Annotated in this window: 61 protein-coding genes, 1 tRNA gene and 8 pseudogenes (2 of these 70 cut by a window edge); 23 read left to right on the top strand and 47 right to left on the bottom strand. The window is 59.1% G+C overall.

The features are described 5' to 3' along the window. Together AC0L4F_RS04470 and AC0L4F_RS04465 are read left to right on the top strand one after the other, a co-directional pair. Positions 1-1,692, top strand: the 3' portion of a protein-coding gene (locus AC0L4F_RS04470; RefSeq protein WP_244685774.1) for a caspase family protein. It extends 78 nt beyond the left edge of the window; only the last 1,692 of its 1,770 coding nucleotides appear in the window; its start codon lies beyond the left edge, outside the window; the stop codon is at positions 1,690-1,692. A gap of 35 nt (positions 1,693-1,727) precedes the next feature. Beyond that, the gene (locus tag AC0L4F_RS04465; RefSeq protein WP_244685772.1) at positions 1,728-3,749 is read left to right on the top strand and encodes a hypothetical protein; all 2,022 of its coding nucleotides are present in this window, start codon (positions 1,728-1,730) and stop codon (positions 3,747-3,749) included. Between the two features lie 324 nt (positions 3,750-4,073). Here the strand turns inward: AC0L4F_RS04465 and AC0L4F_RS04460 are convergent, their stop codons facing one another. From AC0L4F_RS04460 to AC0L4F_RS04435, 6 genes are all read right to left on the bottom strand, one after another. Continuing rightward, positions 4,074-4,316, bottom strand: a complete 243-nt coding sequence (locus AC0L4F_RS04460) for a hypothetical protein (RefSeq protein ID WP_244685769.1) — start codon at positions 4,314-4,316, stop codon at positions 4,074-4,076. Next, positions 4,313-4,702, bottom strand: a complete 390-nt coding sequence (locus tag AC0L4F_RS04455; RefSeq protein ID WP_244685767.1) for a hypothetical protein — start codon at positions 4,700-4,702, stop codon at positions 4,313-4,315. The genes AC0L4F_RS04460 and AC0L4F_RS04455 overlap by 4 nt, the downstream gene beginning before the upstream one ends. 309 nt (positions 4,703-5,011) lie before the next feature. Next, on the bottom strand, positions 5,012-5,167 hold the full coding sequence (locus AC0L4F_RS04450) for a hypothetical protein (protein WP_244685765.1): 156 nt from the start codon (positions 5,165-5,167) through the stop codon (positions 5,012-5,014). Positions 5,168-5,220: 53 nt separating this feature from the next. After that, on the bottom strand, positions 5,221-5,442 hold the full coding sequence (locus tag AC0L4F_RS04445) for a hypothetical protein (protein WP_244685763.1): 222 nt from the start codon (positions 5,440-5,442) through the stop codon (positions 5,221-5,223). A gap of 318 nt (positions 5,443-5,760) precedes the next feature. Continuing rightward, positions 5,761-5,964 (bottom strand): hypothetical protein, encoded by a 204-nt coding sequence (locus tag AC0L4F_RS04440; protein ID WP_244685761.1) that lies wholly within the window; start codon positions 5,962-5,964, stop codon positions 5,761-5,763. 11 nt (positions 5,965-5,975) lie between these two features. Beyond that, positions 5,976-6,188: a hypothetical protein gene (locus AC0L4F_RS04435; protein WP_244685759.1), complete on the bottom strand. Its 213-nt coding sequence runs from the start codon at positions 6,186-6,188 to the stop codon at positions 5,976-5,978. Positions 6,189-6,389: 201 nt separating this feature from the next. Between AC0L4F_RS04435 and AC0L4F_RS04430 the strand changes: the two genes are divergently transcribed. Continuing rightward, positions 6,390-6,911, top strand: a complete 522-nt coding sequence (locus tag AC0L4F_RS04430) for a tyrosine-type recombinase/integrase (RefSeq protein ID WP_244685757.1) — start codon at positions 6,390-6,392, stop codon at positions 6,909-6,911. A 33-nt stretch (positions 6,912-6,944) separates the two neighbouring features. On the opposite strand, the gene AC0L4F_RS04425 is transcribed toward AC0L4F_RS04430, so the two are convergent. From AC0L4F_RS04425 to AC0L4F_RS04410, 4 genes and pseudogenes are all read right to left on the bottom strand, one after another. Next, positions 6,945-7,021 (bottom strand) — tRNA-Arg (locus tag AC0L4F_RS04425). A 168-nt stretch (positions 7,022-7,189) separates the two neighbouring features. Next, positions 7,190-8,569, bottom strand: coding sequence for a sensor histidine kinase (locus tag AC0L4F_RS04420; protein ID WP_244685755.1), 1,380 nt, complete (start codon positions 8,567-8,569; stop codon positions 7,190-7,192). 28 nt (positions 8,570-8,597) lie between these two features. Continuing rightward, positions 8,598-10,015 (bottom strand): annotated as a pseudogene (locus AC0L4F_RS04415) (dihydrolipoyl dehydrogenase family protein). Positions 10,016-10,018: 3 nt separating this feature from the next. Continuing rightward, positions 10,019-10,759 (bottom strand): TVP38/TMEM64 family protein, encoded by a 741-nt coding sequence (locus tag AC0L4F_RS04410; protein WP_244685753.1) that lies wholly within the window; start codon positions 10,757-10,759, stop codon positions 10,019-10,021. Positions 10,760-11,079: 320 nt separating this feature from the next. Here AC0L4F_RS04410 and rpmH point away from each other — a divergent pair, with 320 nt between their 5' ends. From rpmH to AC0L4F_RS04350, 12 genes are all read left to right on the top strand, one after another. After that, positions 11,080-11,214 (top strand): 50S ribosomal protein L34, encoded by a 135-nt coding sequence (rpmH, locus tag AC0L4F_RS04405; protein WP_244685751.1) that lies wholly within the window; start codon positions 11,080-11,082, stop codon positions 11,212-11,214. A 20-nt stretch (positions 11,215-11,234) separates the two neighbouring features. Then, positions 11,235-11,651 (top strand): ribonuclease P protein component, encoded by a 417-nt coding sequence (gene rnpA / locus AC0L4F_RS04400; protein WP_244686344.1) that lies wholly within the window; start codon positions 11,235-11,237, stop codon positions 11,649-11,651. Further along, positions 11,648-11,869, top strand: coding sequence for a membrane protein insertion efficiency factor YidD (gene yidD / locus AC0L4F_RS04395; protein WP_244685748.1), 222 nt, complete (start codon positions 11,648-11,650; stop codon positions 11,867-11,869). Before rnpA ends, yidD begins: the two co-directional genes overlap by 4 nt. 76 nt (positions 11,870-11,945) lie before the next feature. Next, a complete protein-coding gene (gene ttcA / locus AC0L4F_RS04390) occupies positions 11,946-12,833 on the top strand; it encodes a tRNA 2-thiocytidine(32) synthetase TtcA (protein WP_244685746.1) in 888 nt (295 codons plus the stop codon). 64 nt (positions 12,834-12,897) lie between these two features. Then, positions 12,898-14,463 carry a putative bifunctional diguanylate cyclase/phosphodiesterase gene (locus tag AC0L4F_RS04385; RefSeq protein WP_244685744.1) on the top strand — a complete coding sequence of 522 codons (1,566 nt, stop codon included), beginning with the start codon at positions 12,898-12,900 and terminating at the stop codon, positions 14,461-14,463. Between the two features lie 96 nt (positions 14,464-14,559). Beyond that, complete coding sequence (yidC, locus tag AC0L4F_RS04380; RefSeq protein ID WP_244685742.1) at positions 14,560-16,407, top strand: membrane protein insertase YidC; 1,848 nt, start codon at positions 14,560-14,562, stop codon at positions 16,405-16,407. Then, the gene (locus tag AC0L4F_RS04375) at positions 16,404-17,147 is read left to right on the top strand and encodes an MOSC domain-containing protein (protein ID WP_244685740.1); all 744 of its coding nucleotides are present in this window, start codon (positions 16,404-16,406) and stop codon (positions 17,145-17,147) included. The genes yidC and AC0L4F_RS04375 overlap by 4 nt, the downstream gene beginning before the upstream one ends. Continuing rightward, entirely contained in the window at positions 17,147-17,797 is a 651-nt protein-coding gene (gene yihA / locus AC0L4F_RS04370) for a ribosome biogenesis GTP-binding protein YihA/YsxC (protein WP_244685738.1), read from the top strand. The genes AC0L4F_RS04375 and yihA overlap by 1 nt, the downstream gene beginning before the upstream one ends. Before the next feature lie 226 nt (positions 17,798-18,023). Continuing rightward, a complete protein-coding gene (gene argB / locus AC0L4F_RS04365; RefSeq protein WP_244685736.1) occupies positions 18,024-18,896 on the top strand; it encodes an acetylglutamate kinase in 873 nt (290 codons plus the stop codon). 36 nt (positions 18,897-18,932) lie between these two features. Further along, a complete protein-coding gene (locus tag AC0L4F_RS04360) occupies positions 18,933-19,727 on the top strand; it encodes a sterol desaturase family protein (RefSeq protein ID WP_244686342.1) in 795 nt (264 codons plus the stop codon). Positions 19,728-19,759: 32 nt separating this feature from the next. After that, positions 19,760-20,365 (top strand): ferredoxin, encoded by a 606-nt coding sequence (locus AC0L4F_RS04355; RefSeq protein WP_244686340.1) that lies wholly within the window; start codon positions 19,760-19,762, stop codon positions 20,363-20,365. Continuing rightward, a complete protein-coding gene (locus AC0L4F_RS04350; protein WP_348524059.1) occupies positions 20,362-20,616 on the top strand; it encodes a SixA phosphatase family protein in 255 nt (84 codons plus the stop codon). Before AC0L4F_RS04355 ends, AC0L4F_RS04350 begins: the two co-directional genes overlap by 4 nt. A gap of 253 nt (positions 20,617-20,869) precedes the next feature. Here AC0L4F_RS04350 and AC0L4F_RS04345 read toward each other — a convergent pair whose 3' ends face one another. The 34 genes and pseudogenes from AC0L4F_RS04345 to rpmC all read right to left on the bottom strand — a co-directional run bounded on the left by AC0L4F_RS04345 (position 20,870) and on the right by rpmC (position 44,738). Next, positions 20,870-21,643: an amino acid ABC transporter ATP-binding protein gene (locus AC0L4F_RS04345; protein ID WP_280520447.1), complete on the bottom strand. Its 774-nt coding sequence runs from the start codon at positions 21,641-21,643 to the stop codon at positions 20,870-20,872. A gap of 15 nt (positions 21,644-21,658) precedes the next feature. Further along, positions 21,659-22,954 (bottom strand): amino acid ABC transporter permease, encoded by a 1,296-nt coding sequence (locus AC0L4F_RS04340; protein ID WP_244685734.1) that lies wholly within the window; start codon positions 22,952-22,954, stop codon positions 21,659-21,661. A gap of 28 nt (positions 22,955-22,982) precedes the next feature. Then, complete coding sequence (locus tag AC0L4F_RS04335; protein WP_244685732.1) at positions 22,983-24,560, bottom strand: amino acid ABC transporter permease; 1,578 nt, start codon at positions 24,558-24,560, stop codon at positions 22,983-22,985. Positions 24,561-24,693: 133 nt separating this feature from the next. Further along, positions 24,694-25,711 (bottom strand): annotated as a pseudogene (locus AC0L4F_RS04330) (amino acid ABC transporter substrate-binding protein). Between the two features lie 192 nt (positions 25,712-25,903). Further along, complete coding sequence (locus AC0L4F_RS04325; protein WP_244686336.1) at positions 25,904-26,617, bottom strand: ATP12 family chaperone protein; 714 nt, start codon at positions 26,615-26,617, stop codon at positions 25,904-25,906. Then, entirely contained in the window at positions 26,572-27,285 is a 714-nt protein-coding gene (locus AC0L4F_RS04320) for an HAD-IA family hydrolase (protein ID WP_244685730.1), read from the bottom strand. The genes AC0L4F_RS04325 and AC0L4F_RS04320 overlap by 46 nt, the downstream gene beginning before the upstream one ends. Further along, positions 27,282-28,328 carry an RluA family pseudouridine synthase gene (locus AC0L4F_RS04315; RefSeq protein ID WP_244685728.1) on the bottom strand — a complete coding sequence of 349 codons (1,047 nt, stop codon included), beginning with the start codon at positions 28,326-28,328 and terminating at the stop codon, positions 27,282-27,284. The genes AC0L4F_RS04320 and AC0L4F_RS04315 overlap by 4 nt, the downstream gene beginning before the upstream one ends. Further along, positions 28,325-28,702 carry a fluoride efflux transporter CrcB gene (gene crcB, locus AC0L4F_RS04310; protein WP_244685726.1) on the bottom strand — a complete coding sequence of 126 codons (378 nt, stop codon included), beginning with the start codon at positions 28,700-28,702 and terminating at the stop codon, positions 28,325-28,327. The genes AC0L4F_RS04315 and crcB overlap by 4 nt, the downstream gene beginning before the upstream one ends. A 51-nt stretch (positions 28,703-28,753) precedes the next feature. Beyond that, positions 28,754-30,063: pseudogene (locus AC0L4F_RS04305) on the bottom strand (replication-associated recombination protein A). A 4-nt stretch (positions 30,064-30,067) separates the two neighbouring features. Further along, entirely contained in the window at positions 30,068-31,453 is a 1,386-nt protein-coding gene (locus tag AC0L4F_RS04300; protein ID WP_244685724.1) for a trypsin-like peptidase domain-containing protein, read from the bottom strand. A 45-nt stretch (positions 31,454-31,498) separates the two neighbouring features. Then, entirely contained in the window at positions 31,499-32,137 is a 639-nt protein-coding gene (locus tag AC0L4F_RS04295; RefSeq protein WP_244685721.1) for a YitT family protein, read from the bottom strand. 114 nt (positions 32,138-32,251) lie between these two features. Then, complete coding sequence (gene rplQ / locus AC0L4F_RS04290) at positions 32,252-32,671, bottom strand: 50S ribosomal protein L17 (RefSeq protein ID WP_244685719.1); 420 nt, start codon at positions 32,669-32,671, stop codon at positions 32,252-32,254. 203 nt (positions 32,672-32,874) lie between these two features. After that, positions 32,875-33,594: an arsenical resistance protein ArsH gene (arsH, locus tag AC0L4F_RS04285; RefSeq protein WP_280520446.1), complete on the bottom strand. Its 720-nt coding sequence runs from the start codon at positions 33,592-33,594 to the stop codon at positions 32,875-32,877. Next, positions 33,587-34,009 (bottom strand): arsenate reductase (glutaredoxin), encoded by a 423-nt coding sequence (gene arsC / locus AC0L4F_RS04280; RefSeq protein WP_244685717.1) that lies wholly within the window; start codon positions 34,007-34,009, stop codon positions 33,587-33,589. The genes arsH and arsC overlap by 8 nt, the downstream gene beginning before the upstream one ends. 179 nt (positions 34,010-34,188) lie before the next feature. Further along, the gene (locus tag AC0L4F_RS04275; RefSeq protein ID WP_244685715.1) at positions 34,189-35,205 is read right to left on the bottom strand and encodes a DNA-directed RNA polymerase subunit alpha; all 1,017 of its coding nucleotides are present in this window, start codon (positions 35,203-35,205) and stop codon (positions 34,189-34,191) included. A 113-nt stretch (positions 35,206-35,318) separates the two neighbouring features. Next, positions 35,319-35,444: pseudogene (rpsK, locus tag AC0L4F_RS04270) on the bottom strand (30S ribosomal protein S11); the annotation flags it as partial. A 73-nt stretch (positions 35,445-35,517) separates the two neighbouring features. Continuing rightward, a pseudogene (locus tag AC0L4F_RS04265) lies at positions 35,518-35,711 on the bottom strand (small ribosomal subunit protein uS11); the annotation flags it as partial. Between the two features lie 15 nt (positions 35,712-35,726). Further along, positions 35,727-36,096 (bottom strand): annotated as a pseudogene (rpsM, locus tag AC0L4F_RS04260) (30S ribosomal protein S13). A gap of 261 nt (positions 36,097-36,357) precedes the next feature. Beyond that, on the bottom strand, positions 36,358-36,999 hold the full coding sequence (locus tag AC0L4F_RS04255) for an adenylate kinase (RefSeq protein ID WP_244685713.1): 642 nt from the start codon (positions 36,997-36,999) through the stop codon (positions 36,358-36,360). 6 nt (positions 37,000-37,005) lie between these two features. Beyond that, entirely contained in the window at positions 37,006-38,367 is a 1,362-nt protein-coding gene (gene secY / locus AC0L4F_RS04250; protein WP_244685711.1) for a preprotein translocase subunit SecY, read from the bottom strand. A gap of 108 nt (positions 38,368-38,475) precedes the next feature. Beyond that, positions 38,476-38,946 (bottom strand): 50S ribosomal protein L15, encoded by a 471-nt coding sequence (rplO, locus tag AC0L4F_RS04245; protein WP_244685708.1) that lies wholly within the window; start codon positions 38,944-38,946, stop codon positions 38,476-38,478. Between the two features lie 547 nt (positions 38,947-39,493). Beyond that, positions 39,494-39,712 carry a DUF1127 domain-containing protein gene (locus tag AC0L4F_RS04240; RefSeq protein ID WP_244685706.1) on the bottom strand — a complete coding sequence of 73 codons (219 nt, stop codon included), beginning with the start codon at positions 39,710-39,712 and terminating at the stop codon, positions 39,494-39,496. A 150-nt stretch (positions 39,713-39,862) separates the two neighbouring features. Beyond that, positions 39,863-40,081, bottom strand: coding sequence for a DUF1127 domain-containing protein (locus AC0L4F_RS04235; RefSeq protein WP_244685704.1), 219 nt, complete (start codon positions 40,079-40,081; stop codon positions 39,863-39,865). A gap of 356 nt (positions 40,082-40,437) precedes the next feature. Beyond that, positions 40,438-40,626: a 50S ribosomal protein L30 gene (gene rpmD, locus AC0L4F_RS04230; RefSeq protein ID WP_244685702.1), complete on the bottom strand. Its 189-nt coding sequence runs from the start codon at positions 40,624-40,626 to the stop codon at positions 40,438-40,440. Between the two features lie 5 nt (positions 40,627-40,631). Next, complete coding sequence (gene rpsE / locus AC0L4F_RS04225) at positions 40,632-41,210, bottom strand: 30S ribosomal protein S5 (RefSeq protein ID WP_244685700.1); 579 nt, start codon at positions 41,208-41,210, stop codon at positions 40,632-40,634. A gap of 117 nt (positions 41,211-41,327) precedes the next feature. Then, positions 41,328-41,687, bottom strand: coding sequence for a 50S ribosomal protein L18 (gene rplR / locus AC0L4F_RS04220; RefSeq protein ID WP_244685698.1), 360 nt, complete (start codon positions 41,685-41,687; stop codon positions 41,328-41,330). Between the two features lie 11 nt (positions 41,688-41,698). Continuing rightward, the gene (gene rplF, locus AC0L4F_RS04215; protein WP_244685696.1) at positions 41,699-42,232 is read right to left on the bottom strand and encodes a 50S ribosomal protein L6; all 534 of its coding nucleotides are present in this window, start codon (positions 42,230-42,232) and stop codon (positions 41,699-41,701) included. A 13-nt stretch (positions 42,233-42,245) separates the two neighbouring features. Further along, a complete protein-coding gene (gene rpsH / locus AC0L4F_RS04210; RefSeq protein ID WP_244685694.1) occupies positions 42,246-42,638 on the bottom strand; it encodes a 30S ribosomal protein S8 in 393 nt (130 codons plus the stop codon). A 14-nt stretch (positions 42,639-42,652) separates the two neighbouring features. Then, entirely contained in the window at positions 42,653-42,958 is a 306-nt protein-coding gene (rpsN, locus tag AC0L4F_RS04205; protein ID WP_244685692.1) for a 30S ribosomal protein S14, read from the bottom strand. A 21-nt stretch (positions 42,959-42,979) separates the two neighbouring features. Next, the gene (gene rplE / locus AC0L4F_RS04200) at positions 42,980-43,543 is read right to left on the bottom strand and encodes a 50S ribosomal protein L5 (protein ID WP_244685689.1); all 564 of its coding nucleotides are present in this window, start codon (positions 43,541-43,543) and stop codon (positions 42,980-42,982) included. Continuing rightward, positions 43,536-43,847 (bottom strand): 50S ribosomal protein L24, encoded by a 312-nt coding sequence (rplX, locus tag AC0L4F_RS04195; RefSeq protein WP_244685687.1) that lies wholly within the window; start codon positions 43,845-43,847, stop codon positions 43,536-43,538. Before rplX ends, rplE begins: the two co-directional genes overlap by 8 nt. A 1-nt stretch (position 43,848) precedes the next feature. After that, the gene (gene rplN / locus AC0L4F_RS04190) at positions 43,849-44,217 is read right to left on the bottom strand and encodes a 50S ribosomal protein L14 (protein WP_042456818.1); all 369 of its coding nucleotides are present in this window, start codon (positions 44,215-44,217) and stop codon (positions 43,849-43,851) included. A gap of 77 nt (positions 44,218-44,294) precedes the next feature. Then, positions 44,295-44,525 (bottom strand): 30S ribosomal protein S17, encoded by a 231-nt coding sequence (rpsQ, locus tag AC0L4F_RS04185; RefSeq protein ID WP_244685685.1) that lies wholly within the window; start codon positions 44,523-44,525, stop codon positions 44,295-44,297. Between the two features lie 11 nt (positions 44,526-44,536). Next, positions 44,537-44,738: pseudogene (rpmC, locus tag AC0L4F_RS04180) on the bottom strand (50S ribosomal protein L29). Positions 44,739-44,916: 178 nt separating this feature from the next. Here rpmC and AC0L4F_RS04175 point away from each other — a divergent pair. From AC0L4F_RS04175 to AC0L4F_RS04155, 5 genes and pseudogenes are all read left to right on the top strand, one after another. Next, a pseudogene (locus AC0L4F_RS04175) lies at positions 44,917-45,536 on the top strand (TIGR02466 family protein). A 73-nt stretch (positions 45,537-45,609) separates the two neighbouring features. Beyond that, positions 45,610-45,792 carry a hypothetical protein gene (locus AC0L4F_RS04170; RefSeq protein WP_244685683.1) on the top strand — a complete coding sequence of 61 codons (183 nt, stop codon included), beginning with the start codon at positions 45,610-45,612 and terminating at the stop codon, positions 45,790-45,792. A gap of 144 nt (positions 45,793-45,936) precedes the next feature. Beyond that, a complete protein-coding gene (locus AC0L4F_RS04165) occupies positions 45,937-46,863 on the top strand; it encodes a bifunctional riboflavin kinase/FAD synthetase (RefSeq protein ID WP_244685681.1) in 927 nt (308 codons plus the stop codon). After that, positions 46,860-47,330: a YcgN family cysteine cluster protein gene (locus AC0L4F_RS04160; RefSeq protein WP_244685679.1), complete on the top strand. Its 471-nt coding sequence runs from the start codon at positions 46,860-46,862 to the stop codon at positions 47,328-47,330. Before AC0L4F_RS04165 ends, AC0L4F_RS04160 begins: the two co-directional genes overlap by 4 nt. Continuing rightward, positions 47,330-48,370 carry a threonine aldolase family protein gene (locus AC0L4F_RS04155; RefSeq protein ID WP_244685677.1) on the top strand — a complete coding sequence of 347 codons (1,041 nt, stop codon included), beginning with the start codon at positions 47,330-47,332 and terminating at the stop codon, positions 48,368-48,370. The genes AC0L4F_RS04160 and AC0L4F_RS04155 overlap by 1 nt, the downstream gene beginning before the upstream one ends. Positions 48,371-48,404: 34 nt before the next feature. Here the strand turns inward: AC0L4F_RS04155 and AC0L4F_RS04150 are convergent, their stop codons facing one another. From AC0L4F_RS04150 to AC0L4F_RS04140, 3 genes are read right to left on the bottom strand one after another with little or no spacing between them, the layout of a single operon-like run. After that, on the bottom strand, positions 48,405-49,775 hold the full coding sequence (locus AC0L4F_RS04150; protein WP_244685675.1) for a glutamate--cysteine ligase: 1,371 nt from the start codon (positions 49,773-49,775) through the stop codon (positions 48,405-48,407). 59 nt (positions 49,776-49,834) lie between these two features. After that, the gene (locus AC0L4F_RS04145) at positions 49,835-50,356 is read right to left on the bottom strand and encodes a hypothetical protein (RefSeq protein ID WP_244685673.1); all 522 of its coding nucleotides are present in this window, start codon (positions 50,354-50,356) and stop codon (positions 49,835-49,837) included. Then, the gene (locus tag AC0L4F_RS04140; protein ID WP_244685671.1) at positions 50,353-51,084 is read right to left on the bottom strand and encodes a 16S rRNA (uracil(1498)-N(3))-methyltransferase; all 732 of its coding nucleotides are present in this window, start codon (positions 51,082-51,084) and stop codon (positions 50,353-50,355) included. Before AC0L4F_RS04140 ends, AC0L4F_RS04145 begins: the two co-directional genes overlap by 4 nt. A 12-nt stretch (positions 51,085-51,096) precedes the next feature. Between AC0L4F_RS04140 and ubiA the strand changes: the two genes are divergently transcribed. The 3 genes from ubiA to AC0L4F_RS04125 all read left to right on the top strand — a co-directional run. After that, the gene (gene ubiA / locus AC0L4F_RS04135; protein ID WP_244685669.1) at positions 51,097-52,062 is read left to right on the top strand and encodes a 4-hydroxybenzoate octaprenyltransferase; all 966 of its coding nucleotides are present in this window, start codon (positions 51,097-51,099) and stop codon (positions 52,060-52,062) included. A gap of 61 nt (positions 52,063-52,123) precedes the next feature. Next, positions 52,124-54,031: an OmpA family protein gene (locus AC0L4F_RS04130; protein WP_244685667.1), complete on the top strand. Its 1,908-nt coding sequence runs from the start codon at positions 52,124-52,126 to the stop codon at positions 54,029-54,031. After that, positions 54,018-54,061, top strand: the 5' portion of a protein-coding gene (locus AC0L4F_RS04125) for a hypothetical protein (protein ID WP_244685665.1). Its footprint extends 289 nt past the window's final position; only the first 44 of its 333 coding nucleotides appear in the window; it begins with the start codon at positions 54,018-54,020; its stop codon lies off the right edge, out of view. The genes AC0L4F_RS04130 and AC0L4F_RS04125 overlap by 14 nt, the downstream gene beginning before the upstream one ends.

Below are 54,061 nucleotides of genomic sequence, written 5' to 3'. Positions count from 1 at the left end.
GACCGCATATGCAACGTGGCACCCATCGCCCTGCCGGGGCTATTCCGCTGGCGGTTGGCGGTGGCGCTGATATTGGCGGCCTTCCTGCATCTGTGCCTGAGCTTGCCCGCGTCTGCACGCGAGCCGCTGCGCGGGATCGCGCTGGTGATTGGCAATGGCGACTATGAGCACCTTGACCCGCTAGCCAACCCGGAAAACGATGCCGAGGCGGTCGAGGATCTGCTCGATCAACTGGGGTTTGAAACCTATCTGTCGATTGATCGCGACGCCCGTCGGCTACGCCGGGATTTGCAAAACTTCATCGACGACGCGCAAGAGGCCGATGTCGCCCTGCTCTATTATGCGGGTCATGGCATAGAGGCCGGCGGCGAGAATTTTCTGGTGCCCGTCGATGCCGCAACCGAAGCGATCGCCAGCGACATTGGCGGATTGGTGGCGATGAATGCCTTTATCAGCCAGTTGCGGGAAAATGTGCCGGTTGCGGTGATCCTGCTGGATGCCTGTCGCACCAATCCTTTTCCAGAAGATTTGCGATTGCCCCTTCCGGGGCAGCCCCAGCCGGTCGCGGTGTCCGCTGTGGGTTTGTCGCCGCCTGCACGCCCCGGCCCGGATGCCCGTGGCGCGCGGGCATTGAACGCCAGCGGGCCAGCCGGGGTGGAAAATCTGGTGGCCATGGTCGGCTTTGCCGCGGAACCGGGACAGGCAGCGCTGGATGGTGTGCCGGGGGCCAACAGCCCCTATGCCGAGGCGCTCTTGCGTCACTTGGGGGCAGCAAATGGCGCTAATTTCTCGACCGTGATGAGCATCGTCAGCGAAGAAGTCTATTTGAAAACCAAGGGGCACCAACGCCCATGGATCAACCAAAGCCTGCGGCGACAGTTATTTTTTGGCGGGACCAGCGAAATGCGGGATGCCGATACCGCCGCCGTGACCGAAGAACGCCGCGGGCTGTTGGTTCATATCGCCGGGCTGTCCGATGGCCAAAGGGCCACGGTGGAACGGCTGGCCGTGGATCAGGGCGCGCCAATGGATGTGGTTTATGCGGTGATGCGCGCCGCCGGCATTCCCGCCACGGCCCCGCCTTCGGTGGTCGAGGCGAAATTGCGGGCACGGCTGGATGACTTTGCCAATCAACAGGACCGCGCCGCATCGCTTGACAACCCGGACCCGGAAATCCAGCGGCTGACCAAACTTGCGGATGCCGCAGAACTGGAAGGCGCGTTGAACGCTGCCAACCGGTTCCGCGATCAGGCAAAGGCGCGGGTGTCGGACCTGCGCCAGACCCGCGACACGCAAATCGCCGCGTTGAAAGACCGCATTCTGGAAGATGCAGATGTCTTTGCCAAAAGCGCCCGGACAAAACGGCTGCTCAGCAGCTATGCCGCAGCGGCGCAGGATTACGAAACCGCGTTCCGATTGGTCAAAGACTGGGACAGCGATGCGGCGTTTGATTATCGCCGTCGCCAACTCTCAGAGCTATTTGATGCGCACGACAAAATTGGCCTCGACGGGGCCCTGTCACACATGCAGACGGCGGCGCGTCAGGAAATCGAAACGCCGTCGGTGCTGTGGAGCGATCCCAAAAGGCGCGGTTTCTCAAATACCTCGGCCATGCGGCGGCGATCAATTTTCGCAAAACCTCCGATGAAGCCGACTTTGAACAAGCGAAAACCAATTACCAACGGTCGATAGATTTAAACGGTCTTACGGACCCCCGCGAAGCCGGGATGACCCGCCATGATCTTGCCGGGCTGATATTCTATCACGCGGTTGAAACCAAAGCGGTCAGCGACTTTCAAGAGGCCGAAGCGCAATTGAAGGCCGCCAAATCCTTTGTCGACCCCGACAGCGAGCTAGAGGTGCTGATCAAGGACTTCGACCGGACAATCACCACCTTTGGCCGGGACACGCCAGAGACCGACGCCGTGCTGAACAAGCTGAAGACCCTGCTGACGGCCAGCGGCGGCACACAACGGTTCGAAGATCTCGCCCAGATCCTCGGGCTTGAGGCGGTGATTTCCGCCAATCTCGCGATAACAACAGAGACCGACAAAAACGAACAACGGGCGATCGACCTTTATGGGGTTGCCGCAAAAATGCACAAGGCAAACAGCGATTTTTCGTCCTTTGCCCTGACCGTGACCAACCGGGGCAATCTGCATATGCGCCGCGCCGCACGGGGGATTTCCGACGCCGCCGCGCTGGCCTTTGCCGACTATTCCGAGGCGCTGACCGCCATATCGCCCGAGACCGATCCGGTACGGTTTTCCACCGCCTATGATGCGCTTCTGGATGTGGTGTTTCAGAACGCCGACCAATTCAACACCAACGACCTGATGCAGGTGGTCAGCTTTGGTCAAGCCTGGCGGTCGCAATCGTCCAACCTGGCCTTGGAAAGCCAAATTCAGTCGTTCGAGAACAGCCTCGCGCGGCTGCACCATCGCCGGGGGCTGGATAGCAGCGACCCACAAGCCTATGAAACCGCGCTGGAATGGTATCATAAATTCCAGAAATCGGTGACTGTCGGCTCTGCCGATGATGCGGTGGCGCAGTTCAATATCGGCCTGGCGCAGTTCGAGGTTGGCCTCCTGACCGATGATCTTGCCGTGCTGCATCAAGCGGTGGACCGGTTCACAGCCGCAGAAGCGATTTATGGCACCCATGCGCGCGCGTCCGATGCGCTGCAATCGCTGATGGAGCGCGGTCGGCTGCGGCATGAAATTGCCCTGCGCAGCAATGACATCGCCGACTACGAGGCCGCATTGGCCGACTATCTGCGCGCCCGCGACATGGCCCCGGACGACACAAGCGCCGCCCATCTTGCCGATCTGCATTACAACGCCGCCGTGATGCGCAACACAATTGCGCTCCACCACGAAGACGTCACAGGATTGAATCTGGCGGCGCAGGATTTTCAAAAATCTGCCGCGTTCTACACCATCGCAAAGCTGCCGGATGACGCGTTGACCGCGCAATTCGACGCGGCAAGAATGCTGCATGACACCGGGTATTTGACCAATGACATCGCGACCTACAAAGCCGCGGCGCAGGCCTATCAGATGGTCTTGAATGATCCCGGCGCCCTGTCGGATGAGCGGCAATTCTTTGTTCAGCTCAATCTGGGCTATGCCCTTCAGGATATTCACCGGCTTGATCCAACTGCCGATGTTCTGAACACGGCGGTCGCGCATTTCGAAAGCGCGATGGCGCTTGTGCTGGCCAATGGCGCGGTTGCCGACCCCGCACAATGGGACAACAGACCCGCGCTGGAGGCTGATGCACGGTCGGCGCTAGCCGCCGCGACCTTCACCCTCGGCGAAACCCTTGGCGACAGCCCGGTTTTGCGCGCCGCTGCTGACCTTTACCGCGAGATTGCAGCAGGCACCGCACAGGATAGCGCTGCACAGGCCAGCGCGCTGAACTCTGCGGCCTACGCGCTTGTTCTGGCGCATCGCTTATCAGCGGACAGTGCCGCCCTGACCGTGGCCATTGACCACGCCGAACGCGCGCTGGCGCTGGCCCACACATTATCTGACGACCATATCGTGCCGTTTGTTCAGGGCACGTTATGCGATGCTTTGATCGAACAATCGTTGCTTGCCAAGGATCCCGCGCTGGCGGAACGTGCATTGCCCTATTGTCAAAGAAGCCTCGACACCTTTCGCGCCCTGGAATTTGACGTGCCTTTGCGTCTTGCCGAAACCTCTTTGCAAAAAGCAGAAGCGGCGCGGTTTCAGACCCGGGACTGAGACTTGGTGCATTTGATGATCCGCTGGGGATTTTGGCAATCGCGGGCATCAGCCAAGGCCAGAATGCCGGCCCACGACGGTAGCGGAGTTGCCTGCGCCCTGCACCGCGCCCGGAACGACAGCGGGGTGAATTGCCGGGGGCATTTCACGCGAAATCAAAACATTAGGTTTGAACGCCGATCACGCAAGAGGCCAGACAACATCGGGGTCATCATGCGGCTAATCTTGGGTGAGTGGCGGACCGAGGAGGACGGCCACAAGCATTGATTTCATTAGGTAAATTGTCAAAAAGTGTAAATTTTAAGGTCTATACAGATCAATGGGTTAGAATGCGCGGTGTAAAATCCCCGCAGCCTCCTGCTCACCATCGGACACCTGCACGGAACTGCTGATACAGTCGTTGCCGCTGCTTTCTATAGGCGCTGAGAAAAAGAGTAAGTAGCAAGCCATCGCGGATACTAAAACAGGCAAGAACAGGTGCCAGACATATACTTCGACGAAACCCAACACCCGTATCCGCTTGCGAAAAGCCTCTTGCTCGCCGATCACGCCTCTGATCTCATTCAAGTTCTCCTGTATAGAATCAAGACTTCGAAGTTTTGGCCTTCAGCACGCTTGTGATCTTTGACCATTTTATCAAGGTAGAACAAACTATCCTCCACACGATCGTAGGTTAGATGCCGCTCTCCCCTCATGAAGCCGAGCTCCCACTTGGAGTATGCTAAAAAATCTGTAGACCAGTTTATAATGTGATTAAGAAACGCGCCAACAATCGCAAAGAGAACTCCAATTTTAAATGTTAAAACTTCAATATCAACACCGCCAATAGCCAATTGCGAGACGTCAGAACCGCCAAGCAGAATTGCCAGCACCCCCCCAGATATCATCAAAACAGAGCGAAAAGATCGATGGGTTTGTTGAGAGATAGCATCCACACCTTTAAATCGAGCCATTGAGGAAATTCCTTTCTACTGCGCCTAAATAAATGCGCGACCCACTGTCCGGGCATCCTGCGGGGACGAAATCTCTGTCGCGCCGTTCGAATTTAACAAAACCTTCGGAGCACGCGAACTCCAACTCAGGAGGACACCGGTTGACGGCGCCGCGAAGTACCGTATCCACCGGCTGCTAACCTACTTCAAGACCTTGATCACCTCTATCCTTGCGACGCAGCGCCGTTCCATGCGTGTTGCCGGGCAGTGCGTTTGCCAAGAACTGCGGCGCGGCCAAATTTCCGCTCACCGCCCACAAAAAAGCGCTCCTCAGTTGGACGGTTTGGCCGGGGCGGTCGCAACCAAAATCCACCGAACGAAATGGGCCGGGACAGGGCGTAGGTGGTCAAGGTATTCGACCAAGATGTGCCGCCATTTCTCCCCGTCACTCATGGCGTTAAACGCCTCAATCTCCGCATCATCCATGCCGTCGCTCCTTTACTGGACTCTGTTCTTTCCGAGGCCGATCCCCTTTTAGATTACTGGAAACCATCACGCACCTGCCGCGCCGCCTCGGGCGTGTCTGCCGCGAAGACGTTTGAGCCGAGCGGGTGAAGATAGCCTGTTGGATACATCCAGACGCCGGTGATAGGCGTTCGCTTTCCCTCCACTTCGACCACCATGCATTCGGGATCTATGGCAGACCGCCCCTTCACAGTGACGCGCCGAGGAATATCCTCACTTGTCCAGAGTACCGACATGCTTTGCACCTCAGGTGGTATCATCAGGATATGGCGCGTTCAGCGCCCCTTGCAGTATCAGCCCCATGCCTTCTCTCCTTTTTCATACCCGCGCGTCTCGCTTCATGCGATCGCGCTCATATTCTGCTACATCCTCGATCCGGTTCGCGTAGCAATGTCGTAGAGGCATCAGCCACGCCGAACACGGTCCCGTGCCGTTAAGCCTGCAAGTGCATTTGCCGTCCGTTAGATCGTCACAGACTCGCCAAGCATCAGTCCGTCGCGGCTTCCAAACCTTGACTTGACCCCGTGTCGGCACAGACCTTGCTCCTACTTGGATTAGTGCCGATGCCCGCAGGACAGACAGCACTCCGTTTCAGCATCAAAGGCGGTTGATTTGCAGGCCGCGATTTCCCGCCGCCGCTTCGCCGCAGCATTTTGTATCTGCCCCGCCTCGATTTCTTGCCGCTCTTGGTGTGCGTCAATGGCCTCGGCGGATTGCCCGCCATACCCATCATCCCAGCCGCGCCCATAGTTTGCCATGCCCTTGCTCCTTATTCAGACTGCGCCGCGCGGTCGCGCGACATTTGACGGATCGTGCGACCACCGGGAATTGCCACGCGCCGGAATGGCCCGCCACCGCCCGCCGAGAAGGCGTCTCGGTCCTCGCGGGTGCAAAAACCTTGCAGGCCGCTTTCAGGTTCGCCCGGTGTCCACCAGCGCCACCCGTTTTCGCCGTGTTGCTTGGGGGTTTCATCAAATGGCATCGCATCCGCTCCTGTTTAAGACACCAGCCAGACCAGCAACCAGAGGGGCCACAACGCCCCGACGGCAAAACCGATGATGATGTATAGCGCCAAGATTGCGTCACCCATGCCTTCTCTCCTTATTTGGACTGGCGGGGGTGCCCGCTTCCGGTGGCGAACTCCCCCAAGGATATCAGCACAACTAAGCCGGGGATGATATCCATGCCTTTGCTCCTGCACTGGACCGGCGCCAGGATCAGCGATGCTGTGTTGATCGGGCCGGGCATGGTCGGCAGGGATGGCGTGCTGGCCTATCGCCAGGGCAAAACCGGCGGTGCGGCCTATGTGCCATGGACTTGCGCCCTGCCCGACTATGCCAAAGGCATGGAACCTGACCGCGACATGATGCACCGCGCGCTGGCCGCAATGCAGCAAGAGCAAATGACGCTCCTCGCGACGGCCCGTGGCGTCACCAGATCCGACAAGGCCCTAGGCACGATGATCCGCGAAGCCGCGATCGACGCCAAAGTCGCCAAAACCGCGCACGGGCTGAGAAAAAGCCGCGCGGTGTCACTGGCCGAATCCGGCGCGACCACGCTGCAAATCGGCGCATGGACCGGCCACACAACGCTGAAGGAAATCTCGCACTACACCGAAAGCATGGACCGACGCCGGGCGGTGACCGGAACGGAACAGAGACAGAACGTTGTAAAAAGTTCCGGACAAGGTGTAAAATCTGGATAAATACCCTGCAAAATCAATTCGTTACGAGCAGGGTGGCGGACCGAGGAGGATTCGAACCCCCGACCCCCTGATTCGTAGTCAGGTACTCTATCCAGCTGAGCTATCGGTCCGTGGAGGCGGGGTTTAAGTCAGGTTCGGAACCTTTGCAAGAGCGAAAGTGGCAGTTTTTACAATTCTTTGCGCGACAGTTCAAAATAGCGCCGCGCGGCGGTTCCAGAATGGCTGCACAGCCGTTTCGGAACGCGCTGCGTGGCGGTTTAGATATCGCTGCGGCAGGTCTAGATATCGCTGCGCGGCAGGCAGATTTCAAAAACCGTACCGGTGTCGTCGCTGCGTTTCAGCTCCATCGTGCCGCCATGGCCGCGGATCAGCTCTGCGGCGATCGCCAACCCCAGCCCGCTGCCACCCTTGCGCACACCGCCCTGAAACGCCTTGAACAGATGCTCTTTGGCGCGGGGTGGCAGGCCGGGGCCGGTGTCGGTGACCCGAATCAACCAGACGTCTTCATATTCCTCGCCACAGATGTTGATTTCGCCGCCCTTGCCGGTCGCCATGATCGCCTGGCGTGCATTGCGCACAAGATTGGACAGCACGCGGAACAATTGTTCACTGTCAGACCGCAGTTGCAGCGTGGCGGGGACGTCTTCGGAAAAGCTGAGGTCATATTCGCCAATGGCCAGACGCTCGCTTTCCACCACGTCGCTGACCAATTCCGCCAGCGGGATTGGTGACAGCTCCGGTGTTGGTTCCTCTGCGCGGCCAAAGGCCAGGGTATTTTCGCAGAGCGTCACCGCGCGGGTGATGGATTTCACCAGTTTCGGCGCCAGCCGTTTGACGCCCGGATCTTCGGACATTTCAATCCGGTCCGCGAACAATTGCGCCGAGGTCAGGATATTGCGCAAATCATGGCTGATACGGGCCACCGCCCCGCCCAATTGCGCCAAACGTTCCTTTTGTTTCAGCGACTGGGTCAGTTCGGTTTCCAGCGATTTCAGCGCCTCCTCGGCTTCGCGCAACTCGCGCACCCCGGCAGAGGGCTGGATGATCCGGCGGCCATCCTCTGGCGCGGCGGCATAGGCCGCCATCTGGCCGACAACCCGTTTGATCGGTTTGACCAGAAACACCCGCACCGCCAGGAACAACAGAAACGCCGTCGCAATCGAGATCACCGCCGACAGGAACAATATCCGCAGGCCATAGTCGATCATCGCCATGCGCAGCGGCGCGGTGTCCATCGACACCTCAATCAGCAACCCGGCATCCCGCAACGGGTTACCGATCACCCGAATGATCCGTGGTGTTGGGTCCAACAGTCGGCGCTGTGCGTCCAGAATCAGCGTCAACGCCGAAGCATCGCGCAGATCAAAGGTTGCATCAATTGGTCCCGGCATCGGGGACGACAGGATCAGCTGGCGCGCCTCGTTGCGGCGCAGCACGACGTTATAGACCCCGGCATTGCGCAGCAATTCCTCTTCCAGGTCCATATCAATCACGTCGTTGGCCAAAAGCGACAAGGATGCGATCTGGGCCCTTTCCAGATGGCCCAGCAAATAATCCTCGCGATAGCGCGCCACCGACGGAACAAAAACCAGCACCTCCGCCAACATGACGAAGACAGTTGTAAGGATCAGGAAACGCCCCGACAGCGAATTGAGCATATGTGGCCCCTACCGATACATGCCCCGATCAGGGCAGCCAGCGCTGAACAAACCTGACGACGCGCTTGACCATCGGGTTATCAAACAATCTGGGAGAGAAATAGGCCCCCGCTGCGCGTTTGTTGATTTCACCAATGGTGGGATAAGGCGAAACCATCGCGGCAACATGTTTCATTTTCAGCTTGTTTGCGATGACCAGCGACCAAAGATTGATCAGCTCTCCCGCCTGATGGCCGGCAATCGACACGCCAACGGGACGGCCCTTCAACACCATGACCTTTATCAGGCCCGCAGTTTTGCGTTCCGCAATCAGCCGGTCATTGTGCTCAAAGTGGAACCGCACCACCTCCAGCGTGTCGCCATGCGCCTCGCGCGCCTGTGCCTCTGTCAACCCGACCTGCGCCAGTTCCGGCGCGGTATAGGTTGCCCAGGGGATATGCGCGGTGCTGGTCTTGGCGGCAGGCCAAACAGCGCCGAGCGGATGATGATCCCCGCGTGATAGCCCGCGACATGGGTGAATTGCAGCCCCCCCGCCACGTCGCCAATGGCATAGACCTTTGGGTTTGTGGTTTTCAGGCTGGCGTCGACCTTGATCCCGGTCCGGGTGGTTTCGATCCCGGCCTTGTCCAGATCCAGGCTGTCGGTGTTGGATTTGCGCCCGACCGCCACAAGCAGATGCGAGCCTTTGAAAACGCGGCCATCCTTGGTCTCGACCTCGATCGCGCCGGCCTGTCCACGGATTTCGGCCGCAAGCGCGTCTTCGGCGATCTCGATTCCCTCGGCACGCAATTGGTCCAGCACAATGGCGGCCATTTCCGGGTCATCCTTGCCCAGGGCCTTCTGGCCTTCGATCACCGTCACGGCACAGCCCAATCGGCGATGCGCCTGCGCCATCTCCATGCCAATCGGCCCGCCGCCAATGATCATAAGGTGATCCGGCCGCTCCCGCAGATTGAACAGGGTTTCATTGGTCTCATATGGCACCTTGTCCAACCCCGGAATCGGCGGCACCAACGGCGAAGATCCGGTGGCAATCACGATCCGGCGCGCAGTGATCAGATGATCGCCGGCCTGCACCTCGGTCGCGGAGATGAATTTGCCAAACTCGCGGATCACCCGCACGCCCAGATCTTCGAACCGGTCTTGCGAATCGACCGGCTCGATCTGGGCAATCACATCGGCCACATGATCCTTGGCCGCGGCGTAGTCGACCTGTGGCACGGCATCGGCAACGCCATATTGGCTGGCATGGGCCTGACCATAGGCGGCCTTGCCGCTGGCAATAAGCGCCTTGGACGGCACGCACCCGAAGTTCAGGCAATCACCGCCCATCTTGTGGCCTTCCAGAAGGGTGACATCTGCCCCCATCTGAACTGCACCCGCCGCAACCGACAGCCCGCCGGACCCCGCGCCAATGACCAGAATATCTGTTTTGATCTTTTGCATGGGTCAGATCTCTTTCTTGCCGCGCACGGCTTTGATGATAATGGGCAGGGCGGCCAGCACAGACAGGCCAAGCAAGGGCCCCAGAATTTGCGGTTCCCACAACAGGCTGAGATCGGGGCTCTCGCCGCGATCGAACACCGCGCCCAGACCCACACCGATCGAGGTAAAGACAATCGCGCCGGGAATGATGCCCACGGCGGTGGTCCAGACAAAGTTGCGGAATTTCACGCCAACCAGCGCCGGCACCAGATTGGCGACAAAGAACGGCACCGCCGGCACCAGACGCAGCAACAGCAGGACGCTGATTTCATTGTCGCGCAAGCCATCCTTGATCCGGGCCACTGCTCCTTCGGAGGTTTCAAGCTTTGCCGTCAAAGACGCGCCCACCCCCCATCGCGCCGCGAGAAAGATCAAAGTGGCGCCAATAGTGGCTGCCAGCACATTGAACGCCGATCCCGCCGCCAGGCCGAACAGGAACCCGCCCGTGACAGAGGCCACCGCCGCACCGGGCAAGGAAAACGCCACGATCGCCACATAGATGCCGACAAAGGCCAGCGCGACCAGGGCAAAGTGACTGTCACGCCAGCCCAACAACAGCTCGCGATTATCGCGCAGCGTGTCAAACGTCAGATAGTCCCGCAGGGTGAAAAACCCGATGACCGCCACCAAAAGAATCGCGATGAGCGGCAAATGTCGGGCCATGCCCGGCTTGGGCGAGGAATGCGAGGAGGTCATATCTGTCATTTTCTTTGTTTCCGGGGGCTGATGTTCTTGTGTCTGGCCAAAACATGGGCTCTGCACCAGTGTCGAAACAGCAAGATCACACCCGCTTGATCCTTGGTGATGGGAAACCTTGGTTTTCCGCCCGGATATGACGATTCTGAAACATTCCGCGCCATGCCACGGCAAAAAATATTGCAGTCTCGGGCAAATGGGTGCTGACAGTGTTTGACTTGGGTGCAAAGCCCCCCTATAGTACGGGCTTCAAATTACCGGCCTGCGCGATTCCGCGTGCAAATGCACTCTGCCTATTCGTATGTGGCCCAGAATTCGGAGACGGAGCGATGAAACGCACCTACCAACCCTCGAACCTCGTGCGCAAACGGCGCCACGGTTTCCGTTCGCGTATGGCCACCAAAGCCGGTCGCAAGATCATTAATGCCCGTCGCGCACGTGGCCGCAAGTCGCTGAGCGCATAAGCTCTCACGATTTTATCATGATGACACCGCCGGAGGCCCCCGAAACTGGCAGCGATGCCACGCCGGGTTGTCCTGATCCGGCGGTTTTGTCGTCTGCGGACCTGCGGGTTCTGGCAAAACGCGCGCAGTTTCTGGCTGCGGCCCGCGCGCGGCGTCAGGGCACTGGTGGCTTTCTGATTCAGGCCCGCGATCGCCGGGACGACGATCCTGTGATCGGCGTCGGCTTTACCTGTTCCAAGAAGGTCGGCAATGCCGTCGCCCGCAACCGCGCCAAACGCCGGTTGCGCGAAATCGCGCGCCTGATGCTTCCGCAATTGGGCAAACCGGGCTGGGATTATGTCCTGATCGGCAAGGCCGGTGCCACCGGAAGCCGGGATTTCCAGGATCTGCAAAGCGATCTACGCTATGCCCTGCGCAAGGTGCATGGCGGCAAATGAGCCCGCTGGCCTGGGTTCTGGCGCTTCCGGTGCGGCTCTATCGCCTGCTGTTTTCGCCCTGGGTCGGGCACAATTGCCGGTATCACCCCACCTGTTCGGCCTATGCGATGGAAGCCTTGGAAAAACACGGCGGATTGCGCGGAGGCTGGCTTGCGCTGCGGCGCATTCTGCGCTGTCACCCCTGGGGGCGTGGCGGCATTGACAATGTCCCGGATTAACCACGATTGAGACCCGGCAATGCCAGAGCCCCTTGTTATGCTTGCCAGCCCAGCTGAAGCCGCCTAAACCCGCCCCATGCTGGACCATTCCGACGAAATTCACCCGCTGTTTGCCAATGCTCCGTCCACAACGGAGTTCAAAAAGCTGCGCAAGCGTATTGTCCGCCAAACGCGCGAGGCCGTGGAACATTTTGCCATGGTCGAACCCAGTGACAAAGATGGCAAACGGCCCAAGTGGCTGGTTTGCCTGTCCGGTGGCAAAGACAGCTATACGCTCTTGGCGGTTCTGTATGAATTGCAGTGGCGCGGTCTCTTGCCGGTCGACATTCTGGCCTGCAATCTGGATCAGGGCCAACCGGGGTTCCCGGCCACCGTCCTGCCGGAATTCTTGCAGAAGATGTCGGTGCCGCATCGGATCGAGTATCAGGATACCTATTCGATTGTCGTCGACAAGGTGCCGCAGGGGCGGACATTCTGCGCATTATGTTCCCGTTTGCGACGCGGCAACCTTTATCGCGTTGCCCGCGAAGAAGGCTGCTCTGCGGTTGTGCTTGGCCATCACCGCGACGATATTCTTGAAACCTTTTTCATGAACCTGTTTCACGGTGGCCGATTGGCGACAATGCCGCCGAAACTGGTCAATGAAGAGGGCGATCTTTTTGTCTATCGTCCGCTGGCATTCGTGGCCGAGGCCGATTGTGAGAAATTTGCCCGTGCGATGGCATACCCGATCATTCCCTGCGATCTGTGCGGCAGCCAGGACGGGTTGCAACGCCAACAGGTCAAACAGATTCTGGATGGCTGGGAAAAGAACAGCCCCGGCCGCTGGCAGGTGATGTTCCGCGCATTGATGAATGCCCGGCCCTCGCATCTTCTGGATCCGAATTTGTTTGATTTCGCCGGCTTGATGCGAAAATCCGAACAATTCGACACAAAGACTGATGAGGTCCCGCAGCTGCGTTAACGTCTGAGTGATCTACAAGCGTCTAGGTTGCGTTTGTGGTCCTTTTTCTCAGACGGAAACTCTCATGCCGGTATCCATATCGTCCATGTCTCGTACCCCGCGGCGGATCCTGCGTGATCTTACGGCAAGTCCCTTTGTTCCCGCATTATTTCCTGTTTTGGCTCTTGGCGGGTTCTGGCTTGGCGGCGAATTGGTGCTGGCGGTGACGGCAATCGGTGTGCCGCTGGTTTGGCTGCTGATTCTCGTGTCCGGCGCGGGACGCCCTTCCCCGGCAATGCGCGATGAAATTACCGGGTTGGAGCTGAAAGAAGGTTTTGAAGCGCGCGCAAACGCTGTGCTCGCGGACTGCAAGGCCTCTGGGCGCACCACAGCATTCTTCATGATAGAAGTGGACGATTCCGCGGATCTGGTTGAACGATTCGGCGGTGCGGCCTGTGATCGGGTGATGGATACATTGGCCAACCGGCTTCGCACGTCGATGCGTGGCCCGGACAACTTTGTCCGCCTTGGCGACTGGCGGATTGGCGTGTTGCTGGCACCGGTGCGGCGCATTGATCTGGAAACCACGGTGCAGATGGCCGCACGTTTGCAGGCCGAGTTTGAAGACCCGATCCGAATCGACAACGCCCCTGTTTATGCCTCTGCTTGCATCGGGTTCTGTCTTGCCGCCCGCGCGCCCACTGGTGGATCGGAGGAGTTGATTGGCGCGACCGCCGCCGCCCTGGATGAGGCCCGCCGCCATGGACCGGGCGCAATCCGCGCCTTTTCCCCCGATCTTCAACGCAACCGCAATCAGCGCGTCGCTTTGATTGATGAAGCAGCCAAAGCCCTGGATGACGGCCAGATTCACGCCTGGTTCCAACCGCAGATTTCTACGGAAACCGGCAAAATCACCGGGGTCGAGGCGCTGGCGCGGTGGCTGCACCCGGTCCGGGGCTTGATTCCGCCTGCGGATTTCCTGCCGACCCTGGACAGTGCCGGGTTGTTGGAACGGCTGGGCGAGGTCATGTTGTACAACGCGCTGACAATGCTCAGAGATCTGGATAGAGACGGCATCGTGATCCCAAGCGTTGGTGTCAATTTCACCGAAGATGAACTGCGCAATCCCCGGCTGGTGGAACGGATACGGTGGGAGCTGGATCGTTTTGACCTCGGGCCGGAACGCCTCTGCGTGGAAATCCTGGAACATGTGGTGGCGGGCGCGCCGGACGACATCATTACCCGTAACATCGCCGATCTGGCGGCTTTGGGCTGTGATATTGATCTCGATGACTTTGGCACCGGCCATGCCTCGATCACCTCGTTGCGCCGATTCGCCATTGATCGGTTGAAAATAGATCGTTCATTTGTCGTCAAATGCAACTCCGACCCGGATCAGCAACGCATGATCACGACCATCCTGACCATGGCGGACAAACTGGGCCTCGATACCCTGGCCGAAGGGGTCGAAACCGTAGGCGAAAACGCGCTTTTGTCGCAATTGGGCTGCCGTCATGTGCAGGGCTACGGCATTGCCATGCCAATGCCGGTCGAAAAATTGCGCGACTGGATTGCTGATCACAACAGCCGAATTGCCCGCCCACCGCGGATCTCTCCGGTGCCGGACAAGGCCCAGCGTCGCCACGAATAGTCGCATTCCGTGTGAAAACGACACTCTGCCCTTGACCTTTGCCCCCCGCAACTGTTGAACCCGGCCTGATACACAAAGGACAGGTGGCGGTCCCTCATGGACGATCAGAACAAGAATCTCATTCTCGCAACCGGGCTCAGCTTTATCGTGATCCTGATCTGGTTCGTGTTGTTTCCTCCACCCGAAGCCGAGGTGACGGAACCGGCAACGGTCCAAACCGAGATCGATGGCGGCGCAGGCGCCCCATCTGTTGACGGCGTGGCAGAAACCCCGAGCGCAGCCCCAGGCACAACCCCGGTGACCGAAGACACCACCGCGGATACGGCGACAGATGCACCGCGCATCATGATCGAAACCGCGCGCCTGTCAGGCAGCATTTCGGCCCTCGGCGGACGTATCGACACGCTGGCGCTCAAGGATTACCGCGAAACGCTGGACGAAGGTGCACCCATCGTCAGCCTGCTCAAACCCGTGGGGCAACCCGGTGCCTATTATGCGCTGTATGGCTGGGCCCCCGGTCAGGGCCTGAACAGCGGCGACGTGCCCGGCCCGAACACGGAATGGCAGGTTGATACCGGCAGAACCCTGAGCGAAGACACGCCCGTGACCCTGACATGGGACAACGGCAAGGGTCTCATGTTCACGCGCGAAATCGCTGTGGATCAGGATTATATGTTCACCATCACCCAGAAGGTGGCAAATTCCGGCTCCGGCACGGTCTCGATGGCGCCTTATGGTATCCTCGCGCGTCATGGCGAGCCTGCGGATCTGAAAAACTTCTTCGTGTTGCACGAAGGGGTTGTGGGCATGGCCGATGGCGAACTTAGCGAAATCAGCTATGACGACATGACCGATTTTGACGTGCTGCCGTCCGAGGGCGCCCAGGCCGAAGTCATGCAGGTCAGCGAAAATGGCTGGATCGGCTTTGCCGACCACTATTGGATGACCACGCTGGCCCCCGCGCCGGGCAGCGCATTCAAAGCGGCCGCAAAATACGACGCACGCCGCGACATCTATCAAACCGAAACTGTGCTGCCGACCCAGACCCTCGCATCCGGGGCCGAAATTTCGGCCACGACCCAGCTTTTCGCCGGTGCCAAGGAATGGGAAACCATCCGCGAATATCAGGCCGATGGCGTCCAAGGCTTTATCGATTCGATTGACTGGGGCTGGTTCTTCTTCCTGACCAAACCGATCTTTGCCGTCCTGCATTGGCTGAACGGTGTGATTGGCAACATGGGCTGGGCGATTATTGGCCTGACCTTCCTGATCAAGGCGCTGTTGTTCCCGCTCGCATATAAATCCTATGCGTCGATGGCCAAGATGCGCGAACTTCAGCCGGAAATGCAGAAGATCAAGGAACGCGCAGGCGACGATCGCCAGAAGCTTCAGCAAGAAACCATGGCGCTCTACAAGAAGGAAAAGGTCAATCCGGCCGCCGGCTGTCTGCCGATCCTGTTGCAGATCCCGATCTTCTTTTCGCTCTACAAGGTGATTTTCGTCACGCTGGAATTGCGCCACGCGCCATTCATCGGCTGGATCAAGGATCTGTCCGCCCCCGACCCATCGTCGCTCTACAACCTTTGGGGCCTCCTGCCTTGGGGCAATCCGGAACCCGGATCCATCCTTGCCCTGGTCTTTATCGGCATTCTGCCGCTGCTGCTTGGGATTTCCATGTGGCTGCAACAAAAGCTGAACCCGGCCCCCACCGATCCGACGCAACAGATGATCTTTGCCTGGATGCCATGGGTGTTCATGTTCATGTTGGGCAGCTTTGCATCGGGTCTTGTGGTGTATTGGATTGCCAACAACACCATCACCTTCAGCCAGCAATATTTGATCATGCGCAGCCACGGCTACAAACCGGACTTGTTTGAAAATATCAAAAGCACGTTCCGGCGCTCCAAGTCTGGCAAAAAAGCCGAGGAAAAAACCGGAAAATGACAGGATATGTGACACAGATCCTGCGTCACCCGATCAAGAGCCATGGCCGAGAGGCCGTGGCTCAAGTCACTTTGACGGCAGGGCAAACCATGCCTTGGGACCGGGTCTGGGCCGTAGCGCATGACGCCAGCGACGCAGATGGAACGCAATGGGCCGCCTGCCGCAACTTTTCGCGTGGGGCCAAGGCGCCGGGACTTCAGGCAATCACCGCGGAACTTGACGAAACCCAAAGAAAAGTCACGCTGCGCCACCCTGACCTAGGCCAACTGGCATTTTCACCAGATAGCGAAGGTGCGGAACTGATTGCCTGGTCCAAACCTTTGATCCCAGAGGGGCGCGCCGCCTCTGCACGTGTCGTGCAGGCACACTCACGCGGTATGACCGACAGCGACTATCCCTCGGTGTCGTTATGCAACATGGCGTCGCACCGGGCGGTCTGTGATCGTGTCGGCCGCGATCTGTCGATCCATCGGTGGCGCGGCAACCTATGGTTTGACGGCTTGGCGGAATGGCAGGAATTTGACTGGATTGACCGCGAGGTGCGCATTGGCACCGCCGTCGTGATCCCGCGCGAACGTACAACCCGATGTCTGGCCACCCATGCCAATCCCGACACCGGCGCACGTGACATAGACATGCTGGCCACGCTGGACACCTGGGGTCACCGGGATTTCAGCGTACTGGCAGAGGTGGTGCACAGCGGTGACATTGCCTTGAATGACAAGATCGGACTCGCTTGATGAAACTGCCCTTTCCCATTGTCGCCGAACCAGACGATTACGCCCGCGAAACCGGGCGCAAATTGTTCGCCAGCGAAAAAGACTTTGTCAAAGGCGTGGTCGCCATGTCCGGCCTGCCGCCCGATGACCTGATCGAGATCTGTTTTGCCGGGCGTTCCAACGTCGGAAAGTCTTCGTTGATCAACGCCTTGACCGGCCGCAAGGGGCTGGCACGCGCATCAAACACGCCGGGGCGCACCCAGGAAATCAACTTTTTCACGCTTGGCGACAGCCACTATCTCGTCGACCTGCCCGGCTATGGCTATGCCAATGCGCCGCTGCCGGTGGTGGAAAAATGGCAACGCTTGTTGAAACAATATCTCTCCGGTCGCCAATCCCTGCGCCGCGCCTTCGTGCTGATTGATGCCCGCCACGGCATCAAAAAGGTGGACGAAGAAATCCTGACCCTGCTCGACAAAAGCGCCGTCACCTTCCAGGCCGTGCTGACCAAAACCGACAAGGTCAAAGCCGCAGAACGCGACAAAGTGCTGGATCAGGTGCGAAGCAAACTGGCCAACCATCCCGCCGCCTTTCCCGAAATCATCGTGACCTCATCGGAAAAGGGGGACGGCATCGAAACCCTGCGATCGGTGATTGCGGGTCTGATCTGAACGCCCGCCTTCATCTGACCTAAAATATCCCGGGGGGTCAGGGGGGCTGGCCCCCCTTCTTCCAAATCCGGCATCTGTGCTGCCTGTCGCGGGTGACAGCCCCCAAATTGTCCGCCGTCGATCCGCGCGCGGCGGGTAAGACGCACAATCACCACTGTTGGGCAAACCAATCCCCTTGCACCAATGCCCGCAGCTTGGGATAACAGCGCTCCATAAGGGACGAAGGATGAAAAAACAGGACATGAACCGCGATTGGATCGCCACCGCCCGCACGTTGAGCCAGGCCCTGCCCTATATGCAGCGCTACTCTGATGCGATTGTTGTCATCAAGCTGGGCGGTCACGCCATGGGCAGCGACGAAGCGATGGAGGAATTCGCCCGCGACGTCGTCCTGATGCAGCAGGTCGGGGTCAACCCGGTGGTGGTGCATGGCGGCGGGCCGATGATCAACGCGATGCTGGACAAACTGGGCATCGAATCCAGTTTCGTGAACGGCAAACGCGTCACCGACAAGGCCACTGTGGACGTGGTCGAAATGGTGCTGTCCGGTCTGGTCAACAAACGTCTGGTCCAGGCAATCAATTCCCAGGGCGGCAAGGCAGTGGGCCTTTCGGGCAAAGACGCCAATTTGATTGTCTGCGAACAGACCAATCCAGATCTCGGTTTCGTGGGCACGCCGGTTCAAATGAACACCGCTGTCCTGCATGACATGTTCCGCTCAAACACCATTCCGGTGATTGCGCCGCTCGGCACCGGCCGCGCGGGCGAGACATTCAATATCAACGGCGACACCGCCGCCGGTGCAATTGCCGGCGCGCTCAAGGCGGATCGCCTGTTGCTGCTCACTGACGTGGCCGGTGTCAAAAATGACGCGGGCGAGGTTGTGACCGAACTGACCGCCGCCCAGATCCGTCAGATGACCCAGGATGGGGTCATTGCCGGCGGCATGATTCCAAAGACCGAAACAGCGCTGGACGCCATTGATCGCGGCGTGCGCGCGGTGGTGATTCTGGACGGACGTGCCCCCAATGCCTGTTTGCTGGAATTGTTTACCGAACATGGTGCCGGCTCGCTGATCCGCGAAGTGCCCAAGACGTGATTTGCCGCCCGTGGCGTATCGGGTATGTCGACCGCTATGGAACATGAGACGACCCTGCGGCTCGGCATCTTTGCCGGGCTCTTTCTGCTCTTTGCCGCGCTGGAGGTTCTGGCCCCGCGCCGCGCACGACGAAATCCGCGTGCCCGGCGCTGGCTGACCAATTGGGGCATGACATTGGCCAACAGCGTTTTGCTGCGGGCGATGGCAATTGGTTTGCCACTGTTGGCGGTGGGGGCCGCAGTGGACGCCACGGCCCAGGAATGGGGACTGTTCAACAGGCTGGGCTGGCCGATCTGGATTGAATTTCTGCTGGCCATTCTGGCGCTGGATTTCGCCATTTGGCTGCAACATCTGATCACGCACAAGGTGCCGGTGCTGTGGCGTCTGCATCGTGTGCACCATGCTGACACTGACCTCGACGTTACCACCGCGATCCGATTTCACCCGGTGGAAATCGCGCTTTCCATGGGGTTGAAGATCGGTTTGGTCTACTTGTTGGGGCCTTCGGCCATTGCCGTAATTGTGTTCGAGATCCTGTTGAACGGCACGGCAATGTTCAATCATGCCAACATTCGCTTGCCGCTGTCGTTGGATGCGGTGTTGCGCCGGGTCTTGGTCACGCCAGACATGCACCGCGTCCACCACTCGATCCATCGGCATGAACATGACAGCAATTACGGCTTTGCCCTGTCGATCTGGGATCATCTGTTTCGCACCTATCGCGCGCAACCCGAGGCCGGGCATGATACCATGACCATCGGCCTGGAATGGCAGGACGCACGCCCAACCAAACTGGGGTGGAGCCTTTGGTTGCCCTTTATGAAACGCTAGCCGCCGCGGCAGAGGCCCGGCATCTGCGCATCATGGGTGGGTTTCACCCCACTCCCGGCGGTAGCGCGCCAGAGGGGTGCCAAACTTTGTTGATGATTGGCCCCGCCGAACCGGCGTTCTGGCCGGTCTTTTCGGCCAGTCTGGAAATGCAGGACGACGCGCCAGATCCGCTCGACAGATGGTCCAAAAGGGTGCTGGGTGCATGGGCTGCGGAGTTGGGCGCAAGGGCCTTGTTTCCGTCGGATGGGCCGCCCTATGCCCCCTTTATCGCCTGGGCCAAGGCCACAGGCCGGGTCTGGAATTCACCAACCGGGATTTTGGTACATGACCGGGCGGGATTGATGGTCTCGTTTCGCGGTGCGCTGGCACTGAACACCCATCTGGTCCTGCCCAAAACACCCCCCTGCCCCTGTGATACCTGCGTGGAAAAGCCCTGTTTGACCGCCTGTCCGGTCGCCGCGCTGAACGAGGCCAGCCAATACGACGTGCCGCGCTGTAAATCCTATCTCGACACCGTTGCGGGACAGTCCTGTATGACACGCGGCTGCGCCGTACGGCGTGCCTGCCCGGTGTCTGAGGCCTATAACCGGGCGGAGCCGCAATCCGCCTTTCACATGCGGAGCTTTCATCCAAAATGACCCTGCGATTGATCCTGATGCGCCATGCCAAATCCAGCTGGGACATTCCGGCGATGGACGATCATGCGCGACCCCTGAATGCGCGCGGCGACAAATCTGCCAGGGCGCTTGGCGATTGGCTGCGCCAGAAATCCTATCTGCCGGATACGGCCCTCTCGTCCGATTCTGTCCGCACCCGGGCCACCATGGCCGGGCTGGCGTTGGATTGCCCGGTCCGATTTACCCCCGGCTATACCACGCCGACCCCATGACGATGCTGATGGAATTGCGCCAGACTACCGGGCAATCTGTACTGATGATTGGCCATAATCCGGGAATTGGTGTGTTTGCCGATCGCATTCTGGTCACCCGCCCGACGCACCCGAATTCACGGATTTTCCGACCTGTGCCACCCTGGTGGCGGAGTTCCCACAAGAAAAATGGGCGGAGGTGGAATTCACCACCGCCGCCCATATTGATTTCGTGATCCCAAGGGAGCTGACCTAACCAGCCCCCAAATCGGGATTAATGCCCCAGAATCTGGCTCAGGAACAATTTGGTCCGCTCGTTCTGCGGATTGTTAAAGAACTCTTCCGGCTCGTTCTGTTCAACGATCTGGCCGGCATCCATGAAAATCACCCGGTTTGCCACCTGACGGGCAAAGCCCATTTCGTGGGTCACACAGAGCATGGTCATGCCCTCTTCGGCCAGTTCAACCATGGTATCGAGCACTTCCTTGATCATTTCCGGATCAAGCGCCGAGGTCGGTTCATCGAACAACATGATGCGCGGACGCATACACAGCGACCGGGCAATAGCCACCCGCTGTTGCTGACCGCCCGAAAGCTGGCCGGGGTATTTATTGGCCTGATCCGGGATCTTCACCTTTTCCAGAAAATGCATGGCATTTTCTTCGGCTTCTTTCTTGGGCGTCTTGCGCACCCAGATCGGCGCCAGGGTACAGTTTTCCAGGATCGTCAGATGCGGGAACAGATTGAAGTGCTGGAAGCACATGCCCACTTCTGACCGGATCTTGTCAATGTTTTTCAGATCCGAAGACAGATGCGTGCCATCCACGGTGATCGAGCCTTTTTGATGCTCTTCCAACGCGTTGATACAGCGGATCAGGGTCGATTTGCCCGAACCGGACGGCCCGGCGATCACGATCCGTTCCCCGCGATAGACCGTCAGGTCAATGTCACGCAGAACATGGAACGTCCCGTACCATTTGTTCATCTTTTCAATCTGAATCGCGACTTCATCAGAGACTTGCATTTGAGGTTGTGCAGCTTCAGCCATATCCAAACCCTCCTGTTAATGATGGTCGGTCTGAAGCTGACGCTCCAACCATTGGGAATATTGCGAAATTGAATAGCAGACGATGAAGAATAGGAAGACCGCAAAGCCCCACAGTTCCCAATAGACGCCGTTCCATTCAGTTGAGGCAAGGATCGGTCCCCGGATCATGCCAACCAGGTCGAACATCGAAATGACCGACACCAGGGTGGTATCCTTGAACAGGCCCACCGCCACGTTGACGATACCGGGGATCGAGATTTTCAACGCCTGCGGCATGATGATCAATCGGGTCGCCTGGGCATAATCCAGCCCCAGCGAATCCGCCGCCTCGTACTGGCCGCGCGGCAAGGCCGCCAATCCGCCACGGATCACCTCGGCGATATAGGCCGAAGAAAACGCAGTGATCATGATGATGACGCGGATGATCAGGTCAAAAGAGGTGCCCGGCGGCAGGAAATACGCCAGAACCACGTTTGCGACGAACAACAAGGTGATCAGCGGCACACCGCGAATGAATTCGATGAACAGCACGCAGATCCATTTGATGATCGGCATGTCCGACTGTCGCCCCAGCGCCAGCACGATCCCGATCGGCAGGGACAAGGACACGCAGACCACGCCAAGGATCATGTTGAGCATGAAGCCCCCCATGTCGCGTGACGCCACCGGTTCCAGCGCCAGAAAGCCCCCGGCCGCATTGGCGATAAAGCCACCGATGAACCAGGCCACCGCTGCCGCCACCACAAAGGCCAGCGCCCCCATGGCAAAGCTTTGGTATTCGACCTTCTTGAAGGCCATGTAGCCCGCAACAAATCCCGCCAGCGCCATCAACGGTGCGATGATGGTGCCGCCCCAGATCAGCCAAAAGGCGACAAAGGGGTAAAGCATGGTGATGTACAACATCTTGCGCGGCAAATGGTTGAACAACACCGGCGCAGCCGCCCCGCCCAGCAGGACAAAGGCCAGGATCAGCCGCCAATATTGGTCAGGCGGATATTTGAAACCAAACAGAAGCTGGTTCCAACGCTCTGTCAGGACCGAAAAACAGCCCCCCGTCGCGCCTTGCAGGATATCGCGGCATTCCGCCAGCGAATCCGTGGTCCAGATCCCGCCCAGGAACCAGGGCAACGCCCCGGACAAAAGACGGTAAATTACCAACACCGCGAGGAGGGTCAGAATGGTGTTGAACCACCCCTTGAACAGGTTTTCGCGCATCCAGTGAACAACGCCGGTTTGCGACGCCGGAGGTGTCTGTTGCGGTAGCATGGTGTCGCGGACATAGGCGACAGTCTGTGCATGTGTATCACTCATGATGTGCACTCCTTTGAACCGGCCATGATCAGCGCTCCTTCAGTTTGACGGCGTTGTTATAGACGTTCATCAGCGCCGAGATGGCGAGCGAGATCGTCAGATAAAACAACATCAACAAAAGCACGCATTCGATCGCGCGGCCCGTCTGGTTCAAGGTAATCCCACCCAATGTCCCGGTCAGATCCATGTAGCCGACGGCGATGGCCAGCGAAGAGTTCTTGGTCAGGTTGAGGTATTGGGAAATCAGCGGCGGAATGATCACCCGCAGCGCCTGGGGCAGAACCACAAGGTTCATGATCCGTCCCGGCCGAAGACCCAGCGACGCCGCCGCTTCGGTTTGGCCCTTGCTGACCGCAAGGATACCCGCGCGGACGTTTTCGGCAATAAAGGCAGCGGTATAGATCGACAGCGCAAACCAAAGCGCGATCAACGACCCCCGCACCGTGATCCCATCCGTGAAGCGGAAATTGCCAAGGTAGGTCTGGTCCAGCGCCAGCGGCGCGCCATTGCGGATCTGGTCCGACAGGGCCACCGCCGGTGTGTCCGATGCCGCCGCAGCCGCAGTTGCATCGCCAGCGGGCAAGGAGATCATATTGCATTCGCCCGCGTCGAAACCGGCCTTGGCGGCGTCCTGGCTGGCGAAATATTCGGTCTTCATCTTCAGACCGCCGGGGTTGCGCATGTCCATCGCGCTGGTGTTCAACCAGGCGGCTTTGGCCGTCGCAGACTCGGTCGCGCCTTCGACAAGACAATAGACCGGGCGGAACTTGCCCTCGATCGCCGCATCGGAAAACGCGCTGAGGCTGACACCCGGTTGCACCAGATCCGTGGCCACCACCAGGTTATGCTTGCTGGCGCCGACAGTTACCGAGATCGCCGCATACACCAAAAGCGCAGGCGCAAACAGAATGACAAAACGCGGCCAACCCGGCAGCACCTTGCCCTCGTCAAACAGTTTTTTCTTGACGTGACGGCCATAGGCCACAACGCCGATGATCGAGGCAATCACCACCAAAAGCAGCAATCCCGCCCCGAAACCACCCACAACACCGGGGGTGAACACCCCCTGGCTGGTGAAAGCGATGCTGTCCAGCACCATCGAGGCACTGGCATCTTCACCACGAAAACTGCGCGGGCCGGGCATGCTGGCGGTCATCACGAAAAAGATGATCAGGATCCAGATCAGCACCGGCACATTGCGGAATATTTCGACATAGATCGACATCAGCTTGCGCACGAGCCAGTTGTTCGACAACCGCAAAACCCCGACAAACACACCGATAATCGTGGCCATGATACAGCCCAAAACCGCCACCAAAAGCGTGTTCAGCACCCCGACGACCGCTGCGCGCCAATGTGTCGACTGGCTGGTATAATCCACCAACGTCTGGTTGATGTCATAGCCCGAAGGTTCGCCCAAAAATCCATAGGAAATATTGAGCCCGGCCGCTGTCAGGTTCTGAACCAGGTTCAGACCCAGATAGGCCATGGCCACGATCAGCAAAATAAGCGCTATGAATTGAAAGGTGATGGACCGGTAACGCGTGTCGTTTATCAGCTGAGAAAGCCGGAACAACTCCGCCGGAGGGTCGGAGAGAGACGACATATAATTGATCCCTGAAGGTTTCGCGCCTGGATACGGCTGGCGGTTTGCCCGCTCTGGTGCCGGTGGCGAGGTTTATTGTTGTGCCGTGATGCGACAAGGGCGCGGAAATCTTCGCGCCCTTGTCAAAGTCGTCTTAGCGGAACGGGGGCGAATACAGCAGGCCGCCGTCAGTCCACTGCGCGTTCAGGCCACGCGACAGACCGATCGGGGTGTTTTCGCCGATGTTCTTCTCGAACAGCTCGCCATAGTTGCCGCCAACCTTGATGGCATTGGCCGCCCAGTCTGCTTCCAGACCCAGCATTTCACCCAGGTTGCCCTCGGTGCCCAGCAGGCGGTTGATTTCCGGGTTGTCGGTGCCGGCCATCAGCTCGTCGATATTGGCCGATGTCACACCCAGCTCTTCTGCCGCGATCAATGCGTTCAGAACCCAGCGGCTCACGTCTGCCCAGTCGTTGTCGCCGTGGCGCACAAGCGGGCCAAGCGGCTCTTTGGAAATGATTTCCGGCAGAACAACGTGGTCACCAGGATTTTCGAATGCAGCGCGCGTCGCGGCCAGACCCGAAGCATCGGTGGTGTAAACGTCGCAGGCCCCTTCCAGGTACAGCGGCTGTGCTTCGGCATTGGTTTCAATCGGAACCGGCTCGTAGCTGATGTTGTTTTTGCGGAAGAAGTCCGCAAGGTTCAGCTCGGTTGTGGTGCCGGTCTGAATACAAACGGTTGCGCCGTCCAGTTCCTTGGCCGAGCTGACGCCCAGATCCTTGGGAACCATGAAGCCCTGACCATCATAGTAGTTGATGCCGACGAATTCGAACTTCAGGTCAACATCGCGCGAGAAGGTCCAGGTTGTGTTACGCGCCAGCAGGTCGATTTCGCCGGACGCAAGCGCGGTAAAGCGGGTTTTACCGGTGGTCGGAACGAATTCGACAGCAGTCGGGTCGCCCAGAACGGCAGCAGCCACGGCACGGCACACACCAACGTCAAAGCCATCCCAATTCCCGTTTGCATCCGGCGCAGCAAAGCCGACAAGACCTGTGGTCACACCACAGTTCAACTTGCCGCGTGCCTTTACGTCGTCAATCGTACCTGCAGCAGCTGCACCAGCAGCCAAGCCTGGCCACGGTCAACGCGCCAAGAAATACGGATTTGTTCATCATTACCTCTTCCTGTTTTTTTTGCCGTTTCATGCAAAAACGGTCTGATCGACCCCAAAGGTCGAATTGGTGTTGCAAGGAGGCCACAGCCCCCCAACAATTGCAAGTTTGGGCGATTTTCCGCAGAAACGTCAAGCCCGCCTGGGATCTATTTGCCCGATATTCAGGCGAATTCACCCAATTGACCCGAGGTCAAAGTGCAGTACTTAGGCACCAGACACGGGCTGCGTGCAAAAAGGCGGCACGTTTGAGCGCAGCCAAGGCAGTTGCCTCTTCGTCTTCGCCCCATTGCTCTTCCTGCCAGCTCTCATCGACGCGGGAAATGTCCCAAAGCAACTCAGCAGATTGATAATTTTCACTTGCCGCCAGACCGATCACCAAAGACCCCGAAAGCGACACAAGGTCATGCAGCGCGGCCAGCTGGTAGGGGGTCGTGCGGTGCACCGCCGCCCGCAGCGGCGCCAGCGCAGCCTCGGGCTGGGCCATATGCATCACACCGCTGGTCACAGACAGTTTGGCGCCATAATGCGTCTCTGCCCAGACCAGCAGAGGATCCCAGGCCGCGTTTTGACGCGCGCGCAGCTCTTCGGGCGAATCGGCGCGATAGCACAGAAGGTCGGTGCCGCCATATTCTGAAATCATTTCAGCGACTTCCGCATGCTGCACGCGCACCTTGTCGATGGCGGCATTGGCGGTGCGTGTAAAGGGCATGACGCGCGGGTCGATCACCTCTTCCACGGCGTCCCACTCTGCCTGCACGGCTTCTGCGAAACCTTGCGTTGGCAAAAGCAATGCCGCCTTGGCCGGGGTTTTGACCGGGCGACCATCCAGCGAAACGCCGAAACCGCCCTCGGCCTCGGTCACCTCAGTGGTTTTCCAGAAACGCTTGGCCTTCCAGTCGCTGATCCATTTGCCCCCCACTTCTGCGCAAGGACTGCGGGCAGTTCGGCCATGTCATCCAGGATCAGCTCGGCTGATTTCAGCGCGCTGCGCGGATGATAGCCCCAGCTGACACCGATGCCGGTGATCCCGGCCGCCTTGGCCATGTCCATGTCATAACTTGTATCGCCCACCATCACCGCATCCGCCGCCGCGACGCCGGTTTCGTCCAGCGCCGCCTGCAACATGGCGGGATGTGGTTTCGACGGATGAAAATCCGACACTTGTTCGGTCACAAAGACATTGCCCAGGCCATGCGTGGTCAAAACCGCGGTCAGTCCGCGACGGGATTTGCCGGTCGCCACCCCCAAAAGCCAGTTTTCCTGCTGACCGATCTTGTCGAGCACCTGTCGCACGCCGGGATACAGCGGCGCCGCCGCATCAGAGGCCTGTTGCGCCACATAAGCGGTCTTGTAGGCCGCAACCATCGCCGCCACATCGGCATCGCTTGCATCCGGCGCCAGCCGCGCGATTGCGACATCCAGCGACAGGCCGACAATCGAAAGCACCATGTCGCGTGGCGGCACCCGGCGACCAACAGCGGAAAACCCCGCCTGCATCGCCGCCAGAATATCAGCCTGACTGTCGACCAACGTGCCGTCGACATCGAAAATCACCAGTCGCAGATCGCTCATTGCAGGGCCTCGAACGGGTCATCGGCCGCCAGATCTTCGGTCCAGCCGAAGGTGTCGAAGGTATGTTTGATATGTTCCGGCAGCGGCGCGGAGATATCGACCATCTTGCGGGTGACAGGGTGTTCGAACCGCATGGTGCGGGCGTGCAGGTGCAGCTTGTTCGAGATGATTCCGCCCAGTTTCGCCCCCCAGCCGTCACCCTGATTTTCCTGACCAGAGCCGCCATATTTACCATCGCCGATAATCGGGTGGCCAATTTCGGCCATATGGGCGCGCAGCTGGTGCGTGCGGCCGGTGATCGGTTCCATCGCCACCCAGGACGCCCGCCCCGCCACGCGATAGAGCGTGGCATATTGGGTGATGGCGCGTTTCGCGCCGGGGGTGCTGTCGACCTCACGCGGGTGGACGGCAATCATCTTTTCGCCTTCGCCGTTGCGGCCATGACCGCCCGCCTTGACCAAACCATATTTGATCTCACCCAGATAGGGCGTCGGCACACCGGCCACCACAGCCCAGTAGATCTTGCGGGTTTCGCGGTGGCGGATTGCTGCGGTCAGGGCGCTGGCCATCTCACGCGTGCGGGCCAGAAGCAGCACGCCAGAGGTGTCCTTGTCGAGCCGGTGCACCAGACGTGGTTTTTCTTCATACCCAAAGGTCAGCGCCTCGGACATGCCATCGACATGGCGGGTCTGTTTGCTGCCACCCTGCGTTGGCAGGCCTGCGGGTTTGTTCAACACGATGATGTGGTCATCTTTCCAGATCACACAATCGCGGATCATCCGGGCATCTGCCTGGGAAATATCGGTGGCGCGTGGCGCCGGGCGGTTCAGCTCTTCGTCCGGGATCGGCGGAATGCGCACCTCCTGGCCCGCTTCGACCCGGGCCGAGGATTTGACCCGCGCCCCGTCAAGACGCAGCTCGCCCTTGCGGCACATCTTTTCGATCCGGCCCTGTGACAGATGCGGAAACATCCGCCGCAGCCACCGGTCAATCCGTTGGCCACCATCCCCGTCACCGACTATCTGACGTTGAACACCACTCATGCGAAATACCCCTTTGCGGCCATCATCCCGGCAAACAATGCCGCAATCGCCAATCCAACAGACGCCAGAACATAAAACGCCGCTGCGGTCATCTGACCGCGTTCAAACAATGCCACCGTGTCCAGCGAGAACGCCGAAAACGTCGTGAACCCACCAAGAAACCCGGTGATCACCAGCGGCGCAAACCGGGTGGCATGATACTGCGACAGCACCACCACCAACACCCCCATCAAAAACGACCCAAGCACATTGACCGCAAAGGTGCCCCAGGGAAATCCATGCCCCATCAGACGCACCACGGCCAAACCGGTCAGATACCGGGCGCTGGCACCGAGAGCGCCGCCAAGGGCCACCTGCATAAGCGTTGTTGTCATGGCGCGTCTGTCGCGCGGGGGGGCGGTATTGTCAAGGTGAAGGGCTGTGCCCTAGCTTTCGCGCTTGCGGCGCAGCTTGGCGAAATAATCGACCCGCTTCTTCAACTCGCGCTCGAAGCCGCGTTCCACCGGCACATAAAGCTCGGGTCGTTTCATGGTATCGGGGAAATAGTTCTGGCCGGAAAACCCGTCTTCGGCATCATGGTCATAGGCATAGCCGTCGCCATAACCCTGATCCTTCATCAACCGGGTCGGCGCATTCAGGATATGTTTCGGTGGTGGTTCAGAACCGGTGCGCTTGGCCTCGCGTCTTGCGGCCTTGTAGGCCACATAGACCCCGTTGGATTTCGGCGCCAGCGCCAGATAGACCAGCGCCTGGGCAATCGCCAATTCGCCTTCGGGGCTGCCCAGCCGTTCAAAGGTTTCCCAGGCTTGCACGCAATAGGCCTGGGCCTGGGGATCGGCCAGCCCGATGTCTTCGACCGCCATGCGGGTGATCCGCCGGGCGAGGTATCGCGGATCTTCGCCGCCCTCCAGCATCCGGGCAAACCAGTAAAGCGCCGCATCCGGGTCCGACCCCCGCACCGATTTGTGCAGCGCGGAAATCAGATTGTAATGCGCATCGCCGGATTTGTCGTATTGCGCCGCGCGCCGCATCAACCGTCCCGACAATGCGGTGGTGTCCAGCTTGTCCGGCACATCCCAGGCCATGATCTGTTCGACAAGGTTCAGCAGCGCCCGGCCATCGCCGTCGGCCATTTCCAACAGCGCCTCTCGCGCGGGACCATCCAGCGGCAAGGCGCGATCCAGCTCTCTTTCGGCCCGCTGTGCCAGCCGTTCCAGATCCGCCAGTTCCAGCCGGGTCAGCACCAGCACCTGTGCGCGGCTCAGAAGCGCGGCGTTCAACTCAAAACTGGGGTTTTCCGTGGTCGCCCCCACCAGAAGGATGGTGCCATCCTCCATATGCGGCAGGAACCCGTCCTGCTGTGCCTTGTTGAAACGATGGATTTCGTCGACAAACAATAGCGTGCCCTGACCATTGGCCCGGCGGTGGCGGGCGGCCTCGAACACTTTGCGCAGGTCGGAAACCCCGGTGAAAATCGCGCTGATCTGAACGAAATGCAGATCGGTGGCATCCGCCAACAACCGTGCGATCGTGGTTTTGCCCACCCCCGGCGGCCCCCAGAACACCAAGGACGACAGCGCGCCGCCCCCAGCATCACCCCAAGCGGCGCTTCGGGCCCAAGCACCTGTTCCTGGCCAATTACCTCGTCCAGCGCCGCTGGGCGCAGCCGGTCGGCCAGGGGACGCGGTGCGGTGTCGGGGGTTGCCCCCGCGCCTGTGTCAAATAAATCCGCCACGCCGCTAAAGCCGGAACCGCAGCGCAATTCGACGGCTGCCACGTTGGATCTGGATGGCCACACGGCCCGACAGATTGCGCAACAGAGGCGCCACATCCCCCGGTTCGACGACAACATTGCGGCCAATCGCCAACAGAATATCACCTTCTCGCAGGCCCAGCCGGGCACCGATTTCTCCAGTGGCCAGCACAACCACGCCTTCGGCGTCTTCGCCGAAACCCAATTCGTCGCGCACCGCCGGGTTGAGCCGGGCAATTCTGAGGTCGGTCAACAGATCACGCGCGCCCAATGTGACCTCGTCACGCGGCGGCAGGTCCGGCGGGGCGATCATGTCGACAGAGGCCGCCCTCACTTCGCCATTCTGGACAAAGCTGACTTCGGCCGTGGCGCCAATCCCGCGCACCGCCATGCGGAAAATCATTTCGGGTGGCGTATTCACCGGCTGGCCATCCACCGCAACGATCACATCCCCCACGCCCAGCCCGGCGGCGGCAAAGGGGCTGGCGTCATGCATATCCGCAATCACCACCCCACCGGGCAGATCCAGGCCCAGGCTCTCGGCCAGATCGGCGTCTACCCCCTGGCCGCTGAGCCCCGCCCAGGGGCGCTGAAACCGCGCATGTCCCTGACGCGCCTGTTCCACAAATTGCTGCACAAGCGAGGCCGGAATGGCAAAACCAATGCCGTTTGATCCCCCCGACCGGGTCAGAATCGAGGTATTGATGCCAATCAACCGCCCCTGAACATCAATCAAGGCACCGCCGGAATTACCGGGATTGATTGGCGCATCGGTCTGAATGAAATAGCCGCGCATGTTGCCAGTGGCCATGCCCGACCGCGCCAACCCCGAAACAATGCCGGACGACACCGTCTGGCCCACCCCAAAGGGATTGCCGATGGCCAGCACCAATTCGCCGACCTCGACCGTATCACTGTCGCGAAAATCCAGATGCGGCATCTCGTCCCCGCCATCAAGTTGCAGAATGGCCAGATCGCTTTGCTCATCCGACAACAGAACCGAGGCGCTGAATTCCCGCCGGTCGTTCAGCACAACACGAATATCCGTCGCCTGCCCCACCACATGGTAGTTTGACACCACAATCCCATCCGCCGACAGGATCACCCCGGAGCCCAGCGAATTTTGCACGCGGGGGCGCGTATTGCCGAAGTCGCGGAAAAGCTGGCCAAAGAACGGATCATCGGCAAAGGGCCTGCGCTGGCTTTCGACCACGCGTCTGGCATAAATGTTGACGACGGCGGGCGCGGCCTCGCGGACCAGCGGCGCAAAGCTGAGCGAGATTTCAGATTGATTTTGCGGCACCCGCGTCTCGCCCTGCGCCGACATCACGAGCGACACAAAAGACAGGCAAATCAGGAACAAACGGAACATCGAACCCCTCCGAGATTGGAGTTCAGATATGTCCCTATCGCCCCGCTATTGCAAGGGAGGCGGGCTGTTGGCCGGGCGGCCATACCCCGGACGCCCCGTTGCGCTTTGGGCGACATCAAAATTCCAGATCACTGCGAAATTGGTGATCAACGCCCCCAGAAACGAATAGGCCAACTGGGACGGGCTGAGCACAAAGGCCGAAGCCAGAAAGACAAAGGCATCCACCGAAAGCTGGAACCAGCCGGCCTTGAACCCGGTTTTTTGTTCCAAAATGATGCCGAGGATCGTCATCCCCCCGGCTGACGCATTGTGGCGGAACACCGCGACCAGACCGATCCCGCTGCTCGCGCCGCCAAGAAGGGCCGCCAGCGGTGCATCCAGCCGTTCAAACAGGACAAACCGGCCAAACACGTCGGAAACGATCGACACCCCGACAACCACAATGATGGTGCGCAGGGCAAAAACCGGGCCGCGTTTGACCCAGGCAAGCACCAGAAACGGCACACCGATCAGAAAAAACAGCGGGCCAAAGTCCAGCGGCAACAGATAAGACAGCAAAAGGGCAATTCCGGCGGTCTGGCCGGTGACCAACCCCGCGGATTTCAGGAACAGAACCCCGAGGCTGATCATCACGATCCCAAAGGCAAGCCCCTGAATATCAAAGGCAGACAAGCGAAATTTCATGACAATCTCCGGCGTGGGTGGGCCACCCCTAAAAACCAGCAACACACCAGAATGGCAAAGAAAAACCCCCGCTCGGATGAGCAGGGGTTTCGGATGGTCAAAACTTGGTCGGTTTTAGTCTTCGGCGGCCTCAAGCTCGGCAAGGCGGGCCTTGTCGGCGGCGCCTTTGGCGTCGACATCACGGTCGACCAGCTCGATGATGGCCATCGGCGCCATGTCACCATAACGGAAACCGGCTTTCAGAACGCGGGTGTAGCCGCCGTTACGCTCGGCGTAACGCGGGCCAAGCACGTCGAACAATTTTGCGACGTCTTTGTCTTCTTTCAGCTGGGCTGCGGCCTGACGACGGGCGTGCAGATCGCCACGTTTGCCAAGAGTGATCAGCTTTTCCACCGCGCGCTTCAGCTCTTTGGCTTTCGGCAGGGTGGTTTTGATTTGTTCATGCTCGATGAGCGATCCCGACATGTTCGAGATCAGCGCTTTGCGGTGCTCATGGGTGCGGTTGAGGCGGCGATAGCCTTTTGCGTGACGCATGTGGTCTTTCCTTCTTTATGCTTTGTCCGGCGACCCATGCGGCGGGCCACTCTCCTTGGGGCGGGATGCCCATTCTTGCGACCGGGCTTTGCCCGGAAATACGAAGGGGCCAAACGGCCCCAACTTTGCCAATTGAATCGTTGTCCAATCGGATGCCGGTCTTTAGCCGAAAGCGGGTGCCACGACAAGCCCCGGAACGGGCCTCAGATCGCCTTTTGGTTCACCCTTTTCGACAGATCGGCCGCGCTTTCGACCCGTTCGCTGTAGCGGTCGGTCAAATGGTCCTTCAGATCGCGGGTCAGCAGGGTGAATTTCACCAATTCCTCCATCACATCCACAATTCGCCGGTAATAGGCCGATGGCTTCATCCGACCGGCATCATCAAATTCCAGAAACGCCTTGGCCACAGAGCTTTGATTCGGGATGGTCAGACAGCGCATCCAGCGCCCCAACACCCGCATCTGGTTCACCGCATTAAAGCTTTGCGAGCCGCCAGAGACCTGCATCACCGCCAGCGTCTTGCCCTGGGTTGGGCGGACCGCGCCGATGGACAGGGGAATCCAGTCGATCTGGGTCTTCATGATCCCGGACATCGACCCGTGGCGTTCCGGCGAACACCAGACCATGCCCTCGGACCAGGCCACCAGATCGCGCAGTTCCTGCACCTTGGGGTGGCTGGCGTCGGCATCATCCGGCAGCGGCAGGCCAGAGGGGTCGAACACCCGCGTCTCACAGCCCAGCTTCTTCAGGATGCGGGCCGCTTCTTCGTTCACGAGACGTGAATAGGACCGGTCCCGCAGAGACCCATGCAGCAAAAGGATTTGCGCCGCATGTGTCGACCGCAGCGGGTTGCCCAATTCATCGGCATTTGGCTGCTGCACCTGGGCGTCATCCAGATTCGGGGTGGTGGGATCGTCAGACAACGCGCTCTCCTGCTTCATTCAAAATCATGTCACCGTCTTCCTTGAACAGCGGCCCGGCAGGCCAATCCGCGATCAGATCCAACACCGCTTCGGACGGGCGACAGAGCTTCACACCCAACGGCGTGCAGACAATCGGGCGGTTCACCAGAATCGGATGTTCGATCATGGCATCCAAAAGCGCATCATCTGACACAGCGGGATCGGTCAGACCAAGTTCCTCGGCCGGGGATCGTCTGACCCGCAATGCGTCGCGCGGGGTGATGCCGGCAGCCGCGAACAGGCCCAGCAATTGCGGACGTGTCCAGCCGGTTTCAAGGTAGAGATTGACCACCGGATCAAGGCCCGCCTTGGTCAATATGGCCAGGACATTGCGCGATGTGCCGCAATCCGGGTTGTGGTGGATCAAAACGCTCATACCGTCATCCCTGTGTCCGATTGGCGCAGAACACTCTGCACTGACGGCGGATTAGCGGGATTCGACGGGCGCGGCAATCCTATTTCACGAAATCATGAAGTAACGTCTTTGGAACGCGGTACCACAACGAAAAAGGGCAGCGCTTGCGCCCTGCCCTTTCCGTTCAATGTCAAAGACGATCAAAATGCGTCTTCGAATTTCTTCGCCAGATCTTCGATGTTGTCTGGCGGCCAATCCTCGACATCCATGCCAAGGTGCAGGCCCATGCCGGACAGCACTTCCTTGATCTCGTTCAACGACTTGCGGCCAAAGTTCGGCGTGCGCAGCATCTCTGCTTCGGTCTTCTGAATCAGATCGCCAATATACACGATATTGTCGTTCTTCAGGCAGTTTGCAGACCGGACAGAAAGCTCCAGCTCGTCCACTTTCTTCAGCAGCAGCGGGTTGAATTCCAGACCATCATCATCATCCTGACGCGATGCCGATTCCGGCTCGTCGAAGTTGACGAAGATCGACAGTTGGTCCTGAAGGATACGCGCAGCATATGCCACGGCATCTTCTGGTGTGACCGAACCGTCGGTTTCGATTTTCAACGTCAGCTTGTCATAGTCGAGAACCTGACCTTCGCGGGTCGGTTGCACGTCATACGACACTTTCTTGACCGGCGAATAGATCGCATCAATCGGGATCAACCCGATCGGCGCGTCTTCCGGCTTGTTCTTGTCAGCCGCAACATAGCCTTTGCCGGTGTTGACGGTCAGTTCCATGTAGACATCCGCGCCCTCGTCGAGGTGGCAGATCACATGATCCTTGTTCAGCACTTCGATGCCGGCGCTGTCGGAAATGTCACCGGCGGTGACAACACCCGGACCCTTGGCATTGATCGACAGGCGCTTCGGCCCTTCGACTTCCATGCGCAGGGCAACACCCTTGAGGTTCAGCACAACATCTGTCACGTCTTCACGTACGCCAGCCACGCTGGAGAATTCATGCAGAACGTTGTCGATCTGTACGGATGTGATCGCGGCACCCTGAAGCGACGACATCAGCACACGGCGCAGCGCATTGCCGAGCGTGAGACCAAAGCCGCGTTCCAAGGGTTCGGCCACGGCGGTGGCCTGACGTGCAGGATCGTTGCCGGGTTTGACGTCCAACTGTGTTGGCTTGATCAATTCGGCCCAGTTCTTGTGGATCATGCGTCCCTCCATTCCTGCTCTTACCCCATGTCCAAAGGCAAAAGCGCCCGAGGTTACCATTTGACAGCATGAGGCCGCACCCGAAGGCCCGGCCCCAAACCAGTATTCTCAGATTAGACGCGGCGACGCTTTGGCGGGCGACAGCCATTGTGGGCCATCGGGGTCACATCACGGATCGAAGTGATGTTGAAACCGATCGCAGCCAGGGCGCGCAGGGCCGAACTCACGACCCGAACCGGGGCCTTGAACTTCGACTTCCAGCGTCTTCATGCCGTGATCTGCGGCTTTTTTGCCCGCATCTTCAGCAGCCATCTGTGCGGCATAAGGGGTCGATTTACGCGACCCTTTGAAACCCATGGTGCCGCGGACGACCATGCGATTGCATTGCCTTGTACGTCGGAAATCAGGATTTTGGTGTTGTTGAAAGAAGAGTTCACATGCGCAACGCCAGTTGCGATGTTCTTGGAAACCTTCTTCTTCGTTGCGCGACGAGTATCACGTGCCATTGGATCAGGCCTCCCTTACTTCTTCTTGCCAGCGATTGCTTTCGCCGGGCCTTTGCGCGTGCGCGCATTGGTATGGGTCCGCTGACCGCGAACAGGGAGGTTGCGACGGTGGCGCAGGCCACGGTAGCAGCCAAGGTCCATCAGACGCTTGATGTTCATCTGCACTTCGCGGCGCAGGTCACCTTCGACGCTATAGTTGGCGTCGATGTGTTCGCGCACAGCAAGCACTTCGGCATCGGACAGCTCGTTCACACGACGCGAATTCGTCGATGTTCACGGATTTGCAGATTTCGCGGGCCGAGGTGTGGCCAATTCCGGTAATATAAGTCAGGGCGATCGGGACCCGTTTGTGGGTCGGGATGTTAACGCCGGCGATACGTGCCAAGTGTCTTCTTCCTTTTGCGTTGCGGTTCCGTGGTTCCAGAACCTTTTTTCACAACGTAAGCCCGAGGCAATATGCGCCCGGGCCGCCGCTGATTTCGAGGTGATAGCATTCCCAAATGGGAATCACTCGCCTAAGGCGAGATAGGGGTAACTATGAGCCTGCGGGCGCATCGTCAACCCCCTGTCAAGAGTTTTCTAAAACGCGGGCCCATTGTCGGTAAAACAGGGCCGGTGCCGGTCCGGGAATCGGAGTCAAAAACGATCAACCCAGCTGAATTCCCATTTCGTGGCGCACCTCGGTCGGTGACCCCATGCCGTCGATCGGACGCAGTTTGCCCTTGGCATAGTAATAGCCAATCAGCGGCGATGTTTGCTTGTAATATGCCATCAACCGCGTGCGCAGGCTTTCTTCGTTGTCATCGGCGCGACGCTTCTGATCGGTGCTGCCGCAATTGCTGCATTTGCCATCGGCGGGCCAAGGTTTGGTCTGATCATTATAGACCTCGCCACAAGAACCACAGGTCGAACGCGCAGTGATCCGCGCCACCAGCGCCTCGTCATCGACCCGCATTTCGATCACCGCATTCAGCGATTTGCCATGTTTGGCCAGCAAAGCCTCCAGCGCGTCAGCCTGGGCCAGCGTCCGGGGGAAACCGTCAAAGATAAAGCCGCAATTGGCATCTTTTTCCAGTTTCTCTTCGATCAGGCCGATCACGATCTCATCGGTCACCAGTTCACCGCGCGCCATGACCTCTGCGACGCGTTTGCCCATGGTCGTGCCACTGTCCTTGGCTTCGCGCAGCATGTCGCCGGTCGAAAGCTGAACCATACCGCGTTCCTGAACAAGAATGCGCGCTTGTGTACCTTTGCCCGCGCCGGGGGGGCCAAGAAGAATGATGTTCATGGGGTGTTATCTCCGGACAGGGCTGCGCTTCTTGCGCGACTTGCTTTTACCACGCAGCTGCGACTTCTGAATCAGACCTTCGTATTGATGGGCCAGAAGATGGCTTTGCGCCTGCTGGATCGTGTCCATGGTGACCGACACCACAATCAGTACCGAGGTGCCGCCGAAATAGAACGGGATCGCAAACTGACCGCGCAGAATTTCAGGCAAAAGACAGACCGCCGCCAGATAGGCCGATCCAAGCACAAGCACGCGATTGACGACATATTCCAGGTATTCCGCCGTTTTCGGACCGGGGCGAATGCCGGGCACAAATCCGTTCTGATTCTTCAGGTTGTCCGCCACGTCATCGGGTTTGAACGAGACGTTGAAGGTATAGAAATAGGCAAAGAACACGATCATGAAGGCAAAGAACGCCAGATAGAGCGGCTGGCCAGGGCCGAAATAGGCCAGGATCGTCGACATGATCGGGCTGGTCTGATTGCCGCTGAATGTGGCGATTGTGGTCGGCAGCAACAACAGCGACGAGGCAAAGATCGCCGGGATCACGCCTGCCGGGTTCACCTTGACCGGCAGGTGGCTCTGCTGGGCTTCGGAAATTTTCATGCCCTGCTGACGGCGCGGATACTGGATCGTGATCTTGCGCAGCGCGCGCTCCATAAAGACCACGAACATGATCACCACGATCACCATCACCATGACCCCGACAATCACCGCCGGGCTGATGGCCCCGCTGCGGCCAGAGGCAAAGAATTGCGCCAATGCGGCCGGAACTTCGGCGATGATACCAACAAAGATGATCAACGAGATGCCGTTGCCAAGACCACGTGCCGTGATCTGCTCACCAATCCACATAAGGAACATGGTGCCACCGACCAAGGTGATCACTGTCGCGGCGCGGAAATACCAACCCGGATCGGTGACCAGATCCCCGGCCTCAAGCGAAACCGCAAGGCCATAGGCCTGAAATGTCGCGAGGAACACGGTGCCGTAGCGGGTCCATTGGTTGATTTTCTTGCGGCCCTGCTCGCCCTCTTTTTTCAATTGTTCCAGCGCAGGCACCATCGAGGTCAGCAGCTGTACAATGATCGAGGCCGAGATATAGGGCATGATTCCCAGAGCAAAGATCCCCATCCGGCCCAAAGCGCCGCCGGTGAACATCGACACCATGCCGCCGATCCCCTGGCCCGCCTGTTCCATGAACTCGCGCAGCGCCGCACCATCAATTCCGGGCACCGGAATAAAGGTGCCAAGACGATAGACGATCAGAAGACCGAGGGTGAAGAGGATGCGGTTACGCAGGTCGGTCGCCTTGCCAAGCGCCGCCCAGCTGGTGTTGGCCGCCATCTGCTCTACTGCTGATACCATGGCTTTAGTGTCTCGCTCTATGAAAACGCCGCCCTGACCGTTTTCCGGCGGGCGGCGTTTGGAAAACTGTAAGCTATGTAAGGGGCGAACGCGCCCCCCACAACCCGCTTATTCGGCTGCTGCTGCAGCTGTGACCGTCAAAGAGCCGCCAGCCTTTGCAACCGCATCAATTGCGGCCTTCGAGGCACCGGTGACCGAAATGGTCGCTTTGGTGGTCAATTCACCTTTGGCCAGCACGCGCACGCCGTCCAATTTGCGGCGCAGCGCGCCCGAAGCGACCAGGCTGTCTTCGGTGATCGATGCGGCGTCAAGCTTGCCTGCATCAACAAATTTCTGGATCAGGCCAAGGTTGATAACAGCGTATGCCTTGCGGTTCGGCTTGTTGAAGCCACGCTTTGGCAGACGTTGGTACAGCGGCATCTGGCCGCCCTCGTAGCCCTTGATCGCCACACCCGAACGGGATTTCTGACCTTTGATACCACGACCGGCAGTTTTGCCCATTCCGGAACCCGGACCACGGCCAACACGCTTGCGGCGTTTTGTTGCACCGGGATTGTCGTGAAGTTCATTCAGTTTCATATCGCTTCTCCTTGCCGGATGCTGCCCCGAAGCGAATTTGGCAGACCACGGCGTTTTTTGTTTACATGAGTTGTGACCTCATTGGGTCACCGGGCGCGTATAACGGCGCAAGCGGCGCCACGCAAGTGGTGCCGCGCTATCGTCGCATTTATGCAAACCCAAGCATCGGCTTGGTCAGCAAGATATCAGGCTTTGCCGCCGGTTTGACGCAGATAGTCAGTCCAGCAAGGTACCGGCTCTGCACGCAGGGCACGGGCAACACGGGCGGCGATCGATTTCAGAAATGTCATTGTTTTCATTCCAAGAGTGAGTGTCTGTGGCTGTCGTATACCCAGCCAGCACCAACCACTAACGACAGTTTGACATACCCGATCTGCACAAAATGCAATCACCTTGCTGAAAGCACTGGCAGTTTGCAAACGCCGTCCAGGGCGCAATCAACCCGGTCGCAAAAATGCAAAAAACGCGCCGTTTCCGGCGCGTTCTGAAATGCTCTATGTGTGTTCGGACTGATGTCAGCCCGTTCAACGATCACCGCGGCAGTCGCTTACAGACCTGCCTGGTCCAGGGCGATTGCCTTGATGTCGCTGCGGCCGATGCCGATGTCGGCCAGCTCGCGATTGGTCAGCGACGACAGTTCTGCATAAGTGTCAGCATAGACCTTCTGCTTGCGGGCGGCGGTTTGGATGCCTGCGAAGAAGTCATAAACCTTGGATGCAAAGCCAAAGCCGTCGTTTGTTGTTGCTGTGTTTTGGATAAATGCCATTTTCGTGTTCCTTTGGATGTGCCGTTCCCGATGGACCGGCCGCGCGCGTGGCGCATCAATGATGTTCGTGGGAGTGGGCTGGCCCTTACTGGCCGCTGCGCCGGATGCTCGTGCTCCGCTCTACAGCCCCGCCCTTCCCCGAGGTTTAGCTCAGAGCGCGCTTTCTGCGTGCTTCTTGGCAATTGCGCGAATGTTGCTGCGTGCTACGCCGATGTCGGCCAGTTCGCGGTCATTCAGACTTGCCAGCTCTGAGTATGTCTGCGCAAAGATCGCCCGACGGGCGCGCGCAGTTTTGAATGCTGTAACCAGCTTGGAAACGCTGGAATTCGGGCCGAAGCCGATGGAAGTGTTTGACAGTGCATGTGCCATGTTGTGCGTCCTTTCGAAGGTTCAGGGCCTATTCCCTGATGTTTGTTTGGTTTCACGTCCTCCGTGCCAAACAGATAGGCCGAGACGGCAGCGCTAACAACGCACGTTACAGACAACCCGCCATGCATTTTCTGCAATGCAGCATAGGAACGTGCAAATTGGCGATAAGGTACTGAAAATACTATAAATTTCAAACAACCAAGGATGTTTTCGTCGGGTCAGGCTCCCTGACAACACGCCCAAACTACAACATGCCGCTACGTCACTTCGGACAGAATGCAGTCCATAAACGCGAAAACGCCCCCCGAAATCTCGGAGGGCGTTGTATTTTCACCGGTGCAACCTTGTAAAAAGGCTTAGCCGCGTTCTTCGATGATTTCGACCAGATGCGAGATCTTGCTGACCATGCCGCGGATCGAGGGGGTATCCTCAAGCTCGCGGGTTTTGTGCATCTTGTTCAGGCCCAGGCCGATCAGCGTCTTGCGCTGGATTTCCGGGCGACGGATCGGCGAACCGATCTGTTTCACGACGATGGTTTTTGCCATGTGCTTCAGGCCTCCTCAGCGACTTGAGTCGATTCTGCCGGGGCGTCTTCACGCTTGGGCAGGATGTCGGCCACTTTTTTGCCGCGACGCTGGGCCACCATACGGGGGCTCGATTCGCGGGTCAGCGCGTTCAGCGTGGCACGGATCATGTTATAGGGGTTCTGCGAACCGGTCGATTTTGCGACCACGTCCTGAACACCCAACATTTCGAACACGGCCCGCATCGGACCACCGGCGATGATACCAGTACCCTGGGGGGCGGTCCGCATGACAACCTTGCCGGCGCCATGACGACCTTCGATGTCGTGGTGCAGCGTGCGACCTTCGCGCAGCGGCACGCGGATCATCTGGCGCTTGGCTTGTTCGGTGGCTTTGCGAATGGCCTCAGGGACCTCTTTCGCTTTACCTTTGCCGAAACCAACGCGGCCTTTTTGGTCACCAACAACCACAAGAGCGGCAAAGCCGAAGCGCTTACCACCTTTTACGGTTTTGGAAACCCGGTTGATCGCGACCAGACGGTCTGCGAATTCCGGTGTCTCATCGCGATCGCGACGGCCCCGGCCTCTGTTTTCACGTTCTGCCATGTGGCAAATCCTTTATGTCTGGCGCGGCAATCGCGCCGGGTCTTTTCAATCGCAGTGGCCCCGGATCTCTCCGAGGCCCCCGATCATCGAGGGGCGCGAGTGACGCGCCCCCACATCTTAGAACTTCAGGCCACCTTCACGCGCAGCATCGGCCAGAGCCTTGATGCCACCGTGAAACAGGAAACCACCACGGTCGAAGTAACATTCTTCGACACCGGCTGCCTTGGCGCGCTCTGCGATAACAGTGCCCACTTTCGACGCGGCTTCCGCGTTGTTCTTGCCCAGAACGCCCAGATCCTTTTCGAGCGAGGACGCGGAGGCAAGTGTCTTGCCCTGCACGTCGTCGATCAGCTGGACCGAGATGTTCTTGTTCGAGCGATGTACCGACAGACGCACGCGCCCACGGTTCATCTTGCGGAGTTTGTTCCGGACGCGCAGACGGCGTTTGAGGAACAGTTGTCTTTTGCTGTTTGCCATTGCCTTCGTCCTTACTTCTTCTTGCCTTCCTTCTGGAAGATATATTCGCCTTTGTAGCGGATGCCTTTGCCTTTATAGGGCTCGGGCTTGCGCCATGCGCGAATGTTCGCCGCGACCTGGCCGACTTCTTGAATGTCGTGACCTTCGATCACGATTTCAGTCGGCTTCGGAACAGTCACGGTGATACCTTCCGGAATTTGGAAATCAACGTCGTGGGACAGACCAAGGTTCAGTTTCAGAACCTTGCCCTGCAGCTGTGCACGATAACCAACACCTTGGATTTCAAGTTCTTTCTTGAACGTGTTGGACACACCATGCACCAGGTTCGCCACAACGGTGCGGCTCATGCCCCATTGTTGACGGGCACGTTTGGACTTGCCGCGCGGTTCGACCTTGACGGTGCCATCTGCGATGGTCAGCGTCACGTCGTCGGTTGCGGTAAAGCTTTTGGTGCCTTTTGGGCCTTTGACCTCAATGGTCTGACCCGACATGGATGCCGTTACGCCATCAGGAAGAGCGACAGGCTGTTTGCCGATACGAGACATATCTCAAACCTCCTTAGAATACGGTGCAAAGCACTTCGCCGCCAATATTGGCAGTGCGTGCATTTGCATCCGACATGACACCCTTCGAAGTGGAGACGATGGAAACACCAAGGCCCTGACGGACCGTGGGGATTTCGTCCACACCCATGTACACGCGACGGCCCGGTTTCGACACCCGCTGCAATTCGCGGATGACGGGGGTTCCGTCAAAGTACTTCAGGCTGATTTCGATCGCGGGGTGACCGCGTTCGTCAGTGGTTTTCTCGTAGCCACGAATGTAACCTTCATCCGCAAGCACATCGAGCACCCAGGCCCGCAGCTTCGACGCCGGGGTCGACACAGTCGACTTGCCGCGCATCTGGGCGTTGCGGATACGAGTGAGCATATCGCCGATAGGATCGTTCATCTATATACCCTCCCTTACCAGCTCGATTTCACGACGCCGGGAAGCAGGCCTTTGGAGCCCAGTTCACGCAGCGCGATACGGCTGATGCGCAGCTTGCGGTAGTACGCGTGCGGACGACCGGTCAGCTGGCAGCGGTTGTGCAAACGGGTTGCCGACGAGTTGCGCGGCAATTTCGCCAGTTTCAGACGCGCTTTGAAGCGCTCTTCCATCGGCTTGGATTCGTCGTTTGCGATTTCTTTGAGTTCGGCGCGTTTGGTGGCGTATTGTGCCACCAGCTTCTGGCGCTTCTTCTCACGTTCGATCATTGCTTTCTTAGCCATGTCTTTATCCTCTCGCCCGCGTCACGAATTGAAGGGCATGTTGAATGCTTTCAACAGCGCCTTGGCTTCCGCATCAGTTGCCGCGGTGGTGGCGATCACGATGTCCAGGCCCCAGGCCTCGTCCACCTTGTCGAAGTCGATCTCGGGGAACACGATATGTTCCTTGATACCCAGGGCATAGTTGCCACGGCCATCAAACGACTTGCCCGAAATGCCGCGGAAGTCGCGGATACGGGGCATAGCGACAGTGATCAAACGGTCGAGGAAGTCATACATGCGCGCGCCGCGCAGGGTCGCCTTGGCGCCCATTGGCATGCCTTCGCGAACGCGGAAACCCGCGATCGAGTTCTTGGCGATGGTGACAACCGCGTGTTGACCGGCAATTGCTGTCAGATCGGCCTGGGCCGATTTGGCTTTCTTGCTGTCTTTCACGGCGGCGCGACCGCAGCCAATGTTCAGAACAATCTTGTCCAGACGCGGGATCTGCATCTCGTTCTTGTACGAGAATTCTTCTTTCAGAGCACCACGGATGGTGTCGTCATAAAGCGAACGCAGACGCGGGGTATAAGTTGCAGCATCAAGCATCAATCACGTCCCCCGTGGTCTTGGCAAAACGAACCTTCTTGTCACCTTCCATGCGGAAACCGACGCGGGTTGCTTTGCCATTGGCATCCAGAAGCGCCAGGTTCGACAGGTCGATCGGCATTGCCTGGGGGGTACGACCGCCCTGGCTTGTCTGGGATTGTTTCTGGTGGCGGATGGCGACATTGACGCCTTCCACAATTGCTTTGCCTGCGGCGGGATTGACCGAGGAAATCGAACCCTCTTTGCCTTTATCCTTGCCGGCCAGCACGACGACCTTGTCGCCCTTTTTCAACTTGGCAGCCATCTTACAGCACCTCCGGGGCGAGCGAGATGATTTTCATGAAGCTTTTGGCGCGCAGTTCACGAACAACCGGCCCGAAGATACGGGTGCCGACGGGTTCGTTGTTGTTATTCAGGATAACAGCTGCGTTGCGATCAAAGCGGATCGCTGTGCCGTCTTCACGACGGACTTCTTTGGCGGTGCGCACGACGACGGCCTTGCGGACGTCACCTTTCTTTACGCGACCACGCGGGATGGCTTCCTTTACCGAGACGACAATGATGTCGCCAACAGAAGCGTATTTACGCTTGGAACCACCCAGAACCTTGATGCACTGCACCCGGCGAGCGCCGGAGTTGTCAGCGACATCCAGATTGGTCTGCATCTGGATCATGGGGTTTCTCCTGACCTTTGGGGGGCTTTATTGCCTGTTCCCCAGGGTTTCGATCAAACCAAAAGGCCTGGGGGCGCTTACGCCTCCAGAACCTCCCAGCGTTTCGTCTTCGACTTCGGGGCACATTCGATGATTCGAACTGTGTCGCCGACCTTGAAGGCGTTCTTTTCATCGTGCGCCCGATATTTTTTGGACTTACGAATGGTTTTCCGCAGAACCGGGTGCTTGAAACGGCGTTCTACCGACACGGTTACGGTTTGGGCGTTGGCATCGCTGGTCACGGTGCCAGAAAGGATACGTTTGGGCATTTTCTGGCTCCTTATTCAGCTGCTGCTGCGGCTTTTTGGTTCAAAATGGTCTTCACACGCGCCACGTCACGCTTAACGGTGCGCATGCGGGCTGTGTTTTCCATCGACCCGGTCGCTTGCTGGAAGCGCAGGTTGAACGATTTCTTTTTTCAGATTGGCCAGATCTTCACGAAGCTGATCCGGCGTCTTTTCACGCAATTCGTTGGCTTTCATCGCCTTTTTCCTTCTTCAACATCAACGGAGGGCCCCGCGAGGGGTCACCCTTTGTCCGCTGGAGTGCTTGGATGAAGGGGCCGTATAGGCGTGAAACCACATCTTGGCAAGGTGTTTTCCCGTTCCACCGGGAATACTCGTGATTGCCCATTATCCAACGCGGGTTTAAACCAGCCCCATGGCCAATATCCGTTCCCTCTTTGTGACCCGCCTTTACCGTGCTCCGCTGTCGGAGCATAGCCCGATCCTTGACGCCGCAGAGTTGGAGAACTCCTGCCTTGTGATTGCCGAAGATGACGAGGCCGCCAGGATTGGTGTGAGGATAACGATTATCCCGGCTACACTTCTTATGCCTCGCTGACCGACCTGCCCTGGCGGTTTCCGATCTTTGCGGATCTGGTGAAATCGCTGGATGCCCATGTCGCGGCCTTTGCCGAGGATCTTGAATTTGATCTCGACGGGCGGGCGCTGAAGCTTGAAGATATCTGGATCAACATCCTGCCAGAGGGCGGATTTCATTCATCACATATTCACCCGCATTCGGTGATCAGTGGCACCACCTATGTTGCGATGCCCGACGGGGCCTCGGCGTTGAAATTGGAAGATCCGCGATCGGAACGGATGATGGCCGCCCCGGCACGCCGCAAGGACGCGCGCGAAGATCTGCGCACCTTTATATATGAGGCCCCCAAAGTCGGCGATGTCCTGTTATGGGAAAGCTTCCTGCGCCACGAGGTGCCGATGAACGCCTCGGAAGACAACCGGATCAGTGTCAGTTTTAACTACGGCTGGAGCTGACCTTCAAAATTTTGGCAAAATATGCTATCCAGAGCGCCCCGAGTGAGTCCGAACCCAACGCGAGGAAACACCAATGGACGCCATCCAGACCAGTGACTATGCCAGCCGACTGATTGCCGCCCACGGCGACAGTGCAATTATCGAAGTCTCCGCCAAGATGCGCGAATGCGAGGCCGCAGGCAATGAGGCCGAGGCCGCCGATTGGGGGCGTGTGCGCGACACGATCCACCGCATGCGCGGCCCGCGTCAGAAGTGACCGCCGCCCACTGACCTGTTGCCCCCTGCCCCGCCGGACGCCAGACGGCTTTGGCGGGCAGCTATGGGGGACGGTCTTGGGGGAATGCGCAACTTTGCAATTGGACCTCTTGCCAGCGCGGGGCCGCGCGGCTAGGCCTTCGCCATGCGCATCATACGAGACTTTCAATTCATCGAGCCACAGGATCGCGGCACCAGCGTCGCCATCGGCAATTTCGACGGTGTCCATCGCGGGCACCTGTCCGTCATTGATCTGGCGCGGCGTGCCGACGCACCGCTGGGGATTTTGACGTTTGAACCGCATCCACGCGAATTCTTTGCCCCCGATGCCCCGCCCTTCCGCTTGATGTCACCCGAAGCACGGGTGGGCCGGTTGGAAAAGCTGGGTGTGGAAAAGCTTTATGAGTTGAATTTCAACCATGCTTTGGCCGGTCTGTCGCCGGAAGAATTCTGCGCCCGCGTGATCCGCGACGGTCTGGGTTTGACCCATGTGGTGGTGGGTGCCGATTTCTGTTTCGGCAAGGGCCGCGCAGGCAATGCCGCTGATCTGGTCCGATTTGGCGAACAGATGGGGTTTGATGTCACCATCGCCCCGCTGTTGCAGGAAGGCACGGATCAGATCTCGTCGACCGCCATTCGTCAGGCATTGGCCGAGGGCAAGCCAGAGGCCGCCGCCGAAATGCTGGGCCATTGGCATCGCATTGCCGGGCCGGTCGTCGGGGGCGAACAACGCGGCCGCACCTTGGGATTTCCGACGGCGAATATGGGGTTGGCCGGGCTGCATCTTCCGGCGTTTGGTGTTTACGCGGTCCTGGTGGACGTCAAGGACGGCCCCCACAAAGGCAGCTATCACGGCGCGGCCTCGCTTGGGGTTCGGCCACAATTCAACGGTCAGATGCCCAACCTCGAAACCTTTTTGTTCGACTTTTCCGGCGACCTTTATGGCGCGCATCTGTCGATTGGTCTGGTGGCCTATCTGCGCCCCGAAGCGACATTTGACAGCCTTGAGGCCTTTATTGCCCAGATGGAGGATGATTGCGCCCGCGCCCGTGACATCCTGACAGCCCTATGAGCGATCCAATCAACCGCAGCGGCCTGAGCCCGCGTTTCTGGGAAAAGAAACCGCTGAAAAAGATGACCCCCCAGGAATGGGAGGCGCTGTGCGACGGCTGTGGCAAATGTTGCCTGAACAAGCTTGAGGACGAGGACACCGGCGAAGTCGAGTTGACCAATGTCGCCTGCCGTCTGTTTGACGATGGCACATGCCGCTGTTCGCAATATGAGATCCGCCACCAATTTGTGCCCGAATGCATCGTGATGACGCCGGACAATATCGACACCCACGCCTATTGGATGCCCCGCACCTGCGCCTATCGCCTGTTGTGGCAGGGCAAATCCCTGCCGGAGTGGCACCCGCTGAACACCGGCACCGCCGACAGCGTTCATGATGCCGGCGTGTCGATGCGGGGCCGCACGGTGCCGGAATTCGAAATCGACGAAGACGATTGGGAAGATCACATCATCGAGGAACCGCTCTGATGTTCTTTGCCTCCGACAATTCCGGCCCGGCCCATCCGCGCGTGATGGCGGCATTGGCGCAGGCCAATCAGGGCCACGTTGCGCCCTATGGCAATGACGATCTGTCCGACCGGGCCGCTGACGCCCTGCGCAGCCTGTTCGAAGCGCCCGATGCCGCGGTCTATCTTGTGGCCACCGGCACCGCCGCCAATGCGCTGGCCTTGGCCTGCCTTGCCCGGCCCTGGGACACCATATTCTGTACCGCCGCCGCGCATGTGCAGGTCGACGAATGCAATGCGCCAGAGTTTTATTCCGGCGGGGCGAAACTGTCTTTGGTCGGGACCGAGGACCGCATGCAACCCGCCGCCCTGACCGAGGCCATGACCCGCCACAACAGCGGCGATATTCACATGGCGCAATGTGGCCCGGTCACGCTGACCCAGGTCACCGAATGGGGCACGCTTTATGAATTGCAGGATCTGCATACCCTGTCCGACATTGCCCATGGATTTGGCAGCGCCGTGCATCTGGACGGCGCAAGATTCGCCAATGCGGTTGCGGCGCTGGGATGCACACCTGCGGACATGAGTTGGAAGGCCGGTATTGATGTCGTCAGCTTTGGCGGCACCAAAAACGGCCTGCTGGGGGTCGAGGCCGTTGTGATCTTTGACCCGGCCCGCGCGCGGGAATTCGAATTGCGCCGCAAGCGCGGGGCGCATCTGGCGTCCAAACATCGGTTCCTTGCCGCCCAGATCCTGGCCTATACCGAAGATGATCTCTGGCTGGATATGGCAAGGCAGGCGAACGCGAATTGCGCCAGATTGGCGGCGGGCCTGCGCAGCTGCGGCGCGGTGGAATTTGCCTATGAACCGCAGGCCAACATGATTTTCTGCGCCTTGCCCCGTGACCTGCACCGCCATCTTCAGGCATCCGGCGCGCAATATTCGCTGTTTGGTTCGCCGGAGGGTCCGGCGCAGGAAACACTGTCCTGCCGTCTGGTCTGTGATTGGTCGTTGACGTCAGAGCAGATTGATCAATTTCTGGATCTGCTGCCCAGATAACGGTGCGTGTTGACCACGCACCGTTCCGACACCCTCAATACGAATGCGCCGCATCAATTCGCGTCAGATCGCCCTGCCATTCACCGTCATATTGATCCAACAATTCATCGGCCGGCACTTTGCCACTGTCGAGGCTTTCGCGCAGCGCGTTAAGGAAATGGGTTTCATCCGGCACCAATCCGCCGGACCCCGGCCGCGCCCGCGCCGTCAATCCGGCCTCGGAAATGGCAACAACTTCGCGTGCGAGATCATGCATGTTCACACCGGCCACCTTGGCCTGCAAACCGTCGACCGATGCCGCGACCCGCAATTCCTCGCGGGTTTCTGCATCCCAATCCTTGACCAGATCATAAGCCGCATCCAGCGCGCCCTGATCATAGGTCAGCCCGACCCAGAACGCAGGCAGGGCACAAAGCCGCCGCCAGGGGCCGCCGTCGGCACCGCGCATTTCAATATATTTCTTGACCCGCGCCTCGGGAAACAGCGTTGTCAGGTGATCGGCCCAATCGCTCATTGTGGCCACTTCACCGGGCAGGGCCGGCAGTTCGCCCTTTAGAAAATCGCGGAACGACATGCCCAGCGCATCAATATATTTGCCATCGCGATAGACAAAATACATCGGCACATCGAGCGCATATTCCACCCAGCGCTCGAACCCGAAACCTTCTTCGAACACAAAGGGCACCATGCCGGTGCGCGCATCATCCAGATCCCGCCAGATCCGCGAGCGCCAGGATTTGTGACCGTTCTTCTTGCCCTCGAAAAACGGCGAATTGGCAAACAGCGCGGTGGCCACAGGTTGCAGGGCAATCGCCACCCGCATCTTTTGCACCATGTCGGCCTCGGACCCGAAATCAAGGTTCACCTGCACGGTGCAGGTCCGCCGCATCATCGACCGGCCCATGGTGCCGACCTTGCCCATATAGGCATCCATCAGCTTGTACCGCCCCTTGGGCATCAGCGGCATCTGATCATGGTTCCATTCCGGTGCCGCGCCCAGCCCAATGAAGCGGACGCCAATTTCATCTGCAATGTCTTTGACTTCACGCAGGTGCTGGTTCACCTCGTCACAGGTCTGGTGAATGGTCTCCATCGGTGCGCCGCTGAGTTCCAGCGCGCCGCCGGGTTCCAGGCTGACGTTGGCACCGTCTTTTTCCAGCCCGATCAGCTTGCCGCCCTCGGTCACCGGGGCCCAGCCATGCCGGTCCCGCAGCCCGTTCAGCACCGCTTCGATCGACCGCACCCCTTCATAGGGCAGCGGTTGCAGCGTATCTTTGCAATAGCCGAACTTTTCATGCTCGGTGCCGATACGCCAGTTTTCCTTTGGTTTACAACCGGATGCCAAATACTCGGCAAGTTGTTCCCGCCGTTCGATCGGGCCACCGCCGGATTGAGGGATGGACATGGGGGTGCTCCAATCTGGTGTTGTTGAGGGCTAAGGGATGGGCGGAAATGCGCCGCAAGTCAATGCAGGGCAACTGTGGTTTCGTACCGTTTCCAGATCACGGTTTCGTTGGATGTGTCGCGACCCAATTCGCGCAACATGTATTCGGTGCGCAACCCCGGCAATGTGGCAAAGGCATCAAACAACGCCTCGCCGCCCTTGGCCGACACCGGGATATGCAATGGATCGTTGCCGGGCTGCACCAAGATCCAATGGGCCGGAAACAGACGCCGGTCGAGGCTGATCCGGGCGATTTCAGCCAGATCCACCGCGCCGCCGGTCAGCGGGCCGAAATAGGCGACCCGCCCTTCGACGACCTGCACAACCCCGGGGCCGTCGCTGTCCGCACGGAATCGCGCGCGTTGATACCCGAGAAAGATCAGAGCCCCGGAGAGACCCAACAGCCCCAAACCGACGCCATTGATCATCCAGCCCTGAACGCCGAACAACCACCATGCGCCCAGCGCCGCCAGTCCGAGACCGCCAATCACCTCGCGCCAGCGCCAGATCACGGCTTTGGCCTCTGTTCTGATGAAACTCATCGCCAATCCCCCAGCGCCATCTGCCACAGGGTCAGCGCCGCCACCGCCGCGGTTTCCGCCCGCAGGATACGCGGGCCCAGCGCCACCGGATGGGCAAAATCCAAAGCACGCAATCGCGCATGTTCCGACGCGGAAAACCCGCCTTCCGGTCCAATCAAAATCGCCCAGGGTCCGGGGCCCGCGGCGATGAGGTCCGCCAGGACCAAAGAGCCGCCGACACGGGTCTCATCGCAGAACATCAGCTTTCGCTCAGCGGGCCAATTGTCGAAAATGGTGGAAAGTTTCTGAATATCCGCCACATCAGGGACAAATGTCGCGCCACATTGCTCGGCCGCTTCAATCGCATGGGCACGCTGTTTGTCGGCGCGGATACGGTCAGAATTGGTGAACTCGCTCTGCACCGGAACAATCCGGCGCACTCCCATTTCCACCGCCTTTTCGACAATGAAATCCGTGCGGGCTTTTTTCACTGGCGCAAACAACAGCCAAAGATCCGGCGGCAGACCCTGTTCCTTTGTCTGCGCCTGACAGATCAGGATGCCACCGCGTTTGCCCGCCTGCACCACTTCGGCCCGCCATTCACCGTCCTGGCCATTGAACAACAACAGTTGCGCACCCGCCGTCAATCGCATCACCCCAAAAAGGTAATGCGCCTGTTCGCGGGTCAGAGGAATGGTTTGCCCCTGCCCCAATGCATGTTCTACATACAGTCTGATCGTGCCACTCATGGGAATACAGATATGTCAGAGCAACGCCCGTTACCAGAGGCCGATGGTCAGGTTTCGGATGCAGTGCAGGGCAATTGGGTAGATCGCCTGGCCCCCGCCCCGACACGCCCCTATCTGCGGCTCAGCCGCGCAGACCGCCCGATTGGCACTTGGCTGCTGCTTGCGCCCTGTTGGTGGGGATTACTCCTTGCAATGGTTCGAGATGGACAAGCCTCGCCGCAAGATCTGTGGATATTTATCGGTTGTGGGTTCGGTGCATTCCTGATGCGCGGCGCGGGCTGCACCTGGAACGACATCACGGACCGCCATATTGACGGCTCTGTCGCCCGCACGGCATCGCGGCCGATTCCGTCGGGTCAGGTCAGTGTCCGTCAGGCCGTGGCCTGGATGGCGGCGCAGGCGCTCATCGCCTTTGCCATTTTGCTCACATTCAATGTTGCCGCTATCCTCCTTGGAATCCTGTCGCTTTTGCCGGTGGCTGTGTATCCTTTTGCCAAGCGGTTCACCTGGTGGCCGCAGGTTTTCCTCGGCCTTGCATTCAACTGGGGTGCGCTTTTGGCCTGGACCGCGCATTCCGGGCGGCTGGAACTGCCCGCGCTGGTCCTCTACCTCGCCGGGATCGCCTGGACGTTGTTTTACGACACGATTTACGCCCTTCAGGACAAGGAAGATGACGCGTTGATCGGGGTGAAATCGACGGCGCGTCTGTTTGGTGAGGCCACACCGATCTGGCTGCGGCGGTTTCTGGTCGCAACGGTCACGCTGATGGGGCTGGCGGTGTTGCTGGCTGCCCCCTCGGGCGAGATCCTGACACTTGTAGTGGCGCTGGCCGGGCCTTGGGCGCTAGGCTGGCACATGGTGTGGCAAATGCGGATGCTGGACGTCGACAATATGGACCGGCTGTTGATGTTGTTCCGCTCGAACCGCAATGCCGGTCTGCTGCCTGTGCTGTTTTTCGCCGGTGCGATGGTCCTGTGATTGAAGTTGTCGGGCACCCGGCGTATCTCAGGCCAGATTGAACAATATCCGGGACACCCGAATGCGTCTTTCGACCTATATTCTGCCAGCCTCAATCTTTGCCTTAGCCGGCGTCACAGCTGTCGTGGCCGCAGGATTTTCCGTCACACTGGTAGAAGACGCATCGCGCCGGGCCGTGGATGAACAGCTTCAGCAGGCCGGATTGACCTGGGCCTCGGTTGACACCACCGGGCTTCAGGTTTTCGTGATTGGCACCGCCCCGAACGAAGCCGACCGTTTTCGGGCCCTGTCCAACGCCGGTCAGGTTGTGGATGCCGCGCGGTTGATTGACCAGATGGATGTGGTCGACACCCAGGATCTGGCGCCACCGCGATTCTCGATCGAAATTCTGCGCAATAATTCCGGCATCTCGCTGATCGGCCTGGTGCCCCAGGGTGCACGCCACAACGACATGGTCGCCAAACTGGCCAAGCTGGTTGGTCAACAGAATGTCGCTGATCTGATGGAAACTGCGGATCATCAGACGCCCGAAGGCTGGGACAAGGCGATGGGGTTTGCGCTGGAGGCCTTGACGCGCCTGCCACGCTCCAAGATCTCGGTCGAGGCCACAAAGGTCGAGGTCACGGCGATGACCGACAGCGCCGAGGAAAAGCAACGCACGGAAACCGCCCTGCGCCGGGTCAAACCGGAAAACGTTGCCATTGAACTGGCGATTTCCGCACCGCGCCCGGTGATCACGCCCTTTACCCTGCGCTATGTCATGGAGGGCGGCGAAGGCCGGTTTGACGCCTGTTCCGCCGACACCGAAGAAGCGCGCAATCGCATTCGTGCCGCCGCCGCCGGCCACGGGCTGACGCGCGACGCGGCCTGCACCATCGGTTTGGGCGTGCCAAGCGCGCGCTGGGCCGAAGCGGCGGAAATGTCGATGGCCGCGTTGAACACGCTGGGCGGCGGCACGGTCACGCTTTCGGATGCGGATATTTCCCTGATTGCCACCGAAGGCACCGATCAGGCCCTGTTCGATCAGACGGTGGGATTGTTGGAAAACACCCTGCCGCCGGTCTTTGCGTTGACTGCGGTGCTGCCGGAAACGCCAGAGGTCAACACAGATGGCCCGCCGGAATTCACCATCACCCTGTCACCAGAGGGTCAGGTCCAGATCCGCGGCCGCGTCACCAGCGAAATCGCCCGGTTGACCGCCGAAAGCTATGCCAAGGCCGCGTTCGGCAGCGACGTGGTGCGCATGACCGCACGCGTTGACGAGACCCTGCCCAAAGGCTGGCCTGTGCGGGTGCTGGCCGGGATCGAGGCGCTGGCCCATCTGGCCCATGGTGGCGTGACGATGACCCCCGACGATCTGCGGGTCAACGGCAATACCGGCGACAAAGAGGCCAGCGCCGCCATCGCCAGCCTGCTGGCCGAAAAGCTGGGCGAAGGGGCGGAATACACCCTGAACGTCACCTATGTAGAGGCGCTTGACCCCGAAGCCGCGCTGCCGACACCAGAGGAATGCCTGCGCCGGATCGGCGTTGTCCTGGGCGACCGCAAGCTGAATTTTGAACCGGGATCAAACACCCTGGACATCACCGGCAAGGACATCATGGATGACATTGCCGAAGTGCTGAAAGGGTGTGGACCAATCAATCTGGAAGTGGCGGGCCATACCGACAGCCAGGGCCGCGAAAGCATGAACCAACAGCTGAGCCAGGACAGGGCGGATGCCATCCTGTCCGGCCTGCGCGATCGCCGTGTGCTCACATCGGGGTTCCGCGCGACGGGATATGGCGAAGAACAGCCCATCGCTGACAACCAAACCGAAGAAGGCCGCGAGGCCAATCGGCGCATCGAATTCCGCCTGTTCGAAGCAGAAGGCAGCGAAGAATCCGAAACGCCCCTTGAAAGCGAAGAGAATTCCGTGGAAGAAGGCGACGCTTCAGCCACGGAGGGCGCAGAGGATGAACAGAACTGAGTTTGTAATCGCAACCGCGATCATCCTCTT

The sequence above is a fragment of the Marinovum sp. J2-8 genome (assembly GCF_055808435.1).
The sequence above is the reverse complement of the archived record's forward strand: the minus strand, read 5'-3'. Positions and strand labels throughout refer to the sequence as shown.

Excerpts from the sequence above, each read along its gene's own strand:
- AC0L4F_RS04335 (WP_244685732.1), bottom strand. The coding sequence starts at position 24,560 with ATGTCGTCTCTCTCCGACCCTCCGGCGGAGTTGTTCCGGCTTTCTCAG.
- AC0L4F_RS04435 (WP_244685759.1), bottom strand. The coding sequence starts at position 6,188 with ATGCCATTTGATGAAACCCCCAAGCAACACGGCGAAAACGGGTGGCGC.
- arsC (WP_244685717.1), bottom strand. The coding sequence starts at position 34,009 with ATGAGCGTTTTGATCCACCACAACCCGGATTGCGGCACATCGCGCAAT.
- secY (WP_244685711.1), bottom strand. The coding sequence starts at position 38,367 with ATGGTATCAGCAGTAGAGCAGATGGCGGCCAACACCAGCTGGGCGGCG.
- rplQ (WP_244685719.1), bottom strand. The coding sequence starts at position 32,671 with ATGCGTCACGCAAAAGGCTATCGCCGCCTCAACCGCACCCATGAGCAC.
- AC0L4F_RS04320 (WP_244685730.1), bottom strand. The coding sequence starts at position 27,285 with ATGAGCGATCTGCGACTGGTGATTTTCGATGTCGACGGCACGTTGGTC.
- rplR (WP_244685698.1), bottom strand. The coding sequence starts at position 41,687 with ATGGCAAACAGCAAAAGACAACTGTTCCTCAAACGCCGTCTGCGCGTC.
- AC0L4F_RS04295 (WP_244685721.1), bottom strand. The coding sequence starts at position 32,137 with ATGAAATTTCGCTTGTCTGCCTTTGATATTCAGGGGCTTGCCTTTGGG.
- AC0L4F_RS04145 (WP_244685673.1), bottom strand. The coding sequence starts at position 50,356 with ATGAGTTTCATCAGAACAGAGGCCAAAGCCGTGATCTGGCGCTGGCGC.
- AC0L4F_RS04445 (WP_244685763.1), bottom strand. The coding sequence starts at position 5,442 with ATGTCGGTACTCTGGACAAGTGAGGATATTCCTCGGCGCGTCACTGTG.
- rpsQ (WP_244685685.1), bottom strand. The coding sequence starts at position 44,525 with ATGCCCAAACGTATCCTTTCTGGCACCGTGACCAGCGATGCCAACGCC.
- AC0L4F_RS04300 (WP_244685724.1), bottom strand. The coding sequence starts at position 31,453 with ATGTTCCGTTTGTTCCTGATTTGCCTGTCTTTTGTGTCGCTCGTGATG.
- AC0L4F_RS04235 (WP_244685704.1), bottom strand. The coding sequence starts at position 40,081 with ATGGCACATGCACTGTCAAACACTTCCATCGGCTTCGGCCCGAATTCC.
- argB (WP_244685736.1), top strand. The coding sequence starts at position 18,024 with ATGAAAAAACAGGACATGAACCGCGATTGGATCGCCACCGCCCGCACG.
- rpsE (WP_244685700.1), bottom strand. The coding sequence starts at position 41,210 with ATGGCAGAACGTGAAAACAGAGGCCGGGGCCGTCGCGATCGCGATGAG.
- AC0L4F_RS04240 (WP_244685706.1), bottom strand. The coding sequence starts at position 39,712 with ATGGCATTTATCCAAAACACAGCAACAACAAACGACGGCTTTGGCTTT.
- yidD (WP_244685748.1), top strand. The coding sequence starts at position 11,648 with ATGAGCCCGCTGGCCTGGGTTCTGGCGCTTCCGGTGCGGCTCTATCGC.
- AC0L4F_RS04450 (WP_244685765.1), bottom strand. The coding sequence starts at position 5,167 with ATGGATGATGCGGAGATTGAGGCGTTTAACGCCATGAGTGACGGGGAG.
- AC0L4F_RS04440 (WP_244685761.1), bottom strand. The coding sequence starts at position 5,964 with ATGGCAAACTATGGGCGCGGCTGGGATGATGGGTATGGCGGGCAATCC.
- AC0L4F_RS04130 (WP_244685667.1), top strand. The coding sequence starts at position 52,124 with ATGCGTCTTTCGACCTATATTCTGCCAGCCTCAATCTTTGCCTTAGCC.
- yidC (WP_244685742.1), top strand. The coding sequence starts at position 14,560 with ATGGACGATCAGAACAAGAATCTCATTCTCGCAACCGGGCTCAGCTTT.
- rnpA (WP_244686344.1), top strand. The coding sequence starts at position 11,235 with ATGACACCGCCGGAGGCCCCCGAAACTGGCAGCGATGCCACGCCGGGT.
- ubiA (WP_244685669.1), top strand. The coding sequence starts at position 51,097 with ATGTCAGAGCAACGCCCGTTACCAGAGGCCGATGGTCAGGTTTCGGAT.
- AC0L4F_RS04155 (WP_244685677.1), top strand. The coding sequence starts at position 47,330 with ATGTTCTTTGCCTCCGACAATTCCGGCCCGGCCCATCCGCGCGTGATG.
- rplO (WP_244685708.1), bottom strand. The coding sequence starts at position 38,946 with ATGAAACTGAATGAACTTCACGACAATCCCGGTGCAACAAAACGCCGC.
- ttcA (WP_244685746.1), top strand. The coding sequence starts at position 11,946 with ATGCTGGACCATTCCGACGAAATTCACCCGCTGTTTGCCAATGCTCCG.
- rpsH (WP_244685694.1), bottom strand. The coding sequence starts at position 42,638 with ATGAACGATCCTATCGGCGATATGCTCACTCGTATCCGCAACGCCCAG.
- AC0L4F_RS04350 (WP_348524059.1), top strand. The coding sequence starts at position 20,362 with ATGACCCTGCGATTGATCCTGATGCGCCATGCCAAATCCAGCTGGGAC.
- rpsN (WP_244685692.1), bottom strand. The coding sequence starts at position 42,958 with ATGGCTAAGAAAGCAATGATCGAACGTGAGAAGAAGCGCCAGAAGCTG.
- yihA (WP_244685738.1), top strand. The coding sequence starts at position 17,147 with ATGAAACTGCCCTTTCCCATTGTCGCCGAACCAGACGATTACGCCCGC.
- AC0L4F_RS04455 (WP_244685767.1), bottom strand. The coding sequence starts at position 4,702 with ATGGCTCGATTTAAAGGTGTGGATGCTATCTCTCAACAAACCCATCGA.
- AC0L4F_RS04165 (WP_244685681.1), top strand. The coding sequence starts at position 45,937 with ATGCGCATCATACGAGACTTTCAATTCATCGAGCCACAGGATCGCGGC.
- crcB (WP_244685726.1), bottom strand. The coding sequence starts at position 28,702 with ATGACAACAACGCTTATGCAGGTGGCCCTTGGCGGCGCTCTCGGTGCC.
- AC0L4F_RS04385 (WP_244685744.1), top strand. The coding sequence starts at position 12,898 with ATGCCGGTATCCATATCGTCCATGTCTCGTACCCCGCGGCGGATCCTG.
- AC0L4F_RS04355 (WP_244686340.1), top strand. The coding sequence starts at position 19,760 with ATGGGTGGGTTTCACCCCACTCCCGGCGGTAGCGCGCCAGAGGGGTGC.
- AC0L4F_RS04255 (WP_244685713.1), bottom strand. The coding sequence starts at position 36,999 with ATGAACATCATTCTTCTTGGCCCCCCCGGCGCGGGCAAAGGTACACAA.
- AC0L4F_RS04345 (WP_280520447.1), bottom strand. The coding sequence starts at position 21,643 with ATGGCTGAAGCTGCACAACCTCAAATGCAAGTCTCTGATGAAGTCGCG.
- AC0L4F_RS04465 (WP_244685772.1), top strand. The coding sequence starts at position 1,728 with ATGACCCGCCATGATCTTGCCGGGCTGATATTCTATCACGCGGTTGAA.
- AC0L4F_RS04340 (WP_244685734.1), bottom strand. The coding sequence starts at position 22,954 with ATGAGTGATACACATGCACAGACTGTCGCCTATGTCCGCGACACCATG.
- AC0L4F_RS04150 (WP_244685675.1), bottom strand. The coding sequence starts at position 49,775 with ATGTCCATCCCTCAATCCGGCGGTGGCCCGATCGAACGGCGGGAACAA.
- rpmD (WP_244685702.1), bottom strand. The coding sequence starts at position 40,626 with ATGGCAAAAACCATCGTCGTGAAACAGATCGGTTCGCCGATCCGTCGC.
- AC0L4F_RS04420 (WP_244685755.1), bottom strand. The coding sequence starts at position 8,569 with ATGCTCAATTCGCTGTCGGGGCGTTTCCTGATCCTTACAACTGTCTTC.
- rplF (WP_244685696.1), bottom strand. The coding sequence starts at position 42,232 with ATGTCTCGTATCGGCAAACAGCCTGTCGCTCTTCCTGATGGCGTAACG.
- AC0L4F_RS04360 (WP_244686342.1), top strand. The coding sequence starts at position 18,933 with ATGGAACATGAGACGACCCTGCGGCTCGGCATCTTTGCCGGGCTCTTT.
- AC0L4F_RS04410 (WP_244685753.1), bottom strand. The coding sequence starts at position 10,759 with ATGACAGATATGACCTCCTCGCATTCCTCGCCCAAGCCGGGCATGGCC.
- AC0L4F_RS04430 (WP_244685757.1), top strand. The coding sequence starts at position 6,390 with ATGCCTTTGCTCCTGCACTGGACCGGCGCCAGGATCAGCGATGCTGTG.
- AC0L4F_RS04170 (WP_244685683.1), top strand. The coding sequence starts at position 45,610 with ATGGACGCCATCCAGACCAGTGACTATGCCAGCCGACTGATTGCCGCC.
- rplX (WP_244685687.1), bottom strand. The coding sequence starts at position 43,847 with ATGGCTGCCAAGTTGAAAAAGGGCGACAAGGTCGTCGTGCTGGCCGGC.
- rplE (WP_244685689.1), bottom strand. The coding sequence starts at position 43,543 with ATGCTTGATGCTGCAACTTATACCCCGCGTCTGCGTTCGCTTTATGAC.
- rpmH (WP_244685751.1), top strand. The coding sequence starts at position 11,080 with ATGAAACGCACCTACCAACCCTCGAACCTCGTGCGCAAACGGCGCCAC.
- AC0L4F_RS04160 (WP_244685679.1), top strand. The coding sequence starts at position 46,860 with ATGAGCGATCCAATCAACCGCAGCGGCCTGAGCCCGCGTTTCTGGGAA.
- AC0L4F_RS04315 (WP_244685728.1), bottom strand. The coding sequence starts at position 28,328 with ATGAGTGGTGTTCAACGTCAGATAGTCGGTGACGGGGATGGTGGCCAA.
- AC0L4F_RS04375 (WP_244685740.1), top strand. The coding sequence starts at position 16,404 with ATGACAGGATATGTGACACAGATCCTGCGTCACCCGATCAAGAGCCAT.
- AC0L4F_RS04140 (WP_244685671.1), bottom strand. The coding sequence starts at position 51,084 with ATGAGTGGCACGATCAGACTGTATGTAGAACATGCATTGGGGCAGGGG.
- AC0L4F_RS04275 (WP_244685715.1), bottom strand. The coding sequence starts at position 35,205 with ATGATCCACAAGAACTGGGCCGAATTGATCAAGCCAACACAGTTGGAC.
- rplN (WP_042456818.1), bottom strand. The coding sequence starts at position 44,217 with ATGATCCAGATGCAGACCAATCTGGATGTCGCTGACAACTCCGGCGCT.